24 protein-coding genes and 3 rRNA genes (2 of these 27 cut by a window edge) are annotated in these 43,423 nt (G+C 71.5%); 8 read left to right on the forward strand and 19 right to left on the reverse strand.

Annotated elements, in window-relative coordinates; genetic code table 11:
• A protein-coding gene (locus tag WMF42_RS20045; RefSeq protein WP_081426818.1) for a lysophospholipid acyltransferase family protein crosses the window boundary here: on the reverse strand, positions 1 to 62 show its 5' portion. Its footprint begins 859 nt before the window's first position; the window shows 62 of its 921 coding nt (coding positions 1–62); the start codon lies at positions 60 to 62; the stop codon falls past the left edge of the window.
• A gap of 306 nt (positions 63 to 368) precedes the next feature.
• Between WMF42_RS20045 and WMF42_RS20050 the strand changes: the two genes are divergently transcribed.
• Positions 369 to 1,007, forward strand: a complete 639-nt coding sequence (locus WMF42_RS20050; protein WP_061610896.1) for a response regulator — start codon at positions 369 to 371, stop codon at positions 1,005 to 1,007.
• A gap of 70 nt (positions 1,008 to 1,077) precedes the next feature.
• On the opposite strand, the gene WMF42_RS20055 is transcribed toward WMF42_RS20050, so the two are convergent.
• From WMF42_RS20055 to WMF42_RS20075, 5 genes are all read right to left on the reverse strand, one after another.
• On the reverse strand, positions 1,078 to 1,350 hold the full coding sequence (locus WMF42_RS20055; RefSeq protein WP_061610897.1) for a hypothetical protein: 273 nt from the start codon (positions 1,348 to 1,350) through the stop codon (positions 1,078 to 1,080).
• 154 nt (positions 1,351 to 1,504) lie between these two features.
• The gene (locus WMF42_RS20060; RefSeq protein WP_437693582.1) at positions 1,505 to 3,040 is read right to left on the reverse strand and encodes a pre-peptidase C-terminal domain-containing protein; all 1,536 of its coding nucleotides are present in this window, start codon (positions 3,038 to 3,040) and stop codon (positions 1,505 to 1,507) included.
• Positions 3,041 to 3,355: 315 nt separating this feature from the next.
• A complete protein-coding gene (locus tag WMF42_RS20065) occupies positions 3,356 to 5,035 on the reverse strand; it encodes a hypothetical protein (protein ID WP_061609543.1) in 1,680 nt (559 codons plus the stop codon).
• Positions 5,032 to 5,877 carry an RNA polymerase sigma factor gene (locus tag WMF42_RS20070; protein ID WP_437693584.1) on the reverse strand — a complete coding sequence of 282 codons (846 nt, stop codon included), beginning with the start codon at positions 5,875 to 5,877 and terminating at the stop codon, positions 5,032 to 5,034. The genes WMF42_RS20065 and WMF42_RS20070 overlap by 4 nt, the downstream gene beginning before the upstream one ends.
• Entirely contained in the window at positions 5,874 to 7,868 is a 1,995-nt protein-coding gene (locus WMF42_RS20075) for a CHAT domain-containing protein (RefSeq protein WP_061609541.1), read from the reverse strand. The genes WMF42_RS20070 and WMF42_RS20075 overlap by 4 nt, the downstream gene beginning before the upstream one ends.
• Before the next feature lie 225 nt (positions 7,869 to 8,093).
• Between WMF42_RS20075 and WMF42_RS20080 the strand changes: the two genes are divergently transcribed.
• A complete protein-coding gene (locus WMF42_RS20080) occupies positions 8,094 to 9,317 on the forward strand; it encodes a hypothetical protein (protein WP_437693587.1) in 1,224 nt (407 codons plus the stop codon).
• A 47-nt stretch (positions 9,318 to 9,364) separates the two neighbouring features.
• Here the strand turns inward: WMF42_RS20080 and WMF42_RS20085 are convergent, their stop codons facing one another.
• From WMF42_RS20085 to WMF42_RS20120, 8 genes are all read right to left on the reverse strand, one after another.
• Complete coding sequence (locus tag WMF42_RS20085) at positions 9,365 to 9,907, reverse strand: hypothetical protein (protein ID WP_437693589.1); 543 nt, start codon at positions 9,905 to 9,907, stop codon at positions 9,365 to 9,367.
• Between the two features lie 8 nt (positions 9,908 to 9,915).
• A complete protein-coding gene (locus WMF42_RS20090) occupies positions 9,916 to 11,607 on the reverse strand; it encodes a hypothetical protein (RefSeq protein ID WP_437693591.1) in 1,692 nt (563 codons plus the stop codon).
• 11 nt (positions 11,608 to 11,618) lie between these two features.
• Complete coding sequence (locus WMF42_RS20095; protein WP_437693593.1) at positions 11,619 to 12,962, reverse strand: metallophosphoesterase; 1,344 nt, start codon at positions 12,960 to 12,962, stop codon at positions 11,619 to 11,621.
• A gap of 17 nt (positions 12,963 to 12,979) precedes the next feature.
• Positions 12,980 to 14,224, reverse strand: coding sequence for a hypothetical protein (locus WMF42_RS20100; RefSeq protein WP_437693595.1), 1,245 nt, complete (start codon positions 14,222 to 14,224; stop codon positions 12,980 to 12,982).
• Positions 14,221 to 15,924, reverse strand: coding sequence for a peptidoglycan-binding domain-containing protein (locus WMF42_RS20105; protein ID WP_437693596.1), 1,704 nt, complete (start codon positions 15,922 to 15,924; stop codon positions 14,221 to 14,223). Before WMF42_RS20105 ends, WMF42_RS20100 begins: the two co-directional genes overlap by 4 nt.
• A 61-nt stretch (positions 15,925 to 15,985) precedes the next feature.
• Entirely contained in the window at positions 15,986 to 16,396 is a 411-nt protein-coding gene (locus tag WMF42_RS20110) for a hypothetical protein (RefSeq protein WP_437693598.1), read from the reverse strand.
• Entirely contained in the window at positions 16,393 to 17,751 is a 1,359-nt protein-coding gene (locus WMF42_RS20115) for a hypothetical protein (RefSeq protein ID WP_437693600.1), read from the reverse strand. The genes WMF42_RS20110 and WMF42_RS20115 overlap by 4 nt, the downstream gene beginning before the upstream one ends.
• 70 nt (positions 17,752 to 17,821) lie before the next feature.
• A complete protein-coding gene (locus WMF42_RS20120; protein ID WP_437693602.1) occupies positions 17,822 to 26,722 on the reverse strand; it encodes a LamG-like jellyroll fold domain-containing protein in 8,901 nt (2,966 codons plus the stop codon).
• Between the two features lie 350 nt (positions 26,723 to 27,072).
• On the opposite strand from WMF42_RS20120, the gene WMF42_RS20125 reads away from it, so the two are divergent.
• Genes WMF42_RS20125 through WMF42_RS20145 form a run of 5 tightly spaced genes read left to right on the forward strand, consistent with a single transcriptional unit; the run spans position 27,073 to position 34,319 of the window.
• Entirely contained in the window at positions 27,073 to 27,510 is a 438-nt protein-coding gene (locus WMF42_RS20125; protein WP_437693604.1) for a hypothetical protein, read from the forward strand.
• A 57-nt stretch (positions 27,511 to 27,567) separates the two neighbouring features.
• Positions 27,568 to 28,554 (forward strand): hypothetical protein, encoded by a 987-nt coding sequence (locus WMF42_RS20130; RefSeq protein WP_437693606.1) that lies wholly within the window; start codon positions 27,568 to 27,570, stop codon positions 28,552 to 28,554.
• A 25-nt stretch (positions 28,555 to 28,579) separates the two neighbouring features.
• Positions 28,580 to 32,140 (forward strand): nSTAND1 domain-containing NTPase, encoded by a 3,561-nt coding sequence (locus WMF42_RS20135; RefSeq protein ID WP_437693608.1) that lies wholly within the window; start codon positions 28,580 to 28,582, stop codon positions 32,138 to 32,140.
• A complete protein-coding gene (locus WMF42_RS20140; protein ID WP_437693609.1) occupies positions 32,137 to 32,886 on the forward strand; it encodes a hypothetical protein in 750 nt (249 codons plus the stop codon). The genes WMF42_RS20135 and WMF42_RS20140 overlap by 4 nt, the downstream gene beginning before the upstream one ends.
• An 11-nt stretch (positions 32,887 to 32,897) precedes the next feature.
• Complete coding sequence (locus tag WMF42_RS20145; RefSeq protein WP_437693611.1) at positions 32,898 to 34,319, forward strand: PEGA domain-containing protein; 1,422 nt, start codon at positions 32,898 to 32,900, stop codon at positions 34,317 to 34,319.
• A gap of 197 nt (positions 34,320 to 34,516) precedes the next feature.
• Here the strand turns inward: WMF42_RS20145 and WMF42_RS20150 are convergent, their stop codons facing one another.
• Positions 34,517 to 35,845 carry a hypothetical protein gene (locus tag WMF42_RS20150; protein ID WP_437693613.1) on the reverse strand — a complete coding sequence of 443 codons (1,329 nt, stop codon included), beginning with the start codon at positions 35,843 to 35,845 and terminating at the stop codon, positions 34,517 to 34,519.
• Positions 35,846 to 36,575: 730 nt separating this feature from the next.
• Between WMF42_RS20150 and WMF42_RS20155 the strand changes: the two genes are divergently transcribed.
• Positions 36,576 to 36,881: a KGG domain-containing protein gene (locus tag WMF42_RS20155; RefSeq protein WP_061605893.1), complete on the forward strand. Its 306-nt coding sequence runs from the start codon at positions 36,576 to 36,578 to the stop codon at positions 36,879 to 36,881.
• Between the two features lie 157 nt (positions 36,882 to 37,038).
• On the opposite strand, the gene WMF42_RS20160 is transcribed toward WMF42_RS20155, so the two are convergent.
• The 4 genes from WMF42_RS20160 to WMF42_RS20175 form a co-directional block, all read right to left on the reverse strand.
• Positions 37,039 to 41,991, reverse strand: coding sequence for a DEAD/DEAH box helicase (locus WMF42_RS20160; protein WP_437693615.1), 4,953 nt, complete (start codon positions 41,989 to 41,991; stop codon positions 37,039 to 37,041).
• Positions 41,992 to 42,631: 640 nt separating this feature from the next.
• Positions 42,632 to 42,748, reverse strand: a 5S ribosomal RNA gene (gene rrf / locus WMF42_RS20165).
• A 206-nt stretch (positions 42,749 to 42,954) separates the two neighbouring features.
• Positions 42,955 to 43,071, reverse strand: a 5S ribosomal RNA gene (rrf, locus tag WMF42_RS20170).
• Between the two features lie 128 nt (positions 43,072 to 43,199).
• Positions 43,200 to 43,423, reverse strand: a 23S ribosomal RNA gene (locus WMF42_RS20175) (it continues 2,786 nt past the right edge of the window).

The raw sequence follows: 43,423 nt of genomic DNA on the forward strand, positions 1-43,423 counted from the left end.
CGGCGCCAGAACGCCGAGTCGGGTCGTAGACCGGAGAGGAGAGCTCCGCGCAGGCCAGGCATGAGGCAGCCTATCTAGCGCAAACAGTACGTCCACGGGAGAGGCTTCGGCCGGAACGCCCGGATCACGGAGCGATCCAGAGCGACGCGGCTGGCCGATCGAGCGGCCGTTCCCGCTGTGAGCCGCGGATCGCCGGGCGGCATGAAGAACTGGCCCTCTCGCGCTCGTCCAAGGCGATCTCGCGAGGAGGCCAGTTGGGCACCGCAGGAACGAAATCGACGCTGCCAGGCGGATCCTTACCGAGAAAACAGGTTCATGGAGATCAAACGATTTTGATACAAGGCAATTTGGTAAGGGGGGCCGTCAACATGAATATCCTGCTCGTCGATGATCAACACATCGTACGGGAAGCGCTGGCGCACGCGCTCGCGTCGCAGCCAGGGGTGGGCGAGGTCGTTCAGGCTGGGAGCGCGAGGGAGGCGCTCGGCGCGCCGGAGCTCCACCGCTGTCAGGTGGCGGTGGTCGAGCTCTGCCTCGCGGACCACAGCGGCATCGAGCTGATCCGGGAGCTCAAGGGCCTCGCGGCGCTGCGCCTCGTTGTGCTCTCGATGCACCGCGACGAGTTCCGCGTGGCCGAGGCGATGCGGGCCGGCGCGGATGGATACCTGTCCAAGCAGAGCCGGCTCGCCGACCTCGTGGAGGCGCTGCGCACCGTGGTCCGCGGGCGCACCGCCGTGTCGCCGGACGTGAGCGCGGCGATGGTGCGCGCGCTCCAGCGGCGCGACGCGGCCTCGCGCGGCGACATGGTGGCGTCGCTGAGCGACAGGGAGCGGCAGGTGCTCCGGCTGCTGGCGATGGGCCGCTCGGCCAAGGAGGTCGCCGCGCAGCTCTCGATCAGCGTGAAGACGGTCGAGACGCACAGGGCGCGCCTCTGCGCGAAGGTGGCTACGCACAGCGTGGCCGACCTGACCCGCCTCGCTGTGCGCTCGGGCCTCGTCGAGGCGTAGGCTCCGCCCGGGCGCCCGGCGCGCTCGGGGCGGCCGGCGCGCTCGCTCCCGCGGGGTGCCGCGCTGCGGCTCACGCCGCGGCGGTGGCCGCCCGCGGGGCGACGCGGAGCGCCGGCAAGGTCTTTCCGATCAGCGCCGAGCCGATCGCGAACCCGGAGAGCGTGAGTCGCATCCGGAGCACGTCCACCATCCCCTGGCGGTGGAGCAGGGTCAGCGTGCTCCGGACGTCCTTGCGGCGAACACGCAGCTTCTCGACGAGCGACTCGAGGGTCTCGGCGCGTCCTTCGCGCTGGGCAACGGCAAGCGCCTGCAGGAGAGTTGCGGCAACAATTTTCTTGTCCATGAGAGCACCCTAGAAAGGGTCCCTGTGGAGTGCCCAATTTCCGGCGACGATTTTTTTGTGCTGAGATGCCGCTCGCCCGTTGGATGACGGGCCCCCCGTACTCTGCTCATCCTGCGCCTGATACCCACCTCGGGGATGCGCGTCGGGGCGGGAGCTACGGAGTCGTGTAGCTCGCGTTGAGCTGATACGTGCTGGTCGTGTAGCCGTTCACCGCGATGAAGGCCTGCGTCTGGCCCGCGGGGACCGTCAGCGAGCAGGTCTCCGCCGCGCCGTCCTTGTACGGGCGGCAGTCGTACAGGGCCGCTGTCGGCGCCGCTCCGAACCGCAGGTAGAGGTCGGGATCGCCCGAGCCCGTCATCCCGAGCTCGAAGCGGGTGCCCGGGACCACCGCGAGGGGCCCGTGGGAGGCCGCCGTGCCCGCCGCGAGGCTGCCGCTGAACGTGGCCGACGTCGCCCTGCCGCCGCCGCTGCTGCCGCCGCCGCTCGACCGCGTGTAGGTCACCGCCACGTTGAACGTGGCGCTCGTGTAGCCCCGGACCTTCACGAACGCCTTGGTCTGTCCGGCCGGCACATCCAGCGTGCATGTCTCGGACGCGCCGCTGGTGTAGGGGCGGCAGGCGTATGCGCTCGTCGTCGGCGCCGCCCCGAACCTCACGTAGAGGTCGGGGTCGCCCGAGCCCGTCATCACGACGCGGAGGGCCGTCCCCGGCGTGACGTCGAACCCGGCGCCCGACCCCACGTCCACGAACGCGGAGCTGGCGATGCTGCCGCTGAAGCTCTCGGTCGTCGGCGTGCCCCCCGTCGAGCCGCCGCCGCCGCCGCCGCCGCCGCCGCCGCCACCGGCACCGCCGCCGCCACCGGCACCGCCGCCGCCACCGGCACCGCCGCCGCCACCGGCACCGCCGCTGGGCGGGCCATAGAGCGCCTGGACGCCCTGGATGTCCTTCGCCGTGAGCACGAGGCTCCAGTCGTCGATGCCGTTGCACTGGGGATAGTGCATGACGGACGCCACGTCGTAGGTCGTCAGCGCGCGCCAGTTGTTGTCCTCGAAGCAGGCGCCCGACTCGGGGCGCGTGTGCTCGTGGCGGAAGCCGAGCGTGTGCCCGAGCTCGTGCCGCAGGACCGCCTCCAGCGAGGGATCCCCCGTCCCGAAGGCGCTGTTGTCGATGAGCACGTTGCGATCCCGCCGCGAGGTGTCGGGGAAGAACGCCCGCGCGAGGTACTGCCCGAAGACGTTCACCGGCCTCACGTCGAAGACCACGCCGCCGTTGCTGGCAGTGCACGCCCCGTCCTCGGCGCTCACGTGGATGAAATCGACGTCGGCCACCGCCTCCCACGCGCCGGTCGCGGACGTCATCGCCGCCACCACGGCGCCATGTCGGGCGCCGAAGCTCGTGCTCACGCAGTAGGTGAGGCTCTTCTTCTGGCCCGATGACCAGACCACATCGCTGCCGCCGGCGCGCTGCACGATGAGGGCGCCGTCGCGCACGTGGGACTCCCAGAACTCCCGGAGATGCTTGACGTCGGCGACAGGCGTGTCCCCGTCGACGATGTAAACGCCGGAGTCAGGCTCGCGGAACGTGGCCCGCTCGAACGCCTCGAAGCTTTCCTGGCTGCTTCCGACGGCATCCGCCGGATCGTCCTCGATGTCCGTCACGCAGGCGGCGAAGGCGGACACACTGGCGATCATCACGGCAAGCTGGACACCGGCCGAGCCGCAGACACGCGATCTCACAAGGCGCATTGAGAGCTCCTTCCGCTTGAAACGATTCTCTGTTCCGACGAGGAGTCGTTCGGCCGACCGGGAGTTATATATAACCTGATCCGGCCGGCGCAGGACATCCAAATCGTCGCCATTTCTTGAGAAAGCTGAATCCATTCAAGCGTTCCAGCTCTCGGGTACGGTGAGACAAAATTCTCTCAGCCATTCAATTTTCCCGCGGGGCGGGACACGCCACCTGCGCCCCGAGGCAGGCAGGCCGGCGATGCCGCTGGCGGAGGTCCCTCACCCCACGAGTCGCTCGCGCCCGCCCGCGCGATAGGCGTCGACCCAGGTCCACAACGTCTCCAGCGAGACCATGGCGCGCGCCGCGATCGCGCGCGGCGCCTCATCTCCGCGGATCATCGCCAGCACGGCCGCCTCCCGCGCCGGCGCCGAGGTCGCGGACGCAGCGCCGGCGGCCGGCTCCTCTGCCTGTGTCGAGCGCACGTCGACGGGCGCGGGCGCGTCGGCTCGCAGCGCGGGCTGCTGGAGCGGCAGCCGCACCGCCGGATCGCCGAGCAGCACGTAGCCGCGGAGATCGTTGCGCAGCATCCACAGGTGGGCGCGGCCGGCGCGATCGGTGGGATCGGCGCGGCCCGCCGCGCGCGCGTCGGCCTCGATCTGGTAGCTCTGCGCGAGCTCGTCGTTCGCGCCGCGGTAGAGCTCCATCAGCGCCTCGAGCGCGATCCCCGCGCGACTGCCGCGGACCAGCACCTCGAGGGGGCGATAGATGCGGGACTTCTTGCCCTCCGACAGGCTCGTCGCGCTCGAGAAGCCGTAGGTCCACGCGAGGTCGACGTGACCGATGATCGCGAGCGGCCCCGCCGGGTTGGCCAGCGCCGTCTGCGGCAAGGCCGCGACGAAGGGGCGCTGGCCGGACGCGGGGAGGCTGTGCAATACGGCCTTCAGGCTGCCACCATAACGATCCTCCTGCGCGAGCTGCGAGAGCCACGTGTGATAGACGCTCGCCGCCGGCGTGCCCGCGCCCAGGCAGGCCAGGTAGAACCACATCCCGCCAGGCAAGAACGTCTGGCCCCGCAGCCGCTCGGCGTCGAGGATCTCGTCGTGGCCAATCACGAGCGCTCCCTGGCGCCGCCAGGAGTCCTCCTCCCTGCCCCAGCCACGCCGGGGCGCGCCCAGCCCGTGGCTCACCGAGAGCAGCACCGAGGGCCGCGCGCCGCCGCCCCCGGCGAGCAGGTCGTCCACGCTGCCGGCGGAGATCTCGCGCACCGAGGCTGCGGGGAGCTTGCCTCTCTCGCTCGCCTCGGTCGCTGTGGCCAGGCTCGGGCCGACGAGCCTGGCCTTGCCCGTGACCGTGGCCGCCGAGCCGTCGGGCGTGACGTAGAAGAGCAGATCCGGCGAGGCCTCGGGCGCGCCGCGGCGCGCATAGCGAACGACCTTCTCGGCATAGGCGGCATAGCCGGCGAGATCGGTGTCTCCCGCGCTGTCCGCGAAATGGATGCGCCCCGCGAGCGCGTCGTTGGCGAGCGCGTGCTGGAGCTCCAGCGATGTGTGATGGAGGTCGCCGAGCATCATCAGGTAAAGGGGCCTGTCCTCCTCCGCCACCTCCTCGGACCAGTAGATATCTCTCCGAAAGTCCGCCGATCGCTTCGCGTCCATCCCTTGCGGCACGCGATAGACGCGCGCGGGCGCGCCCTGCTCGCGTTCGCGCAGCGCGACGAGCGGCTGGACGGCCTCCATCATCCTGTCGCCCTCCCGGCCCTCGGGCGCGATGACGGCCCATCTCTGGAGGGTCAGGTCGTTGCGATCGGCGTCGGTGCGCCGCCAGTGGTTGGCGTCGCGGCCCTTCCTGGGCCTCGGCGCGCTCCGGGCGGTGTCGCCAGGCAGCCCCTCGTCGAGCACGGGGCGGCGCTCGTCGGCGTCGGCGAGCAGGAGGTCGAGCCTGTCGTCATGGGCGCTCATTGTCGCTGGCTGCTCGATGGCGACGGCTCGGCGACAGGATCCGTGTCCGCCGCGGCGCCCGCGCTGCCCCGGCGCAGGCCGGGACGGCCGGCGCGAGCGGCGGGCTGGTCCGGGCCGGAGCGCGGCTCCTGGTCTTGCTGGAGGAGGACCGAACGCCGCACGCGCTGCCGGGCGAGCTGGACGCGCTTGCGCAGGTTCTCCTCCGATTCGAGCAGGAGCGCAGCCATTTCCGCGTAAGACAGCTCTTCTTCCACGCGCAGCAAGAGAGGATCGCGCAGCGTCGGAGCCAGGGCGCGAACGGCCCTCTCCAGCCGGGCGAGCGTCTCCCGTTCAAGGAGGGTCCGCTCGGGATCGCCGGCAGCGGCGTGGGGGGCCGCCGCGAGCTCGCCGAGATCCTCGTCCACGAGCAGCAGGAGTCTTCCGCGCCGCGTCCGCTCGCGGTGGAGATCGACGCAGGCATGGCGCACGATCTCCTGAAGCCACGCCGCCGGTCGACGGACGCCCTCTGCGGAGGCGGTGGCCCGAAGCATCGACACAGTCGCTCGGCTGAACGCGTCCTCACCGTCCTCTCGGCCGAGAGAGCGCCGGCAGGAGCGGAGGAGCTCCTCCCGCTGCTCGACCCAGCAGCGCAGGAGCGCGCCGACGAAGGGATCGCGGAGGGGCTTCGCCGGGAATGCCCTGTCGAGCGCGGGCCGTCGCTCGGCCGCGCCGTGAGAGAGGCCGGAGGGCGACGGCGCTGCCGCCGCGCCACCGCCGGAACCACCCAGGAGCGGAGATCCGATGTCACGCGGGTACTCGCCGTCGCGGTGCGGCCGGTGTCCGGGAAAGGGGGCGTGTGTCACGAGGCATCCTCCACCGCGAAGGCGTCGAGCTGAGCCGCGAGCTCCTCCAGATCTCCGGTGGTGGCCGCGATGTGGCCCGTGCCGGGCAGCCCGCCGCCGTTGCCCCAGATCTCGATCTCGCTGCTCTCGACCCCGGCCGCGAGGACTGCCAGGCTGTCCGGGGGCGCCGGGCGTTGATCGTAGAGCCAGCGCAGCAGCATGCGGTGGCGGAAGTCGAGGCTCGAGAGCGCGACGAAGAGGCCGGGCTGGACGCGCGGCCGCGCCAAGAGCTCCTCCATCCATAGCGGCGGCCGGGCGCCGTCGGCGCCGAGGGGGCCGTGGATGTGATCGTCCTCGGTGAGCAGCGGCGGCGAGAAGATGGGGCGCGGCTCCGCCGAGTAGCCGCCATAGAGCCGGAGCACGACGATCTCGCTCTCGAGATCGAAGCGCCTGGGCATGACAGGCTCCATCTTCCACGCGGTCGCCCCCGCAGCGCGCTTGACGATGCGCGGCTTGCCGCCGGCGCCGAGGAGCGACGGCTGGAGGGCGTAGACGGTCCGCTGCGGCAGCTTCTGTGCGATCGCGTGCTCGAGGCAGGGCCGCCAGAGGAGCGTGATGTGGACCCCCGGCCGGACGAAGCGCGCGAGCGCGTCGACGAGCGGCGGGGCCGCCGCCCCGGGCGAAGCGGTCAGCGCCTGCTGGAAGAGCGAGTGCAGCACCTCCTGCCCGAACCGGAGCACGCAGCGCTGCGTGAGCGCGCTCAGCGACATACCCCGCGTCGCCGGCTCACCGTTGTCCTCCATGAACTGCTCGAGCTCCCGCTGGAGCGCCGCGCGATCGTCCTCGAGATCGCCGAGCACCATCGTGAACGGCCGCTCGAGCAGGCTCTGGAGCGCGGGCGCGAGGGCCTTCGACCTGCTCTTCTTCCCCGGCCTCGCCACGCGGCGGCACTGGAAATTGAAGACCACCGAGTCCGAGCCGCGGAGGTACAGGACCGGCGAGAACGCCTCTGCGCTCTGGGAGAGCAACGTCCGCCGCGCCGCCGCCACGCTCGCGCCGATGTCGCCCTGGCTCAGCGAAGCGCCTGTCAGCGCGCGGTAGAGCTCGGTCGAGCAAGCGCGGGCCACGTCGGCCCTGACCGGCCAGAGGTGCGCCACGACGGCATCGGCGCCCGCCCTGGCCAGGATCTCCGCCGCGCTGCCGAGCGCCCCGGCCCTGGCGCCCTCGCAGGCCTCGAGGATCACGAGGCGCAGCTCCTCGCAGAACGCCGCGGAGAGCTCGCGCCCCAGCGCCTCGGCGGTGATCCATGTCTCCTCGCCGTCCTCGTCGTCCGCCAGGCGCAGGACGGGCTTGCCCGACAGATCCACGCCGCCGTGACCGAGCCAGTGCACGACGTGCGGGCTCTTGCCGCGCCGGAGCCTGTCGAAGAGCACCCGCGCGCTGATCTCCTGCCCGGCGATCGGATCGAGCCACTCCACCTCGCCGGCGTCGATCGCCGGGGCGAGCGCCTCGCGCAGCACGTCGAGGGCTCGCTCGCCGGTGCCCGGCGCGATCCCGAGCACCCGGACAGCGCCCTTGACCTCGCGCGGCTCCCAGGGCTCCGACGAGGTGACGCCGCGCGCGAAGAGCATCCTGGGGTCGGTCCCCAGAAACCCTTCGGACGTCCCCGGCCTGCAGAGCGCCTCCCAGGGGATGGTCTGGAGCGCTCGATCGCGGACGAAGAGCCGCACAAGGAGCGGTCCACCCTTCGACGCCTCGCCGAGCCGCACGAGGACGTCGCGCAGCTCCCCCTTGAAGACCTCCGCGTGGAGCACCTGGGAGTCGCTCACCGCCGCTGGATCGAGCGATTTACCGCCGCGGACCGCCCTCCCTACCTTGCTCGCGAACGTCTGCAGGGCATCGAAGCCCTGCTCGGGAGATATCGCGTGCGCCGGGGGGCGCTCTCCCCGGCTGCCACGCGCGCTGACGCGCACCTCAGTACCGCTGATGTCGAGCTCGATCTCCAGCCACATCGAAGGACAAGCCTCGCTACGTTGTGCTCCCTGCCGTGCCTGACTCCTTGGTCTTTTAGACCGCAGCAGACGAGATTCTCATCTGAAAAAAAATTAAGGACGCACCGACGGTGCTCGGCCATGGGACGTGATTAATGATGTTCACCGGCTGGCGTGCGCGCGTGGAGAACGCATACGATCATGGGATTCATCAACGATTCTCGTTCACGATGGCTCGGTAGATACATGAACCCGTGTCCCATCCGTTGTCGTGACGGCCTCCACGTCGTCTCGGCGACGCGCGCCGGAGACACGCGAGCCTGCGTGGTCATCGTGCCCGGCCCGGCCGCCAGCGCGGCGCGGGCGGACGCTGCGTTTGCCGAGATCGAGCGCGTCCACGCGCTCCTCGACCACCCGCTCATCCCGAAGGTCGCGGCGCGCGGGGTCGCCAGCGGGACGCCGTACATCGAGCTCGCCTGTGACGCCGTGATCGACGGCGTCGACCTCACCAGACTCCTGATCGACGCCGGATCGAAGGTGCCGCCCGGGAGCGCGGCGGGCCTCATCACGAGCCTCCGCGGGGCGATGCAGGCGGCCCACGCTGTGACCGACCCGAAGCGCGGGCGGCCCGTCTGCATCGGTCGCGTCTCGTGCGCTGACGTCCTCTTCTCGCGCGAAGGGCGCTGGTACCTTATCGGCTATGGGAGGGATGCCCCGCGCGAAGGAGCCAGACAGGAGCAGGTCGACAGGGTCCTCGAGTTCCAGGCGCCCGAGGTGGCCGCAGGCGGCGAGCCGACCCCGGCGGGCGACGACACAGCGCTGTCGCTCCTCGCGCTGTCGCTCCGCCACGCGGTGCAGGGCAGCGCGGCGAGCGCAGGCGACGTCGCCCGGGACACCCCCGCCATGGACATCGATCCCGCCGAGCGTCAGGGGGGGCGCGAGCGGCGCGTCCGCCGCGCGCCAGCGCAGGCGCGAGAGAGCGCCGAGGGCACGGACGCCGCGTCGGACTTTCTCCATCTCGTCGTGCCCTGCAGCGAGGCGCCTGATCCCGAGGGGTTCGCGTCGCTCGTCGCCAGCCTGCTCGCCGGTCGGGCGCTGCCGCTCCTCTCGAGCGACGCGGCGCCGGCGTGCCCACCCACGCTGTTCCTCGGCTTCGAGGTGCGCTGGATCGCGACCGAGGACGGCGTGAAACACACGCTCGGGCACGCGCTCAGCCGCATCGTGACGGCCCTCGTCGACCGGCACGACGAGGCGCCGGACGCCTCGCTCTCGCTCCAGGAGCTGCTCGACGCCGGCTGGCCCGGCGAGCGGCCGGTGGCGGAAGCGGGGGCCAACCGCGTCTACGTGGCGCTGACCCAGCTCCGCCGCATGGGGCTCAGGGACGTCATCCAGCGCGACGAGCACGGGTATCGCATCGCGCCTCGCGCCGTCATCCGGTTCGTCTCGCCGAGGACCGAGCGCGCGAGCTGAGGTCACGCGCTCTGCCCCTCGACCGAGGCGGCGCGTCGCTGGCGTCGCTACTTCGCCTTCTGCCCGGCGAACGTCTCCGCCACCTTGAGCACGAGCCGCTCGCTGAAGCCAGCGATGAACGCGATCGCGAAGGCCTTGCTGTTGTCGGCGTCGCCGAGGTTCAGCACCTTCGACTGGAGGAACGCATAGGCGGCGAGCCCGGGCAGCGCCCCGAGGACGGCGCGAGAGAGGGTGACCCGCTCGTCCGAGACCTGGGCGTGGATCCTGGCCCGGAGGGAGGAGCTCTTGAGCGATCGAGCAGCGCTGAAGATCGCTCCCAGGGCGCCAAAGGAGAAGACACCGAGGAGGGTCCGGTACCCCCAGGCAGGCCATTCCTGGACGGGAGCGCGCGTCGTGGCCGTGAGCGCCACGAGCAGCAGCAGGATGAGCAGGGCGAGCAGCGCGAGCGTCCAGAGCTGGTCCCTGAGGAGCCGGCTCCCGAGGTCGACGCGATCGTGGCGGCGTGGCCGCAGGCCGAGGAGCCGCCGGGCCCTGCGTGGCGGCGCGGCGGAGCGTCGGGCCGGCGGGGCGGCGAGCTCCTCTTCGGCCATGCGTACCGCTACGGCAGCTCGCCGAGCGCCTCGAGCCCTGCCTTGCAGTAGGCCTCATACAAGCGCTGGAGCTCTTCGCGCGTGATGCCGTATCGCTCGGCGATCTTCCTGTCGCCGTCCTCCCCGGCGATCTTCTCGTGGACCGCGCGCTGCATGCGCGCTGCATCCCGCGCGCGGCCCGGCGCCGGCGCGGGCGGCGCGGCGGGCACCGGCGGGAGGCGCGCGTGCACCTCCGCCGGCGCGGGCGCGGCCCTGGCGGCTCCCCTGTCGCGGTGGATCGCGAGCCGCGCCGCCGGATCGCCCAGGAGGACGTACCCGGCGAGATCCTCGCGCAGCATCCACAGGTTCGCCCGCCGCTTCGCGCGGCCCTTGTCGGGGGCGAGGGGCTTGCCCGCCATCTCGGCCCTGGCCTCCTGGTTGTACATCGCGGCGAGCTCGTGGTTGGCGTTCCCCAGGTAACGGAGGAGCTCGTTGTACGAGTTGCCCGCGCGGGCGCCCTTCACCAGCGAGCTGAAGACGCCCTCGAAGCGCGACGCCCGGTCCTTGCCGTCGGGCCCCATGTCCTGGAAGCTGTAGGTCCACGCCAGATCGATGTGGGCCATGACGGCGAGCGGGCCCCGCGGGTTCGCCAGCGCGGCCTGCGGCAGCGCGGCGATGAAGGGGCGATCGCCCGGCCTGGGCAGGCCGGCGAGCACGCCGTCGACGCGCCCGCCGAAGCCGCCCGCGTCGCGCAGGCTGGCGAGCCAGTGGTGGTAGGCGCTCGCCGCCGGCGTCCCGCCGCCGTAGCACGCGAGGAAGAACCAGATGCCGCCGGGCAGAAAGGGCCCGTCGCCGAGGTCCTCGGCCGCGATCCGCACGCCGCAGCCGAGGCTCATCGCCCCTTGCACGGCGCGCTGCTCGTCCGCCGACGACCATCCCCTGCGGGGCGCGCCCAGGCCGTGGCTCATGGTGAACAGCACCGACGGCTCCGGCCTCTCGATCTGCGCGAGGAGCGCGCTCCTCGCCGCGTCGGCGCCTTCATAGCCGATCTCCTCGATGTCCCTCGCCTTGAATCCGCCCCTCCGCAGGGTGTCGCGGCACCGCTGGACGCTTGGCGCGACGAGCGCTCTGTGGCCGATGGAGGTCGCCGCGGTGCCGTCCTGCGCGGTGAAGAACAGCGCCCGCGCCTGCGCCTCCACCGGGGGGGCCCGCTCCGAGGAGAGGAGCTTGTCGACGTACGCCGCGTAGCCCGCGGCGGACCGGGACACCAGGCGACCGACAAGCGCCTCGCTCGCCATCGCCTGCTGGAGCTCGAGCGAGACCTCGTCGAGGTCGCCGAGCACGAGGAGATACCGCGGCAGATCCTCGAGCGCGACCGACTCGTCATGATAGACGCCCTTGCTCCACCGGATCGCCGCGTCCGCGTCCATGCCGGCGGGGACGCGATAGGGCACGACGGGCGCGCCCTGGTCCTGTTCCCGCTTCCGGATCAGGGGCTCGATGAACGCGAGCAGGGCGTCGCCCGCGGGCCCCTCGGGCGCGATGACGGACCAGCGCTGGAGCGAGAGATCGTTGGGATCGTCCGAGAAGTCGGCGAAATCGTGGACCAGGTCCTCCCCCCCGGGCTGCGCCTCGTCCGCGGCGGACTCGAGCGGCAGCCCCTCTTCGAGGACGGGGCGTTGATCGTCGGCATGGCAGAGGAGCAGCTCGATGTCGGACATGGCTCCTCTTCTCAGCGCGCCGCGCTCGCCGGGGGCACGCGCGCGGCCCCCAGGGAGCGGAGCTCTCCATGATCCCAGTGCACGAGCCCCATCGCCGCGCCGCCGTCCTCGTGCGCGTCGAGGAGCACGGCGGTGAACCGCTGGAGGGTCCTCGCCGTCCTCTGCTTCTCGGGCAGGAGCCTCGGGTTCTGGCGCAGCTCGTCGATGAACTCGGCCCAGGCCTCGTCGCCGGCGTCGGAGCGCGGGAGCTGCATCAACCAGATCCACGTGCCCGTGTTGGCGAAGACGAGCCCGTCGGCCGCCTTCCAGCGCGCCGCGTGGGTGTGGCCGATCACCACCGCGCCGGCGTCGAACTTCCTCGCCAGGCGCTGGGCGTCGGCCCACTCGGCCTCGTCGGGCTCGAGGCGGAAGTACGCGTCGCCGAGGGTGCCGGCGAGCCTCCGCTGCACGCCCGCGTAGAGCTTGAGGCCGGCGCGCGCGAGCTTGACGCTCGCTGTCGACATCGCCTCTTCGTCGGCGAAGGCGGCGGGCCCGTCGCCGAGCGTGGCCTCGACCGCCGCCGCCTCCTCGGCCCCGAGACCGGCCTCCGCGAACCGCTCGGCGAGCCCGAGATCCTCCTCCTCCTCGGCGAAGGAGGCCGCCGACCCCGCCTTCTTGAAGAGCTGCCAGGCGATGTCGAGCGAGGCCGCGCTGAAGAGCTGCTTCACGATCCCGGGCGCGACAGCGAGCGCGGCGAGCGCCGCGCCCTGGAAATCGGGCTTGAGCAGGCTCACGAAGCGGAGGCCGTGGCGGCGCGCGATCGGGTTCATGAGCTGCTTCACGAGGACCGAGCCGGCCGCGTACCTGAACCGGTCGAGCCGGGCCAGGCGCCCGTAGTCGACCTTGTTCCAGTTGTCGCTGTGCTCGCCGTGGGTGACGAGGATCCGGGCGCCGCCCACGTCGAGGATCGCGGGGGCGTCGCCTAGCTGGAAGGCGAGGCGCGCGGCGACGGGGGGCGGCTGCTCCATCGCCGCGCGCAGGATCTCCTGCACCTCCGGGACGGCGAGCTCCACGTCGTGGTTGCCGAGGCGGATGATGACCTCGCCGCCCCGCGCGAGGACGCGCCCGAGCGCCCTGAGCACGGCGGCGCTCTCGGGCGCGGCGACGATCGCGCGGGCCTGCGCGGCGGCGCGCGCCCGATCGAGCTCCAGCGGGTCCTCGTTCATGAGGAAGTCGATGCCGTCGCCGTTGATCACGACCCGCGCGGGCTCGCGCGCGATCAGGTCGAGGAGCGCGGGCAGCGCCTCGCCGCCGGCGAAGACGTCGAAGTCACCCCCGTTGCCGAGGTGCAGATCACTGAGGATGAGGGTACGCATGGCGTTGTCTCCCGGGTTCATCGAGCTCCCTTGAGCGCGCCAAGGCGGATCGCCGCGGGCGGCGCCCAGTCCGCCTGGCGCGGGCGGTTGTGCAGGCCCTGGGCCGGGCTCCACGACATCCTCGCGTTGCCCTTCGGGTCGCAGAAGACGTCGAGCAGCGGCCGGTTGTCCGGGGCGCTCGAGGTCGGCGCGTCGGACATCGAGTTGATGCACCACGTGGGCTCGATCCGATCGTGGAAGGGCGCCCCGCGCAGGGAGCGGAGCAGCCAGGAGATGGGGAGGCCCTCGTCCTCCATCGACATCCACGCCGAGCGGTAGAGGAGCTTGCCGTCGCCGCGGCTCCGGAGGAGCAGCCGGGCGCGCCCGCGCGGCTTCACGTCGCTCTTGACCTTCCCGAGGCCGTCGATCCTGGCGATGCCGCGGAACAACCATTGACCCCTGGAGAGCGCCGGCGGGATGAAGGGCCACCAGTGCGACTCCCAGAGCATGCGCGCGCCCCTGGCGGAGGTGGGGTGCACGACGGGATCGTTGAACGAGGTGGTGGTGTCCCAGAGCTGCCATTTGCGCTCGATCGGGTGCTTGCGGAGCACCATCGCCACGTGCCCGCTCCCGACCCCGGCGGCCCCGGACGCCGACCAGAAGAGGCACGAGCCGACAGTGACCTTCTCCCAGAGATCGTCGGGCCAGTCGGCGAGCACCCTGGGGACGTCGGTCCAGCCGTCGCCGAGCCTTGCCGCGGCCGGCTGCGCGTCGGTCCCGCAGCCGATGTCGCCGTACGGGCCGCCGTCCCAGCCGCCGAGGCAGAGCGCGGTGGTCACCGACTGCTGGCACTGCCCCACGAGCGGGTAGCGGCCGCCGTCCTTGATGGCCCTGGCGACCCTCTTTTGCGCACCGTAGAAGTACGCTGGCATCGTGTAGGGGATGCCTGTCTGGTGCTCGGCGACGGCGCGCGCCCAGTCCTCGCCGTCGCCCGCGGCTGTGTCGTAATCCTCGTGCGAGAAGATGTCGTCGATACCCTCCTTCGCGCGGGAGACGAGGAATTCGGCGAGGCCCTCCGCGTCCTCCGGCCCGCGGAGGTCGTGCTCGGGGGCCTCCAGCAGGTTCACTGTGCGGACGAGCTGCGGCGGCGGCTCGTCGTCGGCGAACGCGACAGGGCGGGCGAGCCACTCCTCGGGCGGCGCGGCCGGCGTCGGGTCCATGTCGACCCACGCGGGGACGCCCGCCCCCGGCGGGGCGCCTTCATCGCTCTTCTCTACGGTCATCGGTGCTCCTCCTCTTCTTTTCGATTCGATGTCTCCGCGCCTGCCGCCCGGGTCGCCGCGCCCGCGGCGACGGCCGCGTCGAGGGCCGCGAGCGTCGCCGCGCCGATCACGCCGTCGGCGGCGAGGCAGCGCTCGGCCTGGAACCGCTTGACGGCCGCCTCGAGGCCCGGACCGAACGCGCCGTCAGCGCCGCCAGGCACGCTCTCGCCCAGCGCGATCAACGCCTCCTGCAGCGCCTTCACCCCTGGTCCCCTCGCCCCTCTCCGGAGCGCGCCCCGGCCCGAGGCGACGCTCTCCAGATCGGGTTGCCCGGCGAGGGGGGCGCGCGTGAGGCGCGGCGCCTTCGGCGGGCTCGGCGCCCTCGGCGGGGGCGCGTCCGTCGCCGCGGCGAACGGGTCATCCGCCGGAGGCCCCGCGGCCTGGAGGAAGGGCTCGTGCAGGCAATCGAGCCCGTCGTCCTTCATGTGCCGGAAGTAGAGCCGGAACTGCCTGAAGTCCGGGATCCACCTGTGCTTGCGCGCCTTGCCGTAGAAGTAGCGGCCCACGAGCGCGGCGAGGCGCCTGTCGCGCTCCTCGGACGGCGACCCGGGGCCGAGCTGCGGCACTGCCCACTCGAGACACCCGATCACGTACCCGGGCGCCCAGTGCTTGAGGTGCGCGACCAGGTTGAACAGCGCCTGCGTCGCGATGGCGTCGGCGCCGCAGATGTTGCCCGAGCCATCCATGAACGTGCGGAGCTGGGCCTCGGTCACCGCGTCGCGCGTGCCTGGGTTCCTGGCCAGGTCGATCAGCAGGTGGAGGAGCGGGACGGAGCGGCGCAGGATCTCGAGCGCTTCCTTGCCGCCGGTGACGACCATGCCGGCGTCGAGATCGACGACGTCGTACACGTTGCTGCCGCGGTAGCGGACGCCAGCGGCGCCCAGCGCCTCGCGCACGGCGTCGTTCGCTGTCGCCCGCTCCATCACCTTGCCCAGCCAGCCGCGGCCGCCCCAGCCCGTCCCCCAGGTGACGATCTGGTCATCGTAGGTGTTGATGGCGGCCGTGCTGCCCTCGCGCGCCTGGAACGCGCGAAAGGCCGTGATCTTCCGCCGATCGGCGGGGCTCGCCCTCGCCGCCCGGGCGTCGAGATACCCGTGCAGGTAGGCGAGGTGATCCCTGTCCGCGCTGCCCGTGTAGACGTGCCCTGCGCCCCAGGGCTTGAGCCCCGGCTCGACCGGCACGGCGGCGCGGAACCGCGCGATATCGGCGGTGAGATCCCCGGGCAGCGCGCTCCCTGCCTCCACGGCGCCGGAGCCGCGCGCGTGATCCTCCCAGACAGGGAGATCGCCGTCCGCGAACGAGAGGGCCCCGCCCCGGCCCCCCCTGGCCCGGGCGGGATCGAGGCCGGGCGCGGGGAGCGACGGGTCGGCGTACGCGGCGGAGGATCGGAGCTCGGCCACGCCCGCGAGCGAGGTCTGGATCTGCTCCAGCAGCGCGGCGTGGAGCTCCGCGCGCCGGGCCTCCTCGATCTCGTCGAGGCCGATCTCCCAGGTGTACGACGCGCCCTTCCCGCGCAGGATCCGGTGCGCGAAGAGCGCCGGATCGAGCGTGGGAAAGTCTCCGAGCGCGAGGGCCGAGGTGCGGGAGAGCAGGGCTCGCTCGACCTCCTCCGCGTCGCCCCGCGCGGCGGCGATTTCGAACAGAAAGACGTTCCGTGACATGGCAGGTCCCTTTCGGCGGTGACGTCTCCCCATGAAACCGACGAGGTCGAGCGTCGTCATCTTAAGAGAAATTAAACTGGTGTTCCTTCAAGCCATTCAAAGGAGCATCGTATTCAGCGGTACGGACCTGGAGAAGATCGCGCGCGAGCACGCGCTCGCGGGGGGCGCGATCATGAACGTGATCCGCGACGCCTCGCTGCAGGCCTTGAGAGAGGGCGGCCGTCCCCTCACGGTAGAGGACCTCCTGCTGGGCATCCGGAAGGAATATGCCAGGCAGGGGAAGGCGGGTTGAGCGGACGTCGGCGGCGCCCAGCGCCTCGCGCACGGCGTCGCTGGCGGTCGGCCGCTCCATCACCTTGCCCAGCCGGCCGCGACCGCCCCAGCCCGTCCCCGAGGTGACGATCGGGCTGTCGCAGGTATCGACGGCGGCCGTGCTGCCCTCGCGCGCCCGGAACGCGCGGAAGGCGCTCAATCCCCCGATGAAGCGCGCTTGCGCTTGCTCTCTTGATGGTCATCCGGGCCGTCGCCTTTGTTCTTCTTCTTCTTGTCCTTGTCCTTCTTCTTCTTGTCCTTGTCGTCCTTCATGAACCGCAGCGCAGCGACAACGCTCCCCAGCGTCTTCTGCACGATGCCGCGCTTCACCGTCGTCGTGCGATCCTTGATCCCCTTCTTCGCCTCCGGCTTGAACGCCACGCCCGCTGGCGCCTTGGCCCGGCCCTCCGCGGAGGCCGCCGTCAGCGTGTCGTGGGTGATCATCTGCGACTTGAGGGTTGCCTTGGCTTCGTCGGACACCCCGGCGAGCGCGCGCTCGTAGTGCTCGTCGAGATCCTTCTTGCTCGCCGTCATCTCCCACTGCCGGCCTTTCCACTCGGCGATCTTGATCTTGTCCGACCCCCGCGGCAGCGTGGGATCGCCCGTGCCTGTGTCCCCCCGCTTCGGCACCGATAGATAGATGGCCGTCCCTTCGCCGCCGAGCGGCGTCTTCCCGCTGCTCGGGGCTGCGCACATCTCCTGGATCAGATCCGAGAAGGAGCTCTCTTTTGCGAGCGTCTGGCCGTACTGCGGCATGGTGTTGCCGGTGTAGGGTGGGTCCGCGCTCTTCGCCCTGACTGCGTATCCAAGATCCTTGTACTTCTGGGTCAAGGCATTCGTCTCGTCCTGGGACCCGGTGCCGCGCACGGCGATGTACGCCACGTCTTTTCTGGTCATCGTGGAGGCCATCTCCCTGATGAGATCGCCGCGCGTGGGATCATCGGCGAGCTTCGCGATGCGATCGAAGATGCGCGGGTCGAACGGCACCCGGAGCGTGTCCCGGAGGTCCTTGTTCATCGGCGACACAACGGAGAACAGAAAGGGCACCGGTCTGTCGGCAGGACCGTCCTTGTACAGGTAGGGTGTGTCCTTGTAATCGAGCCCGAACTGGCTCACGACCTGGTCCGGCGCAAGGTTCTCCGAGTGCCGCAGAGATGCGCCGAAGCCGTAAAACGCGGGCGGCTTGTTGCCCTTCAGGGACTCGGCGACGCTGGCAGGGGGCACGACCTTGGCGAAGGGCTCATCATTGCTCTGGAAGCTCGCGTAGTTTGTTGCGGCCATGGCGGTGATGATCTCGATGTCGAGGTCGCTGTAGGCCTCCGGCTCGGTCTGGCGCATGTCGGCCTTGAACTTCGCGGCGAGCTTGTCCGCGTTCTGGGTGTAGGTGGTGAGCTCCTCCGGGGTGGCTTTGTTCTCGAAGACGCGGTCCACGAGCTCCTTCGAGATGCCGTGAAGCGTGCCGTACTTCTCCAGGATCTTCGTCTGCGCGTAGGCGGCGTATGAGCGTTCGAACATGGTCTCCTCCGTGGTGACGCCGCCGCGGCCGGCCCGTGCCCCCCGGCCGGCCGCGGCGGCGTCGATCGCGTCACGCGCCGAGCTTGGCGACGATCGCCGCGAGCCTGTCTTCGATGCCGCCGAGCCGGACGTCGATCACCTGGTGCTTGCGCTCCAGATCGGCGAAGTAGTCGGTCACCACCTCGTCCACGTTGCCCATCGCCAGCGCGCGCGTGTCGCGGCCGAAGCCCATGAGCACAGGCCGCTCCACGTACGTCACCCGGTGCAGCACCCGCCAGCACTTGTTCGGCTTGGCAGCGCCCGCCTGGCGCAGCGCGCGCGCCTCCTCGTCGTTGCTCATCAGCCACACCGGATCCACCACGTAGCTGAAGAAGTCGCCGAAGTGGTCCGTGTTGCCCTCCAGGTAGAACGTCATGAACCGATAACGATCCACCTTCTCCCCGGGCACGAGCGGGTTGTCCCCCGGATCGGTCAGGCCTCTCTTCTCGACGCCCGAGAGGTCCACGCTGAGCTCGAGGCTCTTGCTCGTGCTGAGCCTCTTGCTGTTCGCGTCCACCTTGCCTCCCGAGCCCACCAGCGACAGCGAGAACTTGAACCCGCAGACCGCCGCGTCGGCGTTGGCGCCGATGCCGCCGCTGTGGCTCATCTCCGTGCTGATCGAGTGCTCGATCGTGCCGGCGAAGCTCTGCTCCTCCGCGCGGAGCCCGCCGTCGCCGTCCCACACGTAGGTGTTGACGATGTTGCGCTTGCGCGCCCTGGTCTGGATGCTCTCCATGCGGAGCTGCCAGTCGGCGAAGGCCGCGCCCGCGCGCACCCGTCCCTCGAGGCTCTTGTACTTGCCCTTGATCTCCGCCTGTCGCTTCTCGCCCTCGCCCTTGAGCTCCTTCTTCTTCTCCTCGTTTTGCTGGTTCATCGCGTCCAGATCTTCCGCCGCGGACTTCGCGGGCTTCGACGGCACCTGCGTGCCCCCCACGGGGACGCCCGGAGCGCTCGGCTCGCTGAACGCGTGGAGCTTATCGACCTGGTCCGCGCTGAAGTTGTAGAAGAAGCTCTCTCGCTCCTTGTCGTGCCGTTCGATCGCGTCCTTGAGCGCGTACGCCTCCTTGATCCGGAAGTAGCTCGCCGGGTAGAGCGAGCCATACTGCGCGCGCATGTCGGGCACGTGCGGATAGAGCGTCGGATCCGCAGGCATCGAGCCGACCATGCCGTCGAGGCTCCCGTTGAGCGTGTAGGTCGGGTTGATCAGGAACGTGATCGTGTTGACGTCGAGCGGCACGCCCTGGACCGGCCGGATGTCGTAGCTCACCATGCGGCCGCTCCTCTTGAGCTTGGTGACGAAGACGTCGGCCATGCCCGAGATCACCAGCGCATAGCCCACGTTCTTGGGCACCCAGCGCTTGCCCACCCGAGGACAAGAGGCCTTGTCCTCGGCCATGCCCGAGAGCTCCAGCCTGTCGCTCATGGCGAGGGTGGACGCCGCGGTGATCGAGGTGTCCTTGGTGTCGGTCTTCTCGAAGGCATAGTTGAAGACCGCGCCTGCCTGGCCCTCCGAGACCTTGCTCGAGATGAACGCGGGGCCCGCCTCGACGCCCCACGCCGCCCCGAGGAAACCATCCATGCTGAGCCCCCCGTGGATCGTCTCGCTGCGCTGCCAGCTATAGCTCGTCTCGTCCGATTGCCTGAGGGTGACCGCCGTGGCCCCGTTGTAGTCCTCGCCGACCGTGAGGTTCTCCGAGGGGACCGGCGGCGCGCCCTCGATGTAGCCGAGCAGCGTCGGGTTGATCTGGGTGTTGCCGACCCATTGCAACGTCAGCTCTTCGACCCGCTGCTCGGGCCAGAGCTGCACCTGGCCTCCGGTGGCGAACCCGAAGACGCGCCTCATCAAGGCCTGCTTCTTCCCCTCCGGGCCGACCTCGACCGAGCTGTACTCGGTGGTGATCAGGCTCTCCGTGCCCGCCACGGGCAGCGAGGTGGTGGGGACCACCATGGCGCTCCCGTTGAGCTGGCCCTGGTACACGCCCGTCTTCCTGTCCTTGACCTTGTTGTCTCCGCTCACCTCGTCGAGCGGGTAACAGGCGAGCAGGTTCGGCTCGGTGCCCGTGAGGCGGCGCCGCATGTTCGCGCGGATCTCGGCCTCCGTGCGCGCCCGGTCCCAGAGCCGCACCTCGGCCAGCTCGCCCTTGAAAGAAGCATCTGCCTGGGAGAGCCCGCCGATCGAGAACCCGCCGGACGCGGCGATGTCGCCCGTCGCGGTCTGCTCCCCGACCTTCACGCCGTCGTAGTAGATTCGCATCGTCTTCGTGAGCTGGTCGTACGTACTGCAAACGTGGTGCCAGTCCGCGTCATCCTTGCAGTCCGGAGTCATTTTGATGCCATGCGCGAGCAGGATAATCTTGCTGGCGCTTTCGAACCCGAGAAGGAAGCTCACGGCGTTGCTCTGGGCGAGCATGGAGGCGATGATCTGGAGCCGGCCCGTGTCTGCGCCGCTGCGCCGCGCCCAGCACTCGAACGTGAAGCTGGTGACGGCCGGCGTGATCGCCGGGCACTGCACGTACGTCTTGCCCCGATCGGGCTGGCGCAGCACCTTGCTGCCCCGGTGGCCGAGGTTCGCCGTGAGGCCCATCCATTCCACGCCGATCAGCGAGCCGTGCGCCAGGCCGCCGGCCGAGCGGTCGAGCGCCGTCGCGCCCGCGGCTTCATCGAAGGGCCAGTAGCCGACGAGCCCGGGCTCGTTGCCCGAGGTCGACGCCCAGGCGTGGACCTCGACCTCGGCGTCGGTCAAGCCGATGGCCCAGAGGCGCACGTCGGCGAGCCGGCCGACGGGGCTGCCTCCGGAGGGTGCGTTGCCGAGGACCTTGATGTCCATGGCCCGCGCGGTCGTGATCGTCGCGTCCTCCGGCGCGCCCTTCAAGAGGCCATCGCGCTTGTTGGACGTGAGGTCCTTGACCTTGACCACACCTCCCTCCTCAACGTCGTCCATGCGCCAGTAGCCGACGAGATCCGCCTCGTCGCCGTTGAAGGACCGATAGATGTCCTCCCGGACGTCGGCCAGGGATCGGGCCGATCTCCAGATGGACACCTCCGCGATGTCGCCCTTGAAGTAGGCGTTGTTGGCGTTGTCGTAGCCGATGTACATCGGGCCCGAAGCCGCCTGGATGGATCCATCGACCCGGAGCTCGGCGGCGAGGTCCCCGTCGACGTAGAGGCGGATGTAGCTGCCGTCGAACGTGCCCGTGTACAGGTGCCACCCCTGGATATCGGCCGGCGTGAAGCTGACAATTTGCACGCCCTTGCCGCTGATCCAGACCTCGAACTCGATCTTCCGGCTGCCGCTCAGGGGGTGCATGACGAACGCGTCCCGCTTGCTGACCAGGAAGCCAGAGCCGTTCCAGCTCGAGGTCGCGCTGCGCGCCCAGATCGACACCGTGATGGCCGTCGTGGGGTTCGCGTGCGCCGGCACCTCCACGTAGTCCGCCGCGCCCTTCAGGCGGATGGCCGGCTGCGAGGTCTTGCGGCTGCCGATCTTCTCGCCGTCCGCGTAAAAGGTGGTGGTGCCTTTGCTCGTCGCCACCGCGACGTGGTGCCACCCCGCCGCGATCGTCCGCTTCAGGTCGACGCCGCTGTCGAAGAACCAGCCGTCGACCATCAGCCCCAGCCGGTTGCCCTTTCGCACCATGAGCGGCACGTCGAGCGTGGTGTCCGCGCTGGCCACCACGTTCGCGTCGTACGCCGCCCCATCGCTCCTGGTGGCCAGGGGGTACTGTACCCGCGCCTCGCACGCCCACCCGCTCGCAGGCAGGCTCACGGCCTTTTGCAGCGTCACCTTGTCGCCGCTGTCGCGAATGTCGGCGGAGGCGCGCGCGGCGTCGGGCAGCCACTGCTCGAACGTGGCGTTGCGGCTGTCCGCCGCCGCGTCGTAAGCGGTCGAGCGCATGCGGCCCTGCGGGTCGAAATAGGTGAGCAGCACGTTGCCCTCGCAGCTCTCGGCGAGCCGAACCCTGCCCGTGGGCTGCGCGAAATCGAGCACCGCGCCGGCCGTCACCAGGCTCCGATCGTCCGTCGCGATGGCCGGCATGGTCGCCGGCGGCGCCTTGACGAGCCCGCTCATGACCGCCGTGTTCCTGGTCGCGAGATCCGTGCGGCTCTGGTTCAGGTCGGCCCGCGCGGCGGCGAGCTGGCTCTCCAGCGACGCGAGGCTCTCATTGGCCGCGAGCACGTCGTTGAGCCAGTCGATGCGCCCCAGCTTCGCCCCGATGTCCGAATCGATGCTCGCTATCTTCTCGTCCTTGAGCTTGAGGGCGTCCTTGGCCTCTCTGGTCATGTCGCCGGTCTTCAGAACATGCCACATCTGGTGAAAGCGGCCGTTCCAGTCCCAGAGCTGAATCTGCGCTCCGTCGTTCTTCGCCTCCCAGGCGACCTCGATGATGAGGCCTTCATTGTACCTCGGCATGATGACATAGTGACTCGCGCCGGAATTCGCAACGTAGAGCTTCCACTGCATGTTCCACTCGCCGGCCAGCGATGCGAGCCAGAGGTCCGCGTCCTTTCCCCCGTTGCCCGGCACGCACAGGGCCAATCCGCTGCGCTGTTGCAGGATATGGAAGTATCCGTCTCCGCGGTCCACGAACCGCCAGCGCTGATGGTCCAGGTCTTCCTTGTTCCAGGGGCCGTACTGATAGACGTTGCGCTCAGCACCAGCGGTCATGTCTTTGCCGCTGTGCAGGTTGAGCACCTGCTGGTAGTAGCTCCACCGATCGTCGACGATCGCTCTGCGCTCATTCTGCGCCGCTGTCTTCTGCGACTGCAGGGCCGGGACCTTGTTCGCGAGGTCATTCCTTTCGTCGACGTAGCGCTGGTTGTTCTTCGCCACGTCGATCCGCTCCATGAGATCGCGGATCTGCCCCTCGACGCGGGCCACCTTGGCCTCCGCCCGGGCCATCGTGGTCAGGTCGTCCAGCACCGCCTGCGCCTGCGCGGGCAAGGACGAGAGCACCGTCACGTCCGTGTATCTGTCGCGCGTCACCGAGTCCGAGATCAGGCGGATGCGGTGCTTGCGGACGTCGATCGACGTCCACTCCGCGGACGGCGCCGAGCTCTCGGCTCTCCACTTGCCGCGCACGTCCGAGATCTCGAAGGCTCGCATGAGGCTGACCCCATCGGGCACCACCACCCGGCAGGTGGCCTTGTACCAGCCGCCGCCCAGGCTCGCGAAATCGCTCTGCTGCACGCTCCCGGCCGGGAACTCTCTCCTCTCCTTGCTACCGCGGCTGCTCTTGCCCCAGTACGAGAAGGCGAAGAGCTTGAGCCCGGTGCCGTCGGCGTTGCTCGGATCGAACGCCGCGTCGGGCGAGGTCACCCGGAACTCGAAGCTCTCTTCGTAAACGCCGCGCTTGCTGACCGCCAGGAGCTCTTCGCTGCCGTACCTGACCACCTTCTTGCCCGAGCCCGTCGCGCGGTTGAGGCGCCGCGCGCCGGCGTAGGGATCGCCGTACACCACGGCGTTCCTGCCGTGGTGCGAGAAGTCCGGCACGATCGGCGGCTGCTCTTCGTAGACGACCGCGCCCATGCGGTAATAGGCGGCGAGCCCGTTTTCCTTGCCGCTCAGGTTCACGTGCATCGTGGCCTTGACGTCGGCCGCGGACCGCGCCTCGTCCCAGATCTGCACGCCGGAGATCTCGCCGCGGAAGGCCTGGCCGAGGGTGTGCGTCGCGCCCGCGCTCACCAGCGCCGGGTTTCCTTTGATCGAGCCGTTCCGCTGGTTCGGCGAGAGGTCGCCGGCGCCGGCGTCGAGCGGCCAGTAGCCCACGAGGCCGCTCTCCGTGCCGGTGAGCTTGAGCTTGCGCCGCATGTCCGCTTGAATGTCGGCCTGCGAGCGCGCGGAGCTCCACACCTGCACGTCGGCGAGCTGCCCGTTGAAATTGCGCTCTGTCGGGCCATAGCCGTCATCGTGACCGATGTACATCACCCCGGACGCGTCCGCATCGATGGGCCCGGACGCGGGCGCCTGCGCCACGAGGGCGCCGTCGATGTAGAAGCGGACCTGGCTGCCGTCGTAGCTGCCTGTATACAGGTGCCACCCCTCGATGTCCGCCGGCGTGAACTGGGCAGTGACCTGTGCTCCATTGATCCAGAGGCGGAAGTCGATGTTTCGGGAGCCCTCCCAGGGGTGGAACACGAAGGAGCTCCGCTTGCTCACGAGGCATCCATAGCTGTTCCACGTCGGCGTCGCGCTGCGCGCCCACACCGACACCGTGATGGCGCCCGTGGGAGTCGCGTAGGCCGGCACCTCGATGAGGTCGTCCACCCCGTCGAGCTTCATGGTCCTGGCGAGCTTCACACCGGGCGCTGCCGGAAGCGCGATCTGGGGGTGCAAGAAGGTCGAGCGCTGCCAGGTCGCGCCCGTCAGGCTGCCGTGCCGCTTGGCGATCGACATGTCCCTGACCGTGCCATCGTCGAGCGGCCAGTACCCGAGGAGCCCCGCTTCGCGACCGGTGAGCCGCCGGGCCATGTCCTCGGCGATCTCGACCTTCGTGCGCGCACGATTCCATATCCGCACGTCGGCGATGCTGCCCTTGAAGCGAAGGGCACCATCGCTCCGCTCGCCGATGGCCCAGGTGCCGCTGCCCTGAAAGTGAGCGGTGGCCACGCGCTCGATGACGAGCGCGCCGTCGCGATAGACGCGCTGGGTGCGCGTCGTCGCGTCGTAGGTGCACGCCCAGTGGTGCCATTCCAGATCCGTATACGCCAACGGCGTATTTGCGTCATCTCCCCAGAAGGCGAACGTGAACGCATCGTTCTCGCGAAAGCCTACGTGCAAGCAAACATTCGTGCCAGGCGCGCCCTGGGCGATCGCGTACTCCGAGATGTTGATACGTTCCCGCTTGATCCAGAGCTCCACGGAGAAGCTCTTGTTCGCGACGTCCGGGGGAGAGCTCGTGATCGCGACCTGATCGTCCACGCCGTCGAACTGCAGCACCTTGTCCTTCAGGTGGCATGGCACCCCATGGGCGATGACCTGCTGCGCGACCTCGACGCCGTCCCGGCAGAGGGCGATCCGCGTGTCGCCTCCGGTCTTCGTGACGTAATCGATCGTGCCGGCATAGTGCACCCACGCTCCGGCGGGCATCGCGCTCGGGTCGGTCACGGTCCGCGCCCCGCCGTCGCTCATCCGCACCACGAGCTTCGCCTTGTTGTCGGCGCCGAGGGCGAGGTTCATCATCCCGCCGCTGTCCTTCACCAGGCTCTGCTCCAGGTTGCCGGCGGCGTCGACGCGCACCCAGGCCGACAACGTGCGGCCCAGGGGCCGCTCCGGGCTCGGCGTCGCGAGCTCCAGGTCCGGGGTCTCCACGCAGTCGTTGCCGTCCATCCGCAGCCCCCGGCGGACGACCTTGCTCAGGTTCGCCGCTTCGCCCGTGAAGTACGGCGCGTTCAGCACGAAGGCTCTCTTGCTCGCCACGAGCGACGTGATCGGGAAGATCCCGTCATACGTCTGGGTGCCGGAGATCTGCACCTCGTCGCCGACCTTCAGATCGTGCGCCGGGCACACGATCATGAGCCTGTCGTCCGCGGTCTTCTCCGCGCCGACGACCATGTTGTCGAACACGAGCCCGGCCTGCTTGTCCGGCGCGACCTCCCAGAACCCCGCCTCGTTGTTCTCGAACCTGGCCGCGACCTGGAACGTCGCCTTGTCGACGCTGAGCACCTTGTAGTGCCCGTCGTAGCTCTTGGTGCCCCGGATCTTCACCTTGGCTCCGGTCTTGAGATCCGCCGGGAGCGAGTCCTTGGACCGGATCTGGAGCTTGTCGTCGCCGCCCCGCTCGGTGGCGACGATGGTCCCGAAGGGCGGCGGCGACTCGTCCGCGATCTCCTTGATGCCGTCGAACAGCGAGAGCGGCGTGACGACCTCGCGCTGTTCGCTGCGCAAGATCTCGCTCTGGTCCGGCGTGGGGTCGATCTGCGACAGCGTGCCGTCCGCGGCGAGCGCGAAATCGAGCACCGCGGTCTTCACCACCTCGCTGCCGGTCGCCTTCACCGGCACCGCGAGCATCACCCGCATGGTGTCGCGCATGAGCTGCGGGCCCGCGTCGGTCATCACCTCTTTTTGCAGATCGTATGTCGTCGCCGACGGGCCGCCGGCGACGGTCAGCCCGGTCAGGTTGATCGTCCGGCGGACGATGCCCGGAACCGACTGGTAGATGGTGTTCTTCGCGTTCGAGGGGTCCCGCCGGGCGTAGAGGTAGTCCTTGACGTCGAAGAGGCCGTTTTCGCCGGAGCCCACCGTGTAGAGGACCAGCTTGCCCTCCGTCGCGTCGTGGACGAACAGGTGCCAGCGGTTCCGATCGCTCTCGGCGGTCGGCACGAAGACGGGCGAGAACCACCCGCTCGCCACCGTGCCGGCGAAGCCGAGCTCCAGGGCGCCTTCGTAGAAGTAGTTCCCGTCGATGTCGCGGTAATCGAGGTTGTCGAAGCTCCCGCCGTCCTTCGAGGTGGCGGACTTCTGTGGCTTGAGCCGCTGCTTGCTGCGCCGGAACCGCACCTCGAGCCTGGGCACGAGCTCGTTGGTCATGCCGTCGAGCACGAAGCGGTTCACGAGGATCTTGCCGCCCGGCGATTGCCGGAACACGAACAGCTGATTCAAGGCCGACACGACCTGTACGGGCGCGTCGACGCTCTTCACCACCTCGTCCGAGCTGCCGTACACGCTCTTCACGAGGACGTTGCCGTCCTTGTCCGAGAGGGTGTTCTTTTCGCTCTCGATCACCGACGGGTCGGGGATCGACGCGCCGAGCCGGAGCTTCTTCCAGCCCTCGAAGCCGAACGGGTCGGTGGCATTGTTCAGGGCCGTGTCCTCGAAGCCGCTGCGCTTGACGGTGTACCAGAGGGTGCCGTCGAGACCGGTGCCGAAGACCACGACCTTGCCATCGTGGGTGATCGTGCTCACGTGCTGGATGTTCTGATCGCTGAGAATCATGCGCGCCTCGCCAGAAGGGTTGCTCGGTACAGACCTCCACCCTCCGGCCGACAGATGAGGGGCGACCGTCGCGACAGGTGCAGGCTCGACGCAGCGGCCCATCGCCCCATCGACGGACAGGGAGGGCGCTGCTTCACCCCTCACGACGTCCGGCGCAGGCGCTCGTGACGGTTGTTTGATCTTAAACGTATTCAAGGTGAGCGAGGCGGGCAACGCTGGCCTCCTCGCGCGCAGCGCTCACCTTGATTTCTCTTAAGATGACAGGGCTCGGTGTCGTGCGTTTCATGGGGGCATCTCTCTGCGAGAGAGGGGCGAGAGAGGGGTTCGCCCCGAGGATCGCGACAATGACCATGGAAGAACAAACGAACCAGGACGAGCCTCTCGACTTCGGCGGCTCGTCGTCCGTGACGGTGGGCGTCTCGTTCCGCGCGCGCCTCGAAGGCGACACGCCGAGGGGCGCGATCCAGGCCTTGCTGCGGTCCGTGGGCAAGGCCCTGTCAGCCCACTTCGAGGGCCGCGCGACAGCGCGCCTCGACGCCGAGAGCGCGACCGTTACTGTGACCCTGCGGATCCCCGAGCCGGAGGGCAGCACCAAGGTGTGCGACGCCTCGGTGACCTTGCTCGCCGACGAGCTCACCGAGGACGAAGAGCTCGTCGTCGTCCCGCGGATCCGCGCCGAGATCTACCGCCGGAAGGACGATGTCGACTGGCTCGCCCGGGACGCGTCGGCGGACGTCGAGAGGCTCGCCGGGGAGATCGACGACGTGCTCCTGGCCATCTCGCCGTGACCACGCGGCGCACGTTCACCGCGAGCGCGCCATGCCGCGCCCCGAGGAGGATCCACCGTGAAGATCGATGATGACAGCAAGCCCTCGCCGACCCGGGTCGTGATCGCGACGCTGGCCGCGCTCCAGCTCACGGCGTGCGCGAGCGCCGCGACGGTCACGCTCGACCAGGCGATCAAGGAGCTCGCGCCGGACTACCGCGTGCGCACGCCGGCGACCGGCGCCGCGAGCCTCGGACGCCGTCTGCTCGGGGACCAGCCCGAGACGAACGCCTGCTTCGACGGTGATCAGGGCACCGCGGCGCCGAGCTGGTCCATGGTGACGCTGCGCTACGGGGACGTGCTCGACGGCAGGCTCTCCGCCGACTTCGGCGGCGCCCTCGAGGTCGCCCCCGCGGCCGGCGCGTCCTCGGAGCGGAGCGCCAGCGTCACGCTGACGGACCTCGTGGAGAGCAGGCTCTCGGCGGTCTACCTGAACGCGAGCGGCGCGTGCACCGGCCTGTTCGGCGAGGCGGGGACGAGCTACGTGAAGGTGCTGACCCGCGCGATCAGAGCGGGGACGATCGAGGTGGCGGCCGAGCAGTCGACCACCGCGGCCCTCTCGATCGACGCCGCCGCGCTCGGAGGGGCCTCCGTGAGCGCGTCGAGCTCGTCGGGCCGGAAGCTCCAGGGGGCCTCTCTCTTCTTCGCGGACTATCCCGAGTGCTTCAGCGTGGTCTACGACAAGAAAGACTGCGCCGGCTCGGCCGTGGGTCCGGGCAACGCCTGCGACCTCGACGCGTGCTCGTTCAACGTCGCGGCGCTCGACACGAGCGGCGCGTCCTGGGCGGGGAAGCTCTCGTGCGAGGGCGGCGCGGCGCTCGACCTCGGCGGCGCCCTCGGCGCGTGGGGAGAGGCTCAGAAGACGGCGCCAGGCGTGACTTACAACGTCCGCGTGCTCCCGGGCGCCTGGCTGGGGACGGTGAACATCGACCTCCGGCGCTGGGTGACCCGCTCGGAATCACCCGACAAGTGCGCGGCCCCCGCGAGCGCGCCCCACCCGGGTTGATCGCTACATGGCCCGGAGCCTCACGATGAAGAACCCCTTCCCCGGCCCGCAACCTTACCGCGCCTCCGACCGTGATCGCTTCTACGGGCGCGGCGACATGGCCCACCAGCTCGAGGGATCCATCCTCGCCAACCGCTGCGTCACCGTCTTCGGGCCGTCCGGCGCCGGCAAGTCGTCCCTGGTGCAGGCGGCGGTCCTCCCGTCGCTCATCGAGAAGCAAGAGATCCGCGTGGCGCGGGTCGACGGCTGGCCCGAGGATCAAGACCCGACGCGCTGGCTCGCGGACGCTGTGTACAGCGCCCTCGGCCTCGGCGAGCGGCCGGCCGGCGCCTCGCCCGCGGACGCGCTGATCACGGCGGCGCAGCGCGCGGCGCGCGGGTCGCCGCGGCTCGTGGTCGTCTACCTCGATCAGATCGAGCAGCTGCTCTACGCGGCGCGCGCCGCGGCCGAGGCCGAGGCGTTCTTCGCCTGCGTGAGCCGCCTCGCCGCGCTGCCCACCCGCAACCTGCGCCTCGTGCTGTCGCTCCGCGAGGACTACCTCGGCCGCTTCCGCGATCGGCTGCGCGAGCACCACCGGCTCCTCGATCACGGCTTCCGCGTCGGCCCCCTGACGGTCGACGAGCTCTGCGAGGCCGTCTGCCAGGCGGCCGTCGCGGGCGAGCCGCCGCAGGCGTGGACGCCGGCGGAGGTGCGCCCGCTCATGCTCCAGGTGCGCGTGCCCGGCCAGGCCGCTGTCGGCGAGGCCGAGGCGCAGGCGGCGTACGCGCAGATCGTGTGCCGCGCGCTCTTCGCGCAGCGCGAGGAGGGCGGCGCCGCGGCCAGCGAGGCCGAGGCCGCGCCGATCCTGCAGCGCTACCTCGAGGCGACGCTCGCCGGCCTCGGCGCGCTGCGCGACGCGGCGCGGCGGCTGCTCGAGGACCACCTGGTGACAGCGGACGGCAGCCGCACGCTGCGCACCGAGAAGGAGCTGCTCCGGATCCTCCCCGCTGGCGAGCTCGAGCCGGCGCTGAGGGCGCTCGAGGGCGCGGCCATCCTCCACGCCGCGGAGCACCAGGGGAGCCGGTACTTCGAGATCGGCCACGACTGGCTGGCGCGCAAGGTCTTCGAGCAGCGGCAGCAGCGCCGGCAGCAGGAGGCGCACCTCCGCGAGCGCGCCGAGGCGGAGGCAAGGCTCGCCGCGGAGCGCGCGCGGCGGCGCCGCTTCGCCGCCGCGGCCGCGGCGTCGCTCCTTGTCGCGGCCGGCGCGGCGTCGCTCGGCGCCGTGGCGTACCACCAGAAGCTCCGCGCGGACCGCCTGCGCGTCGAGGAGGCCGAGGCCCGGCGCGAGGCCGACCGGCTGCGGTGGTTCGCCGAGAAGAAGCGCTCCGAGGCGCACGACGCCAGCATCCTCGCGGGCTTCCGCGAGCTCGCGGTGCGCGCCCGGCTCCCGCTGGCGATGAAGCTCCTGCCCGAGGTGGAGCTTCCCGCGATGCGGCGCGGCTGGGTCGAGCTGGCGAGCGACGCCCTCGCCACGAACGCGCTCCGCGCGACCCTCCACGGGCATACGGGCCCCCTCGCCGCGGCCGTGTGGAGCCCCGACGGCGCGCGCGTGCTCACGGCCTCCGCCGACGGCGCGGCGCGCGTGTGGCGCGCCGACGGCACCGGCCGTCCGGTGGAGCTGAACGGCCACGGCGGGGCCATCCTCGCGGCCGCCTGGAGCGCCGACGGCGCGCGCGTGCTCACGGGCTCGGAGGACGGCATCGCGCGCGTGTGGCGCGCCGACGGCGCGGGCCCGCCGGTGGAGCTGATGGGCCATCACGGCGGCGTGACGGCGGTGGCTGCGAGCCCCGACGGCGCGCGCGTCGCGACGGCGTCGGACGACGGGACGGCGCGCGTGTGGGGCGCCGACGGCGAGGGCGAGCCGATCGTGCTCACCGGCCACCGCGGCCCCATCAACGCGGTCGTGTGGAGCCCCGACGGCGCGCGCGTCGTCACCGGCTCACGCGACAGGACGGCGCGCGTCTGGACGCCGGGCGCGACGGGCGGGAGCCTCGTCCTGCGCGGGCACACGGGCGAGGTGGTCGCCGTGGCGGTGAGCCCCGACGGCGCGCGCGTCGTCACCGGCTCACGCGACCGGACGGCGCGCGTCTTCAGGCTCACCGGCGCGGCCGCGCCCGTGGTGCTCGCCGGGCACGAGGACGGCATCACCCACCTGGCCTTGAGCCCCGACGGCCTGCGCGTGGCCACGGCGTCGGCCGATCGGAGCGTGCGCGTCTTCCGCGTCGACGGCCAAGGCGAGCCCGTCGTCCTGACCGGCCACACGCTCGCGGTGAGCTTCGTCTCGTGGAGCCCCGACGGCAAGTACGTCGCCAGCGCCTCCGCGGACAGGACGGCGCGCCTCTGGCCGGCGGACGGGAGCGGCCCGCCGCTCGTCCTGGCCGGGCACCGCGCGCCCCTCCGCTCCGCGGCGTGGAGCCCCGACGGCGCGCGCGTCGTCACCGCCGCGTCCGATCCGAGGGGGCGCTCGTTCGACCGCACGGCGAAGGTGTGGAGCGCCGAGCCGCTCCGATCGATGCCGCGCAGGCGCCCTCACCTGGGCTTCTTCCACGCGGCGTCCATCGCCGCGGGGGGCGCGCGCGTCGTCGCGGCCTACGAGGACCGGACGGCGCGCGTCTTCCGGGTCGACGGCGAGGGCCAGCCCGTCGTGCTCAAGGGCCATGAAGGGTGGGTGGCGAGCGCGTCGCCGAGCCCGGACGGCGCGCGCGTCGTCACGGCCTCGTTCGACGGGACGGCGCGCGTCTTCCGCGTCGACGGCGAGGGCGAGCCCGTCGTGCTCAGGGGCCACGAGGCCGAGGTGCGCGCCGCCGTCATGAGCCCCGACGGCGCGCGCGTCGCGACGGCATCGGACGACAGCACGGCGCGCGTGTGGAGCGCCGACGGCAAGGGCGAGCCCGTCGTGCTGCGCGGGCACGAGGACTGGCTCACCGCCGCGGCGTGGAGCCCCGACGGCGCGCGCGTCCTGACCACGTCGCTCGATCACACGGCCCGGGTGTGGAGCGCCGGCGGCGAGGGCGAGCCCGTCGTGCTCGAGGGCCACGGCGGCGACGTCTACGCCGGCGCGTGGAGCCCCGACGGCGCGCGCGTCGTCACCGCCTCGGACGACGGCACCGCGCGGGTGTGGAGCGCCGACGGCATGGGCGATCCCATCGTGCTGCGCGGGCACGAGGGCGCGGTCCTCTGCGCCCTCTTCAGCCCTGGCGGCGAGCGCGTCGTCACCTCGTCAGCCGACGGCACCGTCCGCCTGTGGAGCGCCGACGGCAAGGGCGCGCCCATCGTGCTCGGGGCTCCGGCGCCGGTCATCGCCCTGGCCTTCCTCGACGGAGGGCAGAGGCTCATGACCGTCACCACGGACAACAGCGTCCACACATGGATGACCGACGTGGACGCGCTGAAGCAGCGCCTGCTCGCCGCGCACACGGACTGCCTGCCGCCGGACGTGCGCGTCACCTACCTGGGCGAGGCCGCGTCCGCCGCCCGGGATCAGTACACCGCGTGCGAGCGCTCGTACGAGCGCGCGCCGCTCCCCCTGGAGGGCTTCCGACAATGACGGCTCGCGACATGGCCGCGACAGCGGCGCTCGTGTTCCTGTCGACCCTGGGCGCGTGCGAGCGGCCCGGCGTCGAGGACGACAGACCTGAGCCAGGGACGGAGGCCGCCGACGCCGCCGAGGTCCACCCCCCCACCACGGCGCGGCCCAGCGTGCACCGGCTCGACGCCGGCGAGCGCCGGGTGAAGCTGCTCGTCCTGCCCGCCGACGCCGCGGTCGAGATCGACGGCGTCCCGGCGCGGCGGCGGGACGGCGTCATCGAGCTCTCGGGGAGGGTCGGGCAGACGCATCGGGTGCGCCTCTCCAGGGACACGCGGCACGCCGAGACGATCGTGACCCTCATGGACGGCGGCGTCTCGCCGCCCTCGCTGGACCTCGCCGCGCTGGCGCGGGCCGCGCGTCCCTTCGGGCGCGGCCGCCTCCCGACCGCGTCGACCGCCGAGCCTGCGGCCGCCGAGGCCGACGCCTCCGCGCTGGAGCTCGCCGAGACGCCGGAGCTGGCGCCCGAGCCCGTATTGCCCGGTGTCGCCGCCGAGTACGACGCGCCGGCGGATCGCGCGGCGATGGAGTCGGCGCCCGATTCCGCGCCAGGCGCTGTGCGGAGCTCCGCGCGGGGGAACGAGGGCCCGGCGTGCGTCTGTCCCCCGTCGACGCAGGTCATCCCCAGGTGCCCGACCGGCGCAGCCGCGGCGGCGGAGCACAGGAAGCAGCGCAGCGGCGTGCTGGCCGGAGACGCCTTCGAATGAGGACGCGCACCATGCCGGGCACGAAGCGCCGACGTTCCGCGGTTCTCGGCCTCCTCCTCCCCGCGGCGCTCCTGGCACCGCTGTCCTTCGGCTCGCTCGCCGCCGCGCAGCCCGGCGGGCCCGGTGCCGTCCTGCGCCGCGAGGACGCGCGCGCGCACTTCGAGCGCGGGATCGCGCTTCGCGATCAGGAGCGCTGGGCCGAGGCGCTCGCCGAGTTCCAGGCGTCGCGCTCGTTGTTCGTGACGCTGAACGGGACGACCAACGCCGCCGCGTGTCTCATATGGCTCGAGCGCTACCTGGACGCCCTCGAGCTGTACGAGAGCGCGCTGCACGACTTCTCCGAGCGGCTCAAGGACGAGGAGAAACGCGACATCCTGCTGGTCGTCAGGCTCCTTCACAACGCCGTCGGGACCATCGGGATCGTGGGCGGCGAGCCGGGCGCGACGGTCCTGCTCGACGGCGTATCGCGCGGCGAGCTCCCGCTCGCAGCGCCCCTTCGCGTGCCTCGCGGCCTCCACGCTCTCCGCGTTGTCAAAGCGGGGTACCGGCCGTTCGAGCAGCGCCTCGACGTGGCCGGCGGGGCGGCGGTCCAGGTGACGGCGCGGCTGATCCCGCTTCGGGAGGCGGCCGCGCTCGAGATCGCCGGGCCGACGAGGGAGGAGCCGAGCGCACGCGGCATCCGACCGGAGCGCGGCGCCGCGTCCATCGATGGCCGCGGGGGACGCCGGCCGCGCCGCCCGTCTCGCCTGCTCGCCGAGGTGAGCGCCGCGGCGCCGCTCGTTGTGTCGATCGGCGGAGGCGGGTCGACGGGGTGCGTGGCGCCTTGCAGCAAGCCCCTCGGGGTTGGCTCCAGCTTGTTCGTCCGCGGAGGGTACGGCATCGACGATCTATCGTTTGGCGTCTCGGCGGGCTACCTGAGCGTGCAGCAAGCTGTCCGCGGGCGCAGCGCGAAGGTCGAGGCCGTCGGCGGGGCTTCGTACTCGGTGAGCGTCGACGACGCGATGGCCCTCCGCGGCATGCTCCTCGGCGCCTGGGTCGGCTACTCGTCGGGCGAGGGCTTCCTGCTCGACGTGCGGCTGGGCGCCGGCGGGCTGTTCGGCGCGGTGGCGGACGCGCGCACGAGCGCGCATGTGTCGACGCGCCCCGTGCTGTCGTTCAGCCCGTTCGAGCAGAGCGCGGCGGCGCGCTTCGTTTACGTCGCGCCCGAGGTGCGAGCCGGCGTCAGGCTGGCCGGGCGGGTCGAGCTCACGCTGGGGCTCGAGGTGCCTGTGCTCATCGCCGTGCCGAGGCCGGCGTCGAGCCAGCAGGTGTTCGTCGACACAACGACTGGGCTCGATGGATCCGCCTCCGCCTGGTTTCCGGGCGGGCCCCTCACGGCCCCCCTCTTCCCGCTGTTCATGCCTGTCCTGGGCGCCAGGTACGATTTCTACTGAGGCCTACCCAGGCCAGAGCGCCATTCGGTTCAACGTCTGCATCTGTGCGGCCATTTTTCGCTGGATCGTCTCCAGATTCTGAAGCGCGGCTGCTCGGCGTAGGCCGAAGCGGTTGACCCGCACGCCGAACTCCCGCGCCCTGACGCTGCACGAGCTGGGCGAGCCGATGCTGGCGCTCGCCGAGCGGTGGAGCGCGTCTACAGCTTGCCCCTGACGTAGGCTCGCTGGAGCGTCAGCCTCGGAGGACCGGCCGAGACCTCGAACGCCTCCGGGCGGCCGTCGGGCGCGAGGCTGCCCACGAGGCGCGTGGCGCTCATGTTGACCGTGACGGAGCCCGAGGCGTCGCGGAGGTACTGGACGTCGATGGGCTTCGTCGGGTCGACGGAGGGCATGTACTCCTGCTGCTTGAGGTCGAAGGCGCCCTTCTTCTTGAGGAGCCGCGCGAGCTCCGAGGCGGTCGCGACAGGCGAGGCGAGCCACGCCTTGGTCGCGAGCGAGATCGTCCCCTGGACCTTCTTGCCCTCGACCTCTCCCGCGTAGCCGTACTGGAAGTTCTTCTTCTGCGACAGCTCGATCCGGTGGCTCACCTCGCCTTGCGAGGTCTCGACCCAGACGCCTCCCTTGATGCGCCCCTCGGGGTCGATGAGCACGTTGGACGCCTCATCCTCGATGTGCAGCGACTTCGGATCTCGGGGGATGAAGGTGGCAGAGCGCGACAGCCATCGTCGCTGCCCGTCCTCGCCCTTGAACAGATCGCTCGTCTCGAAGCCGACAGGCAGCTTGTCGAGGCGCAGGATCACGGTGTCCGTGTACTCGGGCTCCGCGGCGGCGCTCTTCGAGTCGAACGAGTCGAAGAGCCCCTTGGCGAGCCGCTCGAACGTGCGGACATACCCGACCTCGTCGTGCAGGCAGGCGATGGGGTGTGCCTTGTCCGCGTGCAGCGCGATCTTGAGCAGCCCGGCCGCCTTCCCGGCGCCTGTCTGGGTGAAGTAGAGCGCTTGAACGAACACCGCAGGGCTCTCGCGGTGCACGCTGATCTCCCAGGGTATGATGCGGGCGACATCCAGCTTCTCGGGGTCGAGGAGCTCGATGAAGTTCCTCATCACCTCGCCCGAGTCGAGCATCGTGTTGTAAACGAAGCACTCGACTTGGCTGGCCGTGCCGAGGGGGATGGAGAGCGCGACAAGCTTCTCCTTCTGCTCGATCTTCGGCTCCGCTGCCCCGAACGCGCGCGCCGACCAGTCCGCGGCGCGGATCTCGCGGGCGGGCAGATCGTCGGCCTCGCGGGCGAGCGCCTTCTCGAGGTTGAAAGGCTCCTTCGCGGCGGGCTCCGGGCCCGGCGCCGGGGTCTCCGCGGGCGCCGCGCCCGTGGCCCCGCCGCACCCGGCGAGGAGCGCCAGCGCGAGGAGGCCCGCGCCGCGCAGGGCCCCCGGAGAACGCCAGCGCGCGCGCCGAGGCGAGGATGTCGTCTTCGGTGAGAAGGGCTGGCCCCCGTCGAGCCGAGCCCCCGGAATCGGAACCGCCATCGTGGATCTCCCGCAAAATCGTCACCCCAGCCCCCGGACGCGGCCCTCAGCGGATCGCGGAACGCTGGCGTGATGATGCAGGGCAACGAGAGCGGAAGCGGCGCCGCGATGTCAAGACGCAACGCGCCAGCACCGCCCTCCCCCGCCCTGCCCGGCAATCCCGCCGAGGATCCCCGCGGACCATCCAACGCGAAACCGCATCGACGTAAACAGACAGCCACACGAGAACAGAGGGGCGCCGAGCGGAAAAGCAGAGCGCGAGACATCGGAGGTCACCGGGCACGCGATCGCGAGCCCCGGCGGCTGTTCAGGCAAATCCCGAGAAGTCTCGTGGCGTCCTGTGTCGCTTGATGACGACAGGTCACCTCGCCGCTCGTTCGATGAGCGACGCGCGGCGAGCGGACGATTGCAACAAGAAAATCAGATCCCACGACGTTCCATGGAGGTCTCCACGGCTGAGCTCGCAGCGAGTTGGGGCGCTCACGCACGGTCGCACGCACAGTGAGGCAGTTTGCCGCAGCGAGTCCTGGAGAGGACACCTGGCGCGGGCATGTGGTCATCAATTGTCCGGCCTCGACGCATCGAGGGAATCGTCCGAGCTCTCCCGTCTGGCACCCGCGTTGCAGCAGCGCCTGGCGTCGCCGGCACCGCCGGCGCGATGTGGCTAGGCGGCAGGTAGTCACGGTCGTCGAGTGACGTTCACGATGCACATCAATCCGAGGAGTGGACCATGGGACAGATGAGCGAGAGCAAGCGGGGCTTCGCGGCGATGAACGCGGAGCAGCAGCGCCAGATCGCGAGCCAGGGCGGCAAGGCGGCGCACGAGAAGGGCACGGCGCACGAGTTCACGTCCGAAGAAGCACGCGCGGCGGGCCGCAAGGGCGGCGAGGTCGTCAGCCAGAACCGCGAGCACATGGCCACGATCGGGCGCAAGGGCGCCGAGGCGCGGAGCCAGGGGCCGAACGGGTCCCGCAAGGCGAACCGCGGCGACCATGAGCAGCACGTGAAGCCGAGCGAGCACAGCCACCAGGGCTGACCTCGTCGCAGCGCGCCGCGCGAGATCCCTCCCGCGCCGCACGACGAGCAAGAGCCGCCGAGGAACCACGAAGGGTCGCCCCTTCCTGGCTGCTCGGCGGTCCTTTTTTGGGCGGCGTGATCGGGGCGCCGCTGCCGGAGCAGCGCGCCGGGAGAGATCACGCCGCGCCGTCGTCGAGCCCCGCGCCGTCGTCGAACAGCGCGTCGTCGTCGTCCAGGTCGAGGTCGTCAGGGAGGCTGCCCTCGACCTCGCGCGCCCCGCCGCTGTCTGCGCCGGCGCCGGTCGCGCCGGGGGGCGACATCCGCCACCCGCCCGTGGACTGGGCCGGCCAGGAGCGCAGGCCGGGCGGCGGCTTGAAGCCGTCGACATCGTCCTCGGACCCGTCGACGCCCGCCGCGGCCGCGCGGCGAGCCCAGTCGGGCGCGTTCCCGGGCACCTGCCGCGGGCGCCACGGGCCCCGCTCGGCCGTGGGGGCGCGCTTGAGGTAGCCGTGCGCCCCGGAGGTGAAGCCCACGTCCGCGAGCGCGCGCGCGAGGGGCGAGCTGTGCGCCGGCTCGCCGTCGATCGTGGCCACGAGCACCGCGCGCCGCCGCCCCTCGCTGACGAGCGCCGCGAGCGCCGACGCGATCGCCCGGATCGCGTCGCCGCGCTCCGGCTCGGCCTCCGGCAGGAAGGTGGTGAGGCTCCGCTCGGTGCGGCCCATCCACGCGAGCAGCCGGCCGTCGTGCAGGATCACGAGGGCGCCGGCGGCGCGCTGGGGACGCACGGGGCCGCGGACAGCGCCCTCGGGAGCGCCGTCGCCGCGCGCGGCGAGCTCGGGCCAGCGGACGGCGGCGCCCCACGGGTTCGCCGGGTCCGTGGCCGCGAGGACGAGCGTCCGCGGATCGTCGGACGGCTCGCGGCACGCGCGGAGGCGGTCGTCGGCCCCGGGCACAGCGAACTGCGCGGCGCCCAGCCCGGCGACGAAGTAGCCGCGCCGCGCCTGGCCGGCCTCCTCCATGGCGCGGAGCACGTCGTAGACGGCGGAGAAGCCGCCCGCGAGCCCCTCGACAGCCGCCGCCTCGCGCGTGAGCACGCCGTGGCGCTCGAGCAGGGCGCGCGCGAGCGCGGCGCGGCGCTCGGTCTCGCCGGGCGCGCCGGCGGGCGATCCGGTCGCGTTCGCGCTCGCGCTTGTCGCGCCCGCTGTCGATGCGGTAGCGCTCGCGGCGGCCCCGGGCAGCGCCAGCAGCGACCAGCGGCCCTCGCTGCCCGGCGGGCCGATCCGGCGCGCGCGCAACGCGGAGAGGCCGCGGCCGGGCGCGGGGCGATCGCGATCGCGCCGGCGGCCGCTCGAGCGGGACTCGCGGCCGAGGGCGCGCAGCGGGGCGAGCGTGTCGTTCGTGACCTCGCCGGCCCACACGAGATCCCAGAGCGCCCCGAGCAGGTCGAGGCCGAAGGCGCCCGTCTCCCGCGAGAGGTCGGAGAAGAAGAGCGCGCCGCGGCGCGCGAGGGCGGCGCGAATGCTCTCGGCCAGCGCGCCCTCGGCGCGGCCGGGCGGCGGGGCGAGGTACGCGTACGCCTCGGCGAGGTAGAGCGCGACGCGGCCGTCGCCGTCGCCGACAGGCTCGACGCCGCGCCAGATGACCTCACCGGCCGCGCAGAGCGCGTCGAGATCGCCGGCGCGGTAGCCCTCGACGCGCGCGGGCAGGATCTCGGCCTCCAGGGCCGAGGCCGACAGCGGCGCGCCCTGGAGCTGCTCCAGCGCCGCGAGCAGGCCGTCGAGCCCCCGCCGGCGGCGGTGCAGGTTGTGCCAGTCGGCGAGGAAGCGGGCGTACGCCTCCGGCGGCACCGGCTCGACCTCGGCGCGCAGCCGGGCCAGCGAGCGGCGCTTCAGCGAGCGCAGCACCTCGGCGTCGCAGAACTCCCGGCCGCGGCCGCCGGGGAGGAACTCCCCCTCGACGACGCGGCCGCGCTCGGCGAGCCGCGCGAGCGCCGCCAGGACCGGCGCGGGGCCGAGGCCGAAGCGCCGGGCCACGTCCTCCGCGCGGAAGGGGCCGTGCGTTCGCGCGTAGCGGGCCACGAGCTCGGCGAGCGGATCGGCCGCCGGCTCGAGGAACGCGATCGGCAGGCCGGGCGGCGGCACCACGCCGAAGGCGTCGCGCAGCCGGCCCGCGTCCTCGGCGGCGGCGAGGCGGCGCTCGCCGCCGAGCTGGATGTCGATGACGCGCCTGTCGCGCACGAGCTCGTCCATCCAGGCGGCGGCGCGCTCGCGGGCCGCCTCGGGCGGGACATCGGCGCCCGCCGCGCGCGCCGCGATCTCGTCGCGCGTGAGGTCGCCGAGCGAGAGCAGGAGATCGTGCACCTGATCCTCGTGCTTGAGCGGCATGCGGCCGTCGAGGCGCTGGAGCGACGCCTCGAGGGCCACCACCGCGTCGGCGTCGAAGAGCTCGCGCAGCTCGGCCTCGCCGAGCAGCTCGCGCAGGCGCGCGTGATCGATGGCGAGCACCTGCGCCCGGCGCTCGGCGAGCGGCAGGTCGCCCTCGTAGATGAAATTGCCCGCGTAGGCGAAGAGCAGCGTGGCCGCGAACGGCGACGGCGCGCGCACGTCGACCGTGACGACGCGGACCTTGCGGGCCGCGATCTGCCGGAGGAGGTCCTCGAGCGCGGTGAGGTCGAAGACGTCGCGCAGGCACTCGCGGTAGGTCTCGAGCAGGATCGGAAAGGAGCCGTAGCGCGACGCGACGGCGAGCAGGTCGGCGGCGCGCTTGCGCTGGGCCCAGAGCGGCGAGCGCTTGCCGGGGAACTTGCGCGGCAGGAGCAGCGCCCGGCCGGCGCACTCGCGGAAGCGCGAGGCGAACAGGGCGGTGTCGCCGAGGCCGCGGACGAGCAGGTCCTCCACCTCGTCGGCCTGCGGCAGGAGCTGCTTCGCGTCCGGGGGCGACTCGGACTCGGGCAGCCGCAGGACGATGCCGTCGTCGGTCCACACGGTGTCGACCGCGAGGCCGAGCTCGAGGCGGCACTTCTCGGCGATGCAGGTCGACAGCGGCGCGTGCACGCGGCCGCCGAACGGCGACAGGAGGCAGATGCGGTAGTCGCCGACCTCGTCGACGAACCGCTCCAGGACGATGGCGCGATCGCTCGGGACCTCGCCCGTGGCCGCGGCCTGATCGCGCACGTACCGGACGAGGTTCCGCGCGGCGCGCGCGTCGAGCCCGTGCTCGTCGGCGAGCGCCCGCTCGGCCTCGTCGTCGGACAGCGAGGCGATCCGCCGCGCGAGGGCGCCGATGGAGGTGCCGAGCTCGGCGTTGCGCCCGGCCTGGTCGCCGCGCCAGAACGGCATCTTGCCCGGCTCGCCCGGCGCGGGGACGACGAGGACGCGGTCGTGGGTGATGTCGGTGATGCGCCACGACGAGGCGCCGAGGAGGAAGACCTCGCCCTCGCGGGCCTCGAAGACCATCTCCTCGTCGAGCTCGCCGACGCGCCGGCCCGGGCGCGCCGCGTCGCCGCCGGCGTCGAGGAAGACGCCGTAGAGGCCGCGGTCGGGGATGGTGCCGGCGTTGACGACGGCGAGGCGCTTGGCGCCCTTGCGGGCGCGCACGGCGCCGCCCACGCGGTCCCAGACGATGCGGGGGCGGAGCTCGGCGAACTCGTCGGACGGGTAGCGGCCGGAGAGCATGTCGAGCACGCCCTCGAAGCTCGCGCGGGGCAGGTCGGCGAACGGCGCGGCCCTGCGCACGAGCGAGAAGAGCGCGTCGACGTGGAGGGTGTCCATCGAGGCGATGGCGACGATCTGCTGGGCGAGGACGTCGAGCGGGTTCCTCGGGTAGAGGGTCGCCTCGACCTTGCCCTCGCGCATGCGGGACGCGGCCGCGGCGCACGCGAGCAGGTCGCCGCGGTGCTTGGGGAAGACGACGCCGCGCGAGGTGCCGCCGACCTCGTGGCCGGCGCGGCCGACGCGCTGGAGCCCTGCGGCGACCGACGGCGGCGCCTCGAGCTGGATGACGAGGTCGACGGCGCCGAGATCGAGCCCGAGCTCGAGCGACGAGGTGGCGACGATGCACGGCAGGAGGCCGGCCTTGAGCCGCTCCTCGATCTGCTGGCGCTGCTCGCGCGCGATCGAGCCGTGGTGCGCGAGCGCGACCTCGGCGCCCGCTGTGTCGTTGAGCGCGGCGGCGAGGCGCTCGGCGAGGCGCCGGCTGTTCACGAAGATCATCGTCGTGCGGTGGGCGCGCACGAGCTCGACGAGCCGCGGGTGGATGCTCGGCCAGATCGAGCGTTGCGCCGGGTCGGCCGGCCCTGGCGGCGGCCCCTCGCCTGCCCGCGCGACCTCGCCGAGCTTGGTCATGTCCTCGACGGGCACCTCGATGCGCAGCTCCAGGGCCTTCGGGGCGCTCGCGTCGACGATCGTCACCGGCCGCGGCGCGAAGCGCGCGCCCGCGCCCTCGATCTCGCCGCCCCCGAGCATGCGCGCGACCTCGTCGAGCGGCCGCTGGGTGGCGGACAGCCCGATGCGCTGCATGGGCCTTGGCGCTTGCCGGAGGGCCTCGAGGCGCTCGAGGGACAGGGCGAGGTGCGCGCCGCGCTTCGTCGCGACGAGCGCGTGGATCTCGTCGATGATGACGGTCTCGACGTTGCGCAGCCGATCGCGCGCGTTGGCGGTGAGCAGGAGGTAGAGCGACTCCGGGGTTGTGATGAGGATGTCCGGCGGCTTCCTGGCGAGCCGCGCGCGGTCCTCGGGCCTTGTGTCGCCGGAGCGCACGCCGACCTGGGGGACGCGGTAGGGCAGGCCGAGCCGCTCGGCGGCGGCGGCGATCCCGGCGAGCGGGGCGCGCAGGTTCCGCTCGACGTCGATGGCGAGCGCCTTGAGGGGCGAGACGTACACGACGCGGCAGCGCTCGGCGGCCTCGGGCTCCGGCGAGGCCATGAGCCGGTCGATGGCCGCGAGGAAGGCCGCTAGCGTCTTGCCGGAGCCCGTCGGGGCGAGCACCAGCGTGGAGGCGCCCTCGAGGATGGGCGGGAAGCCCTTGGTCTGCGCGGGGGTGGGCGCGGCGAACGCTCCGCGGAACCACGCCTGGGTGGCCGGGTGAAAGCGGGCGAGCGGATCGGTTTCGGGGGAGCGTTTCTTGGCCATCGGCGGCGATCGCGCGGCGCGCGGAGCCGGTCAGCGCGGCGCCTCGGCCCGTGCGTCTGTCTCCACGCGGTCCCTCCTGAGCGGGGGGCTGCGGGGCTCTATGCAAGAGCCATCCCTCACGGCAGGAGGTCGCGCAACTGCTCGTTCGCAGGGCCATCCAGGGCGAGTGTGGGCCGCGCCGGCGGGGGGGGTCCACGCGGCGGGGGCGGGCGGGCGCTGGCCATCCGCCGAGGCGGGCGGCGGGAGAGCTTGCGCATCGAACACCGCCCGGCATGTCTCCCTTCGGGCCATGCTGGCTGGGACGTTTCGTTGCGCGCCACACAAGGCGCGCCTGAGACCTCGAGCCCGCTGAGACCTTATGGCACCTCGGTCGGTGCTCGGCGCGCCCGCCCGCCCCCGCCGCGTGGACCCCCCCGCCGGCGCTTGCGGAAGTTGAGGGGGGGTCGGGCGGAGCTGCCGCCGCCTCGACAGAGGATAAGGTCCCCGGGTGTTCGCCGGCGGCGCGGGGGCAGCGAGCTACAGAGCCCGGCAGCACGCCGAGGTGCAAGCGCCCGGAGCGGGCACGCGGGCGGGTCAGGCGGCGCGCGGAGGACAAAAAAAACCTGCGCACAAGCGATGCCTGTGCGCAGGTTCGAAGAAACCCCGGCGGCGTCCTACTCTCCCACCAGGTTGCCCTGGCAGTACCATCGGCTCCAAGAAGCTTAACTTCCGAGTTCGGTATGGGATCGGGTGTAGCCTTCTCGATATCACCACCGGAAACTTGTGGCGCGTCCTCCCCGTGAGGGGAGGACGCTCGGCGGAGCCCTCTCTTCGCGAGACTCCATGCCGGGCCGGCCTTGCCGCGCTGCTCGTCGCCTGAGATCCAGGCGAGGCGCGCTCGCTGCTCGCCCCGGGGCAGCGTCAAGCTGCACCCGTGGGCGAGGCGCCTGCGCAGGGTGCACCCGCGCGCAGGCTCTAAAAAAATCCCGGCGGCGTCCTACTCTCCCACCAGGTTGCCCTGGCAGTACCATCGGCTCCAAGAAGCTTAACTTCCGAGTTCGGTATGGGATCGGGTGTAGCCTTCTCGATATCACCACCGGAAACTTGTGGGTGCGTCCAATCGGAACCCGCGGAGCTCGCTTCTCGCGATGCTCTACGCTGGGCCAGCTGTGTCACGCTGCTCGTCACCCGAACTCCGGGCGCGACGCTTCGATGTTTGCCTTAGAAGTATGGTCAAGCCGCACGACCTATTAGTACCGGTTAGCTCCTCCGATTGCTCGGCTTCCACACCCGGCCTATCAACCTCGTGGTCTACGAGGGGTCTTTAGGGACCTTGCGGTCCGGGACACCTGGTCTTGAGGCCGGCTTCCCGCTTAGATGCTTTCAGCGGTTATCCGTTCCGTACATGGCTACCCGGCTATGCCCTTGGCAGGACAACCGGAGCACCAGAGGT

Source organism: Sorangium sp. So ce176, assembly GCF_051519835.1.
GTDB lineage: Bacteria > Myxococcota_A > Polyangia > Polyangiales > Polyangiaceae > Sorangium > Sorangium cellulosum_G.

Excerpts from the sequence above, each read along its gene's own strand:
- WMF42_RS20095 (WP_437693593.1), bottom strand. The coding sequence starts at position 12,962 with ATGCGTACCCTCATCCTCAGTGATCTGCACCTCGGCAACGGGGGTGAC.
- WMF42_RS20160 (WP_437693615.1), bottom strand. The coding sequence starts at position 41,991 with ATGGCCAAGAAACGCTCCCCCGAAACCGATCCGCTCGCCCGCTTTCAC.
- WMF42_RS20090 (WP_437693591.1), bottom strand. The coding sequence starts at position 11,607 with ATGTCCGACATCGAGCTGCTCCTCTGCCATGCCGACGATCAACGCCCC.
- WMF42_RS20065 (WP_061609543.1), bottom strand. The coding sequence starts at position 5,035 with ATGAGCGCCCATGACGACAGGCTCGACCTCCTGCTCGCCGACGCCGAC.
- WMF42_RS20140 (WP_437693609.1), top strand. The coding sequence starts at position 32,137 with ATGACGGCTCGCGACATGGCCGCGACAGCGGCGCTCGTGTTCCTGTCG.
- WMF42_RS20150 (WP_437693613.1), bottom strand. The coding sequence starts at position 35,845 with ATGGCGGTTCCGATTCCGGGGGCTCGGCTCGACGGGGGCCAGCCCTTC.
- WMF42_RS20105 (WP_437693596.1), bottom strand. The coding sequence starts at position 15,924 with ATGTCACGGAACGTCTTTCTGTTCGAAATCGCCGCCGCGCGGGGCGAC.
- WMF42_RS20060 (WP_437693582.1), bottom strand. The coding sequence starts at position 3,040 with ATGATCGCCAGTGTGTCCGCCTTCGCCGCCTGCGTGACGGACATCGAG.
- WMF42_RS20125 (WP_437693604.1), top strand. The coding sequence starts at position 27,073 with ATGGAAGAACAAACGAACCAGGACGAGCCTCTCGACTTCGGCGGCTCG.
- WMF42_RS20135 (WP_437693608.1), top strand. The coding sequence starts at position 28,580 with ATGAAGAACCCCTTCCCCGGCCCGCAACCTTACCGCGCCTCCGACCGT.
- WMF42_RS20145 (WP_437693611.1), top strand. The coding sequence starts at position 32,898 with ATGCCGGGCACGAAGCGCCGACGTTCCGCGGTTCTCGGCCTCCTCCTC.
- WMF42_RS20080 (WP_437693587.1), top strand. The coding sequence starts at position 8,094 with ATGAACCCGTGTCCCATCCGTTGTCGTGACGGCCTCCACGTCGTCTCG.
- WMF42_RS20050 (WP_061610896.1), top strand. The coding sequence starts at position 369 with ATGAATATCCTGCTCGTCGATGATCAACACATCGTACGGGAAGCGCTG.
- WMF42_RS20100 (WP_437693595.1), bottom strand. The coding sequence starts at position 14,224 with ATGACCGTAGAGAAGAGCGATGAAGGCGCCCCGCCGGGGGCGGGCGTC.
- WMF42_RS20115 (WP_437693600.1), bottom strand. The coding sequence starts at position 17,751 with ATGTTCGAACGCTCATACGCCGCCTACGCGCAGACGAAGATCCTGGAG.
- WMF42_RS20155 (WP_061605893.1), top strand. The coding sequence starts at position 36,576 with ATGGGACAGATGAGCGAGAGCAAGCGGGGCTTCGCGGCGATGAACGCG.
- WMF42_RS20120 (WP_437693602.1), bottom strand. The coding sequence starts at position 26,722 with ATGATTCTCAGCGATCAGAACATCCAGCACGTGAGCACGATCACCCAC.
- WMF42_RS20075 (WP_061609541.1), bottom strand. The coding sequence starts at position 7,868 with ATGTGGCTGGAGATCGAGCTCGACATCAGCGGTACTGAGGTGCGCGTC.
- WMF42_RS20055 (WP_061610897.1), bottom strand. The coding sequence starts at position 1,350 with ATGGACAAGAAAATTGTTGCCGCAACTCTCCTGCAGGCGCTTGCCGTT.
- WMF42_RS20085 (WP_437693589.1), bottom strand. The coding sequence starts at position 9,907 with ATGGCCGAAGAGGAGCTCGCCGCCCCGCCGGCCCGACGCTCCGCCGCG.